This window comes from Bifidobacterium margollesii, assembly GCF_002860355.1.
GTDB classification, from domain to species: Bacteria; Actinomycetota; Actinomycetes; order Actinomycetales; family Bifidobacteriaceae; genus Galliscardovia; species Galliscardovia margollesii.
In genome coordinates this window covers 1-57671 of sequence record NZ_NMWU01000011.1, presented here as the reverse complement: position 1 = coordinate 57671, position 57671 = coordinate 1, and the positions used below count along the sequence as shown (strand labels likewise).

Sequence of the window (57671 nt, the reverse complement as noted above, 5' to 3'; positions counted from 1 at the left end):
TAGCGCCGTATTCCTGTACAGTCAGCAGTCATGTACGGTCATCACCCATGTGAAGTCATGTGCGGTGGTAATTGATTCAAAGGGTTTATGGATATGGGAAAACATGCAGGCAGCGGCGAGGAACGCCGATCTTGGAAAGACCGCGCCCGCGGCAGGATCATCGCCGTCGTGTCGGCTGCGGTGGCGCTGATCGTCGTGCTGATCTTCGCGTGGTCGATGATGTTCTCCGAAGGATCGAGTCATGATTCGGGAACCGGAGAAACCCCTTCCTCGTCGCAATCCGGAAGTGCATCGGTATCGGCTTCACCATCGTCCTCTTCGACGGGCTCAAACGGCGAATCCGCCGGCTCCCAGCAGGGACAGTCAGGTCAGCAGAGCGGCCAGACGTCCGGCACCAGTGGAACGACAACCGGCCAGAACGGTCAAAGCGGCAGTGACTACGGTGTGACGGTGGAAGACGGCGCAGTGAGCGGTGGAACCGCATCCAATTCGAGCGGCACCAGCTCCACGCAGAAATCGAACGGCAGCGGCAACAGCTACGTGAACGCACCGGGACTGTCCGGCAATCAATCCGGCTCGTCATCCTCGACGAACGGCGCGAACAAACAGCAGGGCGGCACCGGTATCAGCGGTGAGTCCGGCGTTGTGACGGAGCGTGACGGTAGTCACTGGACCAAGTCCTACTGATGATTCGGGCAGATATGCGGGCGGCATAGTGTGATCCGGGCGGCATAATGTGATCCGGACGGCATAGCGCAAGCCGGGTAATGCTGTGAAATCATGATGAGATGGTGGAGAACGCGAATATGAAGCCGAAGTCCCTTCCGGTCGATTCACCTTGGCATTCGTTATCGGACTCGTCGCGGCATGCGTATCGGTGGCTGCTTGGCGTCTGCGGTCGTAGTGCGTGGCTGGTGGTGCTGCTGTGCGTGCTGCAGGCGGGCATGGCCGCGATCGGCGTGAGCTATGCGCTGTTCATGCGCGATGCGATCGATGCGGCGGTCGGCCGTGATTCAGCACGATTCTGGTTCATGGTCATGCTGTTCGGCGTGGTGCTGCTCGTGCAGATCCTGCTGCGCACGGCGTACGTCTACGTAGGGGAGTTTTCCCGCTCGACGATGGATAATCGTCTGCGATCCACGGTGTTCAGCGGGATCCTGCGTTCCGACGCCGCGTACGCATCCCGATATCATTCCGGCGAACTGATGAACCGTCTCACCTCGGATGTGACCGTGGTCTCCGAGGCGGTCACCACGCTGGCCCCGGTGGCCGTGTCGATGGCCATCCGCATCGTGGGCGTGATCGCGGTGATGTTCCTGCTGTCCCCGACGCTTACCGGCGTGTTCGTCGTCGCCGGGCTGGTGATGACCGTGTTCTCGGTGCTGCTGCGCGGATGGCTCAAACGACTCCACAAGCGCGTGCAGGAGGCCGAAGGTCGTGTGCGTTCGTTCATGCAGGAGTGTCTGGAAAGTCTGCTGGTGATTCGATCGTTCGGCGTCGGCGCGAAGATGCTGGATCGTGCCGGTCGTCGCATGGACGATCATCAGCGTGCTCGGCTGAGGCGGGTGGCGGTCAGCGATCTCGCCTCAACCGGCCTGAACTTCGCCATGCAGGGCGGCTATCTGATCGGCTTTCTGTGGTGCGGCTACGGCTTGCTTCACGGCACCATCAGCTATGGCACGCTGATGGCCGTGATCCAGCTGATCGGTCAGATCCAGGCCCCATTCGCCTCGCTGGGCGGCATGTTCCCACAGCATGCCGCCATGATCGCCAGCACCGAACGGCTGATCGACACGATGCCCCGATCCCAAACGCGATCCGCAGGCATCAGTGGCACCGGTTCCGACACCGCCGACCCTGCCGACACCGGTTACGGAGTCAGCGGAACCGATTCCAGTGCGGAGCCCTCCGATTCCGTTCCGGCTGTTCCGGCCTCCCATGCCGACATCACCAGACTGTACAACGGGATGACCGCGCTGCGATTCGACCATGTGCACTTCACCTACGGCCGTAACACGGTGCTGGACGATTGCTCCATCAGCATTCGACGGGGTGATTTCGTTGCGGTCACCGGTCGCAGCGGCATCGGCAAAAGCACGGTGATGAAGCTGCTGCTCGGCGCCTATGCGCCGCAGCGCGGTACCGTGGTGCTGGAGGAGGGTGCGGGGCCTTCTTCGCGTGACATCCCACCGGAGAGGATTCCGCACGGATTCTTCGCCTATGTGCCGCAGGGCAACAATCTGATGTCCGGCAGCATCCGCGAGGTGGTGGCGTTCGCCGACCATGATCCCGATCCGAGCCACGTCGATGACGATCGCGTGCAGTGGGCGTGCGGCATAGCCGACGCGAGCGGGTTCATCGAGAATCTGCCGCAGGGGTACGACACCGTTCTCGGCGAGCGGGGAGCCGGGCTTTCCGAAGGGCAGATGCAGCGTCTGGCGGTGGCCCGCGCACTGTACAGCCGGGCGCCGGTGCTGCTGCTGGACGAATCCACCTCCGCGCTGGACGTCGATACGGAGCATGCCATGCTGAGCAGGATCCGCGCGTTGCGCGACCGGACCGTGCTGATCGTGACCCATCGCACCGAGGTGCTGGAGTTCTGCGATCGGGTGATCCGGCTGGGCGGGGATTGATCCCCGATACCGTATACACGACCACGTATGTATCAATCGAACAATATGGAACATTACGGAAAGGAACGATCATGAGAATCAAGGATGGATTCGTGCTGCGCGAGGTGGCCGGTCAGGGCGTGGTGATCGCCACCGGTGAGGCGAGCGAGAACTTCCACGGGATGATCCGGCTCAACGCCACGGGCGAGCTGATCTGGAAGGCGCTGACCGACGGGAAGACCGAGGACGGGATCGTCGCCGAACTGACCGCGCGCTTCGATGTGTCCGAATCGCAGGCGCGGGCCGACGTCGCCGATTTCATCCGCCAGATGAGCGACAACGGGTTCCTCGTTGAGTAGCGGATCGCCCGGTAGCGGATCGTTGAGTAGCGGATCGGCGAACAGCGGACCGGTGAATACCGAAATGCCGTATGGCGAAGCGACGTGGTCGGCTGATATCGAACATGTGCTCGACATCGAGGGCATGTTCGTCTCCACGACGGCGGGCGTGAGCATGAAGCCGATGCTGCGGAACCGCCGCGACACGATCGTCGTGCGCCCGGCGTCGAGCGTGCGGCCGGATGGTCTGCGCAGATACGACGTGCCGCTGTATCGTCGAGCCTCCGACGGCGCGTATGTCCTGCACCGGGTGGTCGGCATCCGGCGTTCGTCCGGGTGCGATGGTGCGAAAGGCTGCCGTTCGGACGCCGACGAAGGCCGCACAGACGAGGGCCGCACAGACGCGGATGGAGGCCATATTCCCGAAGACACGGTATACGTGATCCGCGGCGACAACACCTATTCGCCGGAGTTCATCCGCCCCGATCAGATCATCGGCGTACTGGTCGAATGCTATCGGGGTGATCGGCGGATCGATCTCGACGGGTGGCCCTACCGTGCATATGTGCGGCTGTGGGTGACGAGCTATCCTTTGCGGCATCTGTGCCATGCCCTTCGCAGGATGCTGGCCGGAACGCCGTTGGGCACATGGTGGCGGATGATTCGGCGGTGATGGCGCATACGGGTGACGGCGTATCCGGGTGACCGGCATCCGGGGTGACCGATGCCCGGTGCATTCTGGTTCCGGTGCACGCGGTATTCGAGCCGTTTGCGCTCGGGCGCACGGTGCTCGGGCGCCCGAGCACGACACGCTCGGACCGTTTTCGTCGTCATCGCTGATATATCAACGATGATACTGCTTGCACGATGTCGTGCGGGGGCTGTTCGGGGGGAGCGGGGTTTATACTACGTAGTTACTACGTGGATGCGGTTTTATGCGTAGCGAGGTCTATGCATTGGAGCATAGGCATGTGAACGCTGCGGTTTCCTTGTCTTCATGGCTCTTCGGATCGTCATGTACGTTGTGAGCCACCCCATAGTGAGCTATTCCTGTTGGAAGAGAGGTATGTATGTCAACAGACAACGGCTTGCGAACAAGTCGAGACGGAAAGGACCCGGCGACGACCGGGCCGTTCATCAAGGGATTGGGCGTGATCGTCGGCATTGCCATGACGGCGACCATGATGATCGCCCCTCCCGCGGCATTCGCCACGGAATCCGGCGTCGGCGGCTCTGATTCGTCCGCGAAAACGTCCGTTGCCACCGACGCCGTGGCCAGCGTGGACGGTACCGGATACGACACGCTGACCGAGGCGATCGCCGCGGCCAAGGAAGGTCAAACCGTCCGGCTTGACGCCGACGTGACGGAATCGGTGGTCATCGACGCCGACGCGACGATCATCCTGGACCTCAACGGTTATACGCTGACTAATACGGCCGGCGATCACACCATCGTCAACAAGGGCACGCTGACCATCAAGGACGGTAGCGCTGCCAACACCGGAACGGTGGACAACATCTCGAACGCTCGCGCCGCGATCTACAATCACGCGAGCGGCACCGTGACCCTCGAATCCGGCAACTACACCCGCTCCGCGGAGGCCAGCACCTACAACGAATCCACCGGCGGCACCGCATCGGGCGGCAACTCGTACTACGTGCTGAAGAACTTCGGTGCCATGACTATCACCGGCGGCACGGTGAAGTTCTCAGACGGGAATCCCGGCTACGAATCCAGCCTGATCGCCAACGGCTGGTACGACTCCTCCGACGGTGGCGCTGACAGCCCGTACGGTGCCAACGACGGCGCGAAGCTCACCATCTCCGGCGGCACGCTGACCGGCGGCAAGATCGTCGTCAAGAACGACGACTACGGCGTGCTGACGATGACCGGCGGCACGGTCACGCAGACCACGCCCACCTTCTACGCCGTGTTCTCCGTGCACAAAGCCGCCATCTCCGGCGGCACCATCACCGCACCGCGCATTCCGATCGGCATCGACGGGCTGCAGGAACCCGCCTACATCGGCGAGGCCGTCATCTCCGGCGACGTCGTCGTCAACAGCACGCAGGGCTATGTCGTCCGTGTGCTCGACAAGGCCTCGCTGAAGGTCACCGGAGGCACGCTGAATTCCGGCAACGGCATGATCTCCAACGTCGACACGGCCAAGGGCGCGTCCATCGCCATCTCGGGCGGCTCGTTCAACGTGCAGCCCACCGATGACGAACTCGCTGCCGGATACACGGTCGTCAGGAACGCCGACGGCACGTTCGGCGCGTCCACCCCGGCCGATGTTGCCGCCACGCTCACCACGGCCGATGGCGACGTGACCTCATACGCGAGTCTGGCCGCGGCGGTGGCCGATGCGAACAAGACCGACGACGTCACCGTCACCATCACCAAAAGCGTGACCGACCACTCCTCCTACACCTTCAACCGCAAAGTCACCGTCACTGCTTCCGACAAGGACGTCTCCTTCAATGGCCTGATGCGTTTCACGGCCAGCGGATCCAAGATTTCAGGCATCGACTTCGTGATCGACAACGACGACCTCAAGTTCAACGGCAACACATACCAAAGCGGTGTGCAGCAGAACGTGATCATCTCCGCCAAGGCCGAAAGCGTGGAGATCGCGAACAACACGTTCACCATCGCCAGCGTGACCAAGGGGCAGGTGGATTTCCAGCCCAGCTCGATCTGGCTGGAGCAGGGCGTGAAGGGCACGAACATCCACGACAACGCCTTCAACCTCGGTCGCTCCCACAACAACTCCGCGGTGGGCGTCAACTTCGTCGGCGGCAAATCGGCGATCACCGACACCAAGGTGAACGACAACACGGTGACCTTCACCAAGGATGCTGCGGGCGTGAGCTCCGGTTCGGCCATGTTCATCGTCGCCAACGGCAACACCAAGGGCTCCTACGGCGTGCAGGGCCTTGAGATCACCGGCAACGTCGTCGACGGTTCGGCATTGGCCGAAAGGGACTACGCGCTGGCGATTTCCGACGTGAAGGACGTGAACTTCTCGAAGAACACCGTCACCGGCACCTACATGGCCGTCAGCCCCAGCTACTGGAGCGGCTCCACATCAGCCAGCACCGGGCTGCAGATCAAGAGCAACACGCTGGAGGACAACACTGCGAACGTGTATCTCAACGCGCTGTTCGATTCCGGGGCCATGACGCCCGACGACGTCGACTACGGCACCGGAGCCGACGCCAACGTGATCGGCCAGAGCAACTACCGTCAGCGCAACCCCTACATCAGTGGCATGGCGTTCGTCGGCTGGTACGCGGACAAGGACCACACCATCGTCGCCACCGCCGACACCAAGGCCGCCTACGCCAAGATGATCCCGATCGACGAGGCGTACGTCTTCGAGTTCCCCGGAGCCTCGCTGCGCGTGGATGATACGAGCACCTACGACGTCACCAGTCTGCGATTCGGATACCGCACCAAGATCCTCAGCGGTGACATCACCTACCGGTCCGCGTCGTGGACGTATGCGGTGAACGGCAAGAACTACACGGCCACCGCCCAGAACCCGTATGTGGACACCGCGGGCTACACGGTCAACAATCTCGTGTTCACCAACGTGCCGAAGGCCTCCTACGGTACGGACATCAGCGTGCGCATGGGATTGACGTACACGACGCCGGATGGCACGTCGATGACCGTCTCCGATGCCAACGTGCAAACCCGTTCGGTACGGCAGGTCGCCGAACGCATCGTGGCCGACGCCGACGCGGGGCAGGCCGTCAAGGATTACGCCCAGCGCCTCCTCGACGCCATGACCACGGCGGACGACTGACCGATCGGCGGGTGGCCGTTCGCAATCGACACCGTAATCAGTGCAACCATAATCAGCACACCGATCAAATACACAGATCAAACACACCGATCAAAAGGAGCAATCATGCAGCAGGAATACATCAGGCCGATCATGCAGGTCATCGAACTCGACGGCGCCGACATCGTGCGCACCAGTGCCGGAGACACGGACGTGCCGTTCCCCGGCAGTGTGTCGAACGCCCGATAGTTCGTGTGGGCCCGACGATTACAGCGATTACAGCGAAAGGAATCCAATGAATATCGCATCGTCCCGGCATGATGCCCGTGCGATCTACGAATCCCCGAGCATGCATATCGTGAAGCTCGACGGCGCCGACATCGTGCGCACCAGCGCCGGATCATCTCCGGGCGCAGGGTGGCACTGGTGCTCGAACAGCGGCACATGGGTGGAATCCGGATGGAGCTGCCCGGTCTGAGCGGCCTTCCGGTTTGAGCGGCCTTTAGGAGGCTATGTCGAGTGATCGTGGTCCGATCGTCCAATGGGCGGTCGGACCACGGATATTTGATCATGGATATCAAATCGTATGACGGAAACGATGACGTATGGTGATGACCATACGGCGTAAGGAGCATCATCATGGGTAAGTCCACGAAAAGATCCAGAAAGAAGACCCTGGAGAATTCCGCAGGGGAGACCGAAGCCCGGAATCGTCGGAATCGGTCACGTCAGTCGCCCGCCAAGCCGGTCACCAGGGCCGGCAGCGGTCTGGCCGCAGGATTCTTCGTCGTCTTCGCGGCCATCGTGATCGTGGTGTCGCTGTTCGCCTCCGGCGTGTTCTAGATGGACGGCGATGCTACGGCCCGTAAGGCACTGCTGTCGTAGGCTACTGCGGTATCAAGCCACTGCGGTCGCTGGCCGCTCGTTCACTGTCGACCGTTCACCGACTCTCGTCCAGAGCCTTGGCATAGGTGGAGCATCGGGCCGCGAAGCTGGAGAACACCGATTCGGCCAGCGGCAGCAGACGCGGATTGTACTCGGCGAAATCCTCGCGTAGCTTCTCCACGCTCACGCCGGCCTTCTTCGCGTCCTTCACCATCGAAGGCTCACTCAGCCACTCTTCGAACAGCGTGGCGGTGACCTCCAGATGGAACTGCAATCCCAGCGCCGAGCCAGCCCGGAACGCCTGCACCTTGGTCAGCGGGCTGCGGGCGAGTACCTGCGCGCCCTGAGGTAGCGACACCACATCGTTGTGCCAATGCAGCACCTCAAGGCTTTTCGACCACATCTGAAAATAGTCGTGCTGTTCCACACGGGTGATCGGACCGAATCCGATCTCCGGCGCCTTGCCCTGCTTGAGCTTGCCGCCCAGCGCACCGGCGATGATCTGATGTCCCAGACAAATGCCCAGCACAGGCTTGCCCACGGCGGTGGCCGCCTTCACGAGCTTCGCCTCGGCCTTGAGACCGGGGTATTTGTCGTAATCCTGCGCGCCCATCGGCCCGCCCATGATCACCACGCCCGCCACGTCCTTGAAATCCGGCAGGTCGGGCTTCTTCTTCCCGGCGATGTTGAGAATCTGCGTGGGCACGAACATCTCTTCGAGATTGTCGAGAATGCGTCCGGGCTTCTCCCACTCTACGTGCTGAAAGATCAGTACCTGCGATTGCGACATATCTCCATTGTGACACCTGCGAAGACATATTCGGGTTACGGTGGGGCGAAAAGGCTACGTAGTTCCGGTCGATTTCCGTGGCGTCAAGGTGGAAGGCTTCCATAAGCGTTTCCATAAGCGAAATGCATAGGCGAGCCCTTGCGCTTTGTCGTATTGCAAAAGTACGCTCGTCAGTATGACAGATACCCCAAAACCGCTTGATTTCAGCGATTCCGTGGCGAAAGGCCTCCACCTGTACAACACCGCCACCCATCGCATCACTCCGTTCGTTCCGCTGAAGCCCGGCAGGGTGGGCATCTATGTGTGCGGCGCCACCGTGCAGAGCTCGCCGCATGTGGGGCACATCCGCGCGGCCGTGGCATTCGACGTGGTGCGTCGCTGGATGCTCAGGCTGGGGTACAAGGTCACCTTCGTGCGCAATGTGACCGACATCGACGACAAGATCCTCGACAAGGCCGCTGCGGCCGGTCAGCGCTGGTGGGAGCGTGCCTACATCTATGAGCGCGAGTTCACCGCCGCCTATGAGACGCTGGGCGTGCTGCCTCCCACCGTGGAGCCCCGAGCCACCGGCCACATCCTCGACATGGTCGAGCTGATCCAGCGCATCGTCGACAACGGCCACGGCTACGTGGTCACCGACGCCGACGGCAACCCCACCGGCAACGTGTACTTCGACGTGCCGAGCTGGCCCCACTACGGCGAGCTCACCCATCAGAAGCAGGGCGAGGGCATCGAATCCGACGCGGCCTCCGAGGTGACCGATCGCATGGGGCCGAGCGTGGATGAGACGGGTGCGGACAAGTACAATCCGGTCGATCCGGCCGACGCCTCGCCCGACAAGCATGATCCGCGCGACTTCGCCCTGTGGAAGGCCCCCAAGGACACCGACCCCGAGGACGCCCGCTGGTCCACCCCGTTCGGCGTGGGCCGCCCCGGCTGGCATATCGAATGCTCGGCCATGATCCACCGGTATCTCGGCAACGGTTTCGACATCCATGGCGGCGGACTCGATCTTCGATTCCCGCACCATGAGAATGAGATGGCTCAGACCCGCGCCGCCGGATTCCCCTCGGCGAACCTGTGGATGCATTCCGCATGGGTGACCGCCAAGGGCGAGAAGATGAGCAAGTCGCTGGGCAACGGGCTGTCCGTGCCGGCGGTGCTGGCCGAGCATTCGGCATGGGTGGTGCGCTACGCATTGGCCAGCGTGCAGTATCGTTCGATGCTCGAATGGAGCGACCAGACGCTTGCCGAGGCGCAGTCCGCGTACGACCGGGTGAGCAATTTCATCGAGCGGGCCGGTGCGGCCATCGGCGAACAGCCGGCATGGGACGAGATCGCGTCGGTGCCGGCCGTCGATCTGCCGCAGGACTTCGTCAAGGCCATGAACGACGACGTGAATGTGGCCGGTGCCACTGCTGCGATCTTCACCGCGGTGCGTAACGGCAACACCCTGCTGAGTCGTCTGGACGATGCCGCCGATTCCAAGGCGGCGCAGGCCGAGGTGCGTGCCGTGCTCGTGTCGGTGCGGTCGATGCTCGACACGCTCGGCCTGGATCCGCTCGCCCCGCAGTGGGCGTCCTCCGGCGACGGGAACGGGGAGGGGTCGAAGGAGCATGAGGTGCTGGACGCCCTGATCTCCGAACAGCTCGAAGCCCGCGCCGAGGCCCGCCGGAACCGCGACTTCGCCAAGGCCGACGCGATCCGTGACGCGCTCACCGAGGCCGGCATCGCCATCGAGGACGGCCCGAGCGGCTCGGTGTGGAGCCTGAAGTAGGGGTCTCGAAAAAACAAAGCCTCACAACTCGACCGAAAACCGTGAATTACGCCCATATCGGGCGGTTTGCAGTCGAGTTGTGAGGCTGTATTTGCAGGTAAACCTCTATCGGCCCTTAATCTCGGAGCCGACGACCTTCTCGCTCAGCGCCTTCGGGCCGCGGCTCACCGCCACGGAGCCGGAACGCACCAGCTCGATGATGCCATAATCGGCCAGCAGAGCCAGCAGCGAATTGAGCTTGGCCTCGGAGCCGGTGGCTTCGATCACCAGCGACTCGGGGTGCATGTCCACCACGCGCACGCGGAACGTCTGCACGATCTCCAGCACGTCGGAACGGGTCTTCGAATCCGCGGCGACCTTCACCAGCACCAGCTCGCGATCCACCGTTTCCTCCGGATCAAGCTCCACGATCTTGAGCACATGCAGCAGCTTGTTGAGCTGCTTGATGATCTGCTCCAGCGGAATAGTGTCCACCTCGGCGGTCACCGTCACGCGGGAGATGTCCGGACGTTCGGTGGGGGAGACGGACAGCGAGTTGATGTTGAACGCACGGCGGGCGAACAGTCCGGCGATGCGGGCCAGCACGCCGGGACGGTTCTCCACCAGCACCGAAAGGGTGTGGCGCGAGGCACCGGGCTGAGAAGCGGGATAGTTTGCCATTTGCTTACCTCAAATCTTCCTTGCTACCAATCACGAATCATGCGACCAGCGGCCGCGCTCACGCGGTCTGGCTGTCGCCGGCATTGTCGACGCCGTCCACGGGGGTCCTGCCCTTAAGCGGCTGAATACCCGGCTTGTACGTCACGTCGCTGTTCGAAGCGCCCGCGGCGACCATCGGCCACACCATGGCGTCCTTCCACACGCGGAAGTCGATCAGCACCGGTCGGTCGTTGATCTCATTGGCCTTGCGAATGCATTCGACGGCCTCGTCCTCGGTGAAGGCCCGCATGCCCACGCAGCCATAGGCTTCGGCCAGCTTCACGAAGTCCGGCACGTCCATGATCTCGCCGGCCTTCGCGTTCGTTCCGATCACGTCGCCTTCGCGAGCCTCGCCGTCCATCAGGTTGGTGGCCGAATAGTGGTTCTTGTAGAACAGCGTCTGCCACTGGCGAACCATGCCGTACACCGAGTTGTTCAGAATCGCGATCTTCACCGGCAGTCGGTTGAAGAAGCAGGCGGCCAGCTCCTCGGACAGCATCTGGAAGCTGCCGTCGCCGTCGATCAGCCACACCGGGGTGGGCTGTTGCTCGTTCTCACGCTGGGCGCCGACCTCAGCGCCCATGGCCGCAGGCAGGCCGTAGCCCATGGTGCCGAGGCCGCCGGAGGAGATCCAGGCGTTCGGCCGGTGGAAGTCGATGAACTGCGCGGCCCACATCTGATGCTGGCCCACACCGGTGACCCAGATCGTGTTCGGGTCGGCCTGACGGCTCAGCTCCTGAACCACCCACTGCGGGGCGAGCGTGCCGTCGGGGGACTGGTCGTAGGTCATCGGGTACTTGTCCAGCCATTCGTTGATCTGATCCCACCATGCGCTCAGATCGGGCTTGCCGTTGATGGCCTGCGAACGGTGGATTTCGGCGATCAGATCGGTGAGCACGGTGGCCACGTCGCCGACGATCGGCACGTCGGCCTGACGGTTCTTGCCGATTTCGGCCGGGTCGATGTCGATGTGGATCACGCGGGCGCTGGGGGCGAAGTCCGGCAGCGACCCAGTCACACGGTCGTCGAAGCGGGCGCCGATCGCCACGAGCAGATCGCACTGCTGCACGGCGCCGGTGGCCGCGATCGTGCCGTGCATGCCAAGCATGCCGAGCACATGGTCATCCGACTCCGGCACGATGCCGCGGGCGGGCAGCGTGGTCACGATCGGCGCATCGGTGACTTCCGAAAGGGTCTTGACCAGATCGCCGGCCTTGGAACGCACGGCGCCGCCGCCCACATACAGCACCGGGCGGTATGACTGGCTGAACAGCTTCGCGGCGTTGGACAGTACGCGCCCGTGGGCCTTGACGGTCGGATTGTAGCCGGGCAGGATCAGCCGCTGCGGCCAGGAGTAGAACAGATCCTCGGTCTGAGCGGTTTTGGTGAGATCCACCACCACCGGGCCGGGACGGCCGGTGCCGGCGATGTGGTACGCCTCGGCGAGCACGCGGGGGATGTCCTGCGCGCGGGTGACCAGATACGAATGCTTGACCACGGGGTAGGTGATTCCGACGATGTCCGCCTCCTGGAAGGCGTCGGTGCCGATGGCGTTCACGCCCACCTGACCGGTGATCACGACCATGGGCACGGAGTCCATGTTGGCGTCGGCGATGGCGGTGACCACGTTGGTGGCACCGGGGCCGGACGTGACGATGCATACGCCCACCTTGCCGGTGGAGATGGCGTAGCCTTCGGCCGCGTGACCGGCCGCCTGCTCGTGGCGCACCAGCACGAACCGGAACTTGGTGTCATCGTTGATGGCGTCGTACACCGGCAGGATCGCCCCGCCGGGCAGACCGAAGACATCCTCGACGCCCAGATCCTCCAGCGTGCGGACGACCGCCTGGGCGCCGCTCATCTTCTCTCCGTTGACGATGCGCTTGTCTGCCGACAGCTTCTCGACGGGAGCCTTGGGAACTGCACTGAATGCCTGCAGAGGTGTGGGCGTAGCCATATCTTCCTCTCATCCTCGGCATGCCCTGCGGCATGCGTGGTTGTACGTAATGGAAACAGAATATATCCGGTCCGGTCATCAATGCGCGGGGTATACGCTATTCGGACCGACGGGGAACGCGCTGCTGGCTTGTGGCGTCGGCGGCGCTCAATGTGGCCCAGTATAGGCGGAGCAGCGTTGTTTTCGCCACCTGCATGCCTGTTCCGGGCCTGTTTCGTCTGCGGTGATTCGCCGTGCTTGGAGCGGCTGCGAATCACCGAGCGTCAGTGGCGTTGTTCGTCGAGCGCATGCCATGCCTTCTCGGCCGCGGCCAGCTGCGCCTTGCGTTTCGAGGTGCCGGTGGCGGAGGCGATTTCGGTCTCCTCCGCGCCCTTGTGCAGCACGGCCATCACATGGGCGGTGAATTCCAGCTGGTATTCCGGCCCCTGCACCTCCATCTGATAGCGCGGTTCGGGGATGTGCAGCTCGTGGGCCTTGACGGCGAGCGAGGTCTTCCAGTCGAGTGCGGGTCCCGCCTTCGTCACTTCGGCGAGGGTCTCGTCGATCAGCCGGTGCACCACCTTGCGGGCTCCTTCGATGCCGTGCTGCACGAACACCGCGCCGATCAGCGACTCCACCAGATCGCATAGGATCGAATCCTTGTCGGCCCCGCCGCTTTCGGATTCGCCGTGCCCGAGCAGCACGTACTGCCCCAGATTGAGCTTCGTTCTGGCGATCGCCGAAAGGGATTCCTCGGAAACGGCCTTGGCCCGCATCTTCGCCATCTGGCCTTCGGAGAAGTCGGGGTGGCGGGTGAACAGCGTTTCGGTGGTCACCAGTTCCAGCACCGCGTCGCCGAGGAACTCCAGACGCTCATAGTTGGGCATGCCGGGGTGCTCGTGCGAGAACGAACGGTGGGTGAGCGCGTGGATCAGCAGATCGGGACTGATCGGTGCGCCCAGAGCTTCGATGAGGTCGGCTGGTGCGGTGTCCGGATCAAGACCTTCGGGCAGGACGACGGGATTCGACTTGTGATGCTTATTGGCCATAATGTCTTCCTAGTGTAATGAGTGCGTGTGATGAGTGCGATGTGGAATAGGGGTGGAATATGAAAAGACCCCGCCACCCGTCGATGGCGAGGTCTTTGACTATCTGACGTTCAGTCTCACTTGGTGAAGGAAGACTTGATCGCAGCGCGGTAGGTGCGGCCGCGGTAGGAGCCGCAGCTCGGGCAAGCCTGGTGCGCGAGCACGGGCTCACCGCAGTTCGGGCAAACCGCGGTCTGAGCGGCGGTAGTCTTCCAGGCGGAACGGCGCGTGTGCGTATTGGCGCGCGACGTCTTGTACTTGGGCAGTGCCATTTTTCGGACCCTCTATTTCGATCGAAAGTTGTTATTGAGCTTAAGCCTTCGGTATTTTAGCGCACTTCGCGGGTTTTGCCAAACCGAGCCGGTCCGTATTGCTGACCGTACCGCTGACAGTCCTGAATCGGTATGGCTGCCGAGCCTACTGTTGCTCGTTTTCCAGCTGCTGCTTCAGTGCTTCCAGGGCGCTCCACCTGATGTCGGTGGTTTCGTGCTCATGGTCGGGATTCTCGTTGAGATCGACGCCGCACTGTGGGCACAGTCCTCGGCAGTCCGGCCGGCACAGCGGCTGCATCGGCATGGCCTCCACCAGATTGTCGCGCAGCAGGGCTTCAAGATCCATGAACATGTTGTTGCCGGCAAGCGGATAGGTGTCTCCGCCTTCCTCCTCACCGGCGATGATCTCCACTTCCTCGTCGTCGTGATTGCCGTGACGACGGTCGTGCTCGTCCTGCGAGTAGGGGAAGAACGCGGTGACCGGCACGTTGAGCTCTCCGGACAGCTCCTTGAGGCATCGGGAGCATTCGCCGACGTAGGGGGCGCTGATCGTGACGTTGAGAATCAGCCCGTCCACGATCGAATCGATCGAGCCGCTCACATGCACAGGTTCGCCCTTGCGCACGTTGAACACCTCATCGCCGATGCCGCTGGGCACGGGGAAGTCGGAGTCCAGTTCCTTGCTCTGCCCCGGGCGGGTGGCGATCTGCGCCACGGAAACCGCCCACGGAGACTCTTCCGGTCGAATATCGTTCATTTCTGCTCCTGTTCTACTGCCGAGGGTAGTCGTCTTCGTTCAGATGAGGCATCTGCTGCGCCGCCTGACGCTGACGTTCCGCCAGCACATCGAGGCCGCTCTGCACGCCGTGCGTCGCCTTGTCGAGCTGGTTGAGCAGCTCGTTGAGCACGCTTGCCGAATACTGGTCGGCACCCTGCGTGAGCCGGTCGGCTTTGGTCTGCGCGGTATCGAGAATGTTGCGGGCGCGTTCGGTGGCGATGGAGATCACGTTCTCCTGACCCGCCAGAAACTGTGCCTGTTCGTTGGCCTCGCGCACGATGGTGGCTGCACGGCTCTGCGCCGAAGCGACGATCGCGTTGGCCTGCGACTGCGCGTTCTCCAGCCGGCGTTCGGATTCGCGCATCAGCGCGGAGGCCCGTTCCAGCTGCACCGGCAGCTTGCCTTTCAGCTCTTCGATCAGACCGGTGAGCTGCTCGCGGTCCACTCTCACCTGACCGCCGGAGAAGAAGCTCGACTTCGAATCCTCCACCAGCGTCTCCATCTGGTTGAGCACGTCGAATACGGTGGTGAACTGGTTTTTGGTGGCGAGATCCTCGTCCTCGTCGTCCTCCAGAAACGCCTGGATGTTCCGCGGCAGCTGCACGGTCGAATTTCGATTGGCCGAACCGGGATTGGTCGAAGCCGAGGCGGATTGCGGCACAGCGGACTGCGGTACAGCGGACTGCGGCGAGACAGGGCGTGCCGATGGAGTGCGCTGCTGCGTGGAATCATCGAGATCGGCAACCGAGCCGGCCGAGCCGGCCGAGCCAACCGAGCCGGCCGAGCCAACCGAGCCGGCCGAGCCTCTGCCCAGTCCGGGCAGATCGGGCAGATTGTCGAGTCCCGGCAGGTCAAGCCTCGGCCGTGCGACCGACGGATCGCCGGCATGCCGATCGTTGGCATACGGATCGTTGGCATACCGAGCGGCATACCGATCGTTGGCATTGCCTCCGATATTGACTCCGGCATTGGCGCCGGCGTTGATGGATGTTGCGGCTTCAGCGGGCGCCGTCCGTGCGGTCGGAACCTGACGGGCGGCGAGCGAGGTGAGATGCGTGGAATCGTCCAGATCCACGATCGCCTCATCCCTGCCGTTCATCTGACGGGCGACGACGGAATCGCCGGTATCGTCGGCGGCTCCATCGTCGGGGCCATGACCCCTGAAGTCGTTCATACCTATCTACCTACCTCTTCTCGTTCTTCAGCGCCTCGATGAGCAGAGGGGCCACGGAACGGGGCACGAGTCCGGTGACGTCTCCGCCGTGACGGGCCACGTCCTTCACGATCGTGCTGGAGATATGCTCCTTCAGCGGATTCGCCGGCAGGAACATCGTCTCCACGCCGCCCAGCTGCTTGTTCACCAGCGCCATGCCCAGTTCGGCCTCGTAATCACCGTTCTGGCGCAGACCCTTGACGATGACTTTGGCTCCCACCTTAGCGCAATAGTCGGTGATCAGTCCTTCGGTGCTGTCGACCAGAATGTTCTCGTATCCGTCGTCGTGCAGAACGGTACGGATCATCTCCACGCGCTGCCGTGCGCTGAACATCGGGCGCTTGTTGGCGTTGATCGCCACCACTACGTGGACTTGTTCGAATAGATGGGCGCATCGTTCGATGACATCGATGTGGCCGGAGGTCACCGGGTCGAACGAGCCGGGGCAAACTGCAATTGTCATGCGTCCCAGCCTACCGTGAGTCATGGCGTATCCGGCCGTCGTTGTCGTGTTTGTTCGTCATACGCCGGTTTTCAGCCGCGCGAAGCGTGCCGGGAGCGCATACCGTTCCATATTCCGCTTTATGATGAACGTGGATTGACCGATCACCCGGCGCTGCGTATGGTTCGGATGATCGACGCGCGGATGTGCAGAAACGCAGCAGCGCAGATAGGTATCAGATACGCAAGGAAAGAGATCGTGATGACCATGTCCGATATGACCATGCTCGACGGAATGTCCGACGGACTGTTCGATGCTCCGCTGTCCGATCCGGATTCCGGTACCGGCACCGCGGTGCTGGAACGCACCGAGACCAAAACCGAGACGAAGAAGAGCGACGACGGCGATGCCGATCGTTTCGCCCACTACGTCTCCAAGGAGCGGATGGCCGAATCCCGTCTGACGGGCCGGCCGGTGGTGGCGCTGTGCGGCAAGGTGTGGGTGCCGAAGCACAACCCCTCCGACTACCCGGTCTGCCCGGATTGCAAGCGCATCTACGACGAAATGCGGTAGCAGTCCGGGCGGCGGCCCGTCATCGGTTCGGCGTCGTCATCGGTTCAGCGTGATGACCTCGGTGGGGATCGCCTGCTCGCCCTGGCTGAGCGACAGCGCGGTGACCGGCAGCTCGTCCAGCGCCCGGCGATGGCGGTCCCGGGCCGCCAGCAGCGCTTCATGGCCGGTGAGTGACTCATCGACGTCGCCATGATCCACCGCGGTGATGAGCAGATCCTTGGTGTCGCCGTAGACGTCGTGATCGGGCTCGTAGGCGGCGAGCTTCTCCGCGGAACCGCACACCACCAGTTCTCCCTGCGCGAGTCCGTACTGGTAGCAGCGCAGCGCCCGCTTGCGCCAGCCGTCGGTGCTCTTGCCGAACGATTTCTTGGCCACGCCGTGCATTTCGCCGTCCGCGCCCTCACGTTCGGTGAGCTTGTATACCATCGCGCAGGTGGGATGACCGGATCCGGTGACCAGCATCGTGCCCACGCCGTAGGAGTCCACGGGGGCGGTGGCCAGCGCGGCCAGCGCGTATTCGTCCAGATCGTTGGTCACGGTGATCTTCGTGTTCGTGGCGCCCAGCGAATCCAGTTGCTTGCGGGCCTTCTGGGCCAACGACGCCAGATCGCCCGAATCGATGCGGATGCCGCCCAGCTGCGGGCCGGCAACCTCCACGGCGGTGGTGATCGCCTGCTCGATGTTGTACGTGTCGGTGAGCAGCGTGGTCCCCGGGCCGAGCGCGTTGATCTGGGAGACGAAGGCGTCGCGCTCATCGTCGTGCAGCAGGGTGAAGGCGTGCGCCGCGGTGCCGATGCACACCAGATCGTACTTCTTCGCGGCCGCAAGATTCGCGGTGCCGGCGAAACCACCCACGATGGCCGCGCGGGCCGCAGCCACGGCCGCGCTCTCGTTGGTGCGGCGGCCGCCCATATCCATGCACGGACGGTCGCCCGCGGCGCTGGTCATGCGCGAGGCCGCCGAGGCGATGGCCGAATCGTAGTTGAGCACGGAGAGGATCAGCGTCTCCAGCAGCGTGCACTCGCCGAACGTGCCCTCCACCTGCAGGATCGGTGAGTTCGCGAAGAACGCCTCACCCTCCGGATAGGCGCGGATCGTGCCCGAGAACCGGAAGTCCTCCAGCCATTTCGCGGTCCGCTCGCTCACCACATGGCGATCCCGCAGGAACCTCAGATCCGATTCGCTCGGCCGGAAATCCTGCAGCATCTCCAGAATGCGTCCCAGTCCTGCGGCGATGCCGTATCGGCGTCCGGCCGGCAGATGACGGGTGAACACCTCGAACACGCAGCGACGGTCCGCGGTGCCGTCCTGCATGGCCGCGTCCAGCATCGTGTACTCGTACATATCGGTCATCATGGCCGGCGAGAAATCGTTCGTCATATCGTTCGTCACGGCTCCTTCACGTCGCGTCGTATCACTCCGTGCGCTCTCGCGCTCTTAGGGAGCCAGTTTAGGCGGTTCCGGCGGATAATCCATATCCTCAAGCAGGTGCTGCCGCGATGAGATCATGATCGGCGTATTGTCGGCAAAGACGGATACCGTGCGTAAGAACATGGGGCGTATGGCTCGTAGGCGATGCGCCGCGACTGCGATTGGGAAGGTTTTGACAACGATGGTGCAGATTAAAGACATGCTTGACGCCGATACGACGATTCGTCCCGACGGGCGTGACGTGGACGAACTGCGTCCGGTCACGATCACCCGCCACTTCACCGACGTTCCCGAAGGTTCCGTGCTCATCTGCTGCGGCAACACCCGCGTGATGTGCACCGCCACGTTCAGCCAGGGCGTGCCCCGCTGGCGCAAGGACTCCGGTCTCGGCTGGGTGACCGCCGAATATTCGATGCTGCCGCGCGCCACCGCCGAGCGCACCGACCGTGAATCCGTGCGCGGCAAGATCGGCGGCCGCACCCACGAGATCAGCCGTCTGATCGGCCGATGCCTGCGCGGCGTGGTCGACATGAAGGCGCTGGGCGAGAACCAGATCCAGATCGACTGCGATGTGCTGCAGGCCGACGGCGGCACCCGAACCGCATCCATCACCGGAGCGTATGTGGCGCTCGCCGATGCGGTCGACTGGGCCAAGAAGCACAAGATGATCCGTGCGAACCGTCAGGTCATCAAGGATCAGGTGTCGGCCGTCTCCGTCGGCGTGATCAACGGCAAGCCGATGCTGGATCTGCCGTACGTGGAGGACAGCCAGGCCATGACCGACATGAATGTGGCCATGACCGGCGCCGGCGAGTTCATCGAGATTCAGGGCACCGCCGAGCATCGTCCGTTCACCCGCAAGGAGCTGGGCGTGCTGCTCGACTTGGCCGAAAAGGGCAACAAGGAGCTGCAGGCCGTGCAGCGTCAGGCGCTTCAGGAGGCCTGACCGTCTTTCGTATTTCCGTCGATCCACTGCGGCTGATTTGCCGTGGTGGCCGATCTGCCATAATGGAATGCGGTGCGCGGTCTGCGCCGCTGTGGGGTCGGCGGATCAACCGACCGACCGAGTGAGAACGACCGAGTGAGAAGGATGGTTATGAGCGACGTCGTGAAGCTGGTGGTTGCCACCCATAACGAAGGCAAGCTGGTCGAGATCCGCCGTATTCTCGCTGAGGATCTCGGCGCGGATGCGGATCGCATCGAGCTGGTGTCGGCCGGTTCGCTTGGTCTGCCCGATCCCGTGGAGACCGGCGTGAGCTTCGAGCAGAACGCGCTGCTCAAGGCCCGCGACGTGGTTCGTCGAACCGGTCTGCCGGCAGTGGCCGACGATTCCGGTCTGATCGTGGATGTGCTCGGCTCGGCCCCAGGCATTCTTTCCGCACGCTGGGCGGGCCGTCACGGCGACGATGTGGCCAATTACGAGCTGCTGCTCGCCCAGATCGAGGATATTCCCGACCGGAACCGCAATGCCCGGTTCCGTTGCGCAGCCGCGCTGGTGGTGCCCGAATCCGGTCAGAGTGCGGCACCGTACGAGATTCACAACGAAACCGTGCAGCTGGGCGATATGAAGGGCATGATCAACCGTGCCCCGAAGGGTGAACATGGATTCGGCTACGATCCGATCTTCGTGCCTGAGGAGCAGCCCGCCCGTGCGGTCGAGGCGGGCGTGACGCTGACCAGCGCCGAGATGACGTCCGATGAGAAGAACGCGATCTCCCATCGTTCCAAGGCTCTGAAGCGTCTGGTTCCGCTGATCCGCACCATGGTGTTGGACGCCGACTGATCGACTGATCCGGCTAGTTATCTTCAGGCCGGGATCAGGAAGTTGATCGCGGTGAGGGCGATCATGCCGAGGATCGCCGTGACCGACAGGCAGAATCCCGCCATGCGCGCATTGCCGAGCACCTTGTCGGAGAACAGCGTGGCGAAGATGGCGGTGGGAGCGAAGCACAGCATCACCACGGCCTTGCGGATGCTCGCGTCGAACGGCAGCACGAACCAGGCGAATGCGGCGAACAGGGCCGCGAACGGCAGCCTCCATGCCAGTACGCGCAGCACCTGCTTCACGTCGTTTCGTCCGGCGGGAAGATCCATGAGCATGCCCACCATCAGCATCGAGCAGAAGCCGTTGGCGTTGGCGAACGGCTCCAGTACCGTGGAGACCACGCCGGGCAGGGTGACGCCGGTGAGCATGAGCACGATCATCAGCAGATAGCAGTCGAACGGCACCGAGGTGAAGAAGCCTTTGAGAATGTTCTTGATGGCGGCGATGCGGGCGAGGCGTCGGGCATCCTTGTCTTTCGGGGTGATTTTCGGCAGCACCGGAGCGTCGCCGGCCCCCTGTTCCTTGAGTGTTTTGCCGGGTTGGATGTGCAGCAGTCGAAGGGTGAGCAGATTGCTGCCGGCGGACACCACCACGCAGTTGCCCATGTCGAACATCGCGCCGGGCACCAGGGAGGCCGAACCGAGCATGCCCTGCATCACCGGGAAGCAGAAGTTGCCGATGTTGAATCCGGCGCCGTTGAGCATCAGGAACGCCCGTTCGCTCACCGGCCTGCGACGGCTGGCGAAATACAGGATCGGAATCGGGATCATGCCGCAGACGAATCCGAACAGCGTGACCCACAGCAGGCTCAGATCATGCGAATTGTTGAGGAACGACACGATGATCGCCGCGGGAAGCGTGAGGTTGAACACCACGCGCTGCAGAACGCGATAGTCATTGTCGCCGAAGATATGGAAGCGTTTGAATCCGTATCCGACGAAGATGATGAGCAGCAGAGTGATCGGATGGATCAACGACGACATGGCTGACGGCATTTCGGTTCCTGCGATTCTCTCGGTGTTGTGGATGGTGTTGGCGGATGATGCTGGTGTTGGCGATGCGTAGGGTTTTTGTAGGGGATCGGTGCGAAGTCGGGTAGGTATGGCGTTGGTGTGGGCGGGCCATCGGAGTGCCGGGATGTTTCACGGAGAACATGTGCGCGGAACATCGGCGGCTGCATGAACCATGGTGCGCGAGATGGGACTCGAACCCACACGTCAAAGACACAGGAACCTAAATCCTGCGCGTCTACCAATTCCGCCACTCGCGCTTACTGCACATTGCACATGCTTGCATATATGCAAAACCCTAGGCGTTGGGGCCTAGGGTGCGGAGCCACTTGACAGAATCGAACTGTCGACCTGCTCATTACGAGTGAGCCGCTCTACCGACTGAGCTAAAGTGGCAAATTGTTGGTGCAAGAGCACACAGAAAGAATATTCTAGGGTCGAATTCCGATTTTGTCTAATCGAAGCCGATCGGCGCGTCACGCTCGCCGGGTTGACCGTCGATCGGCGGGGCGCGTGCCGTGCGGTGACGTAGGCCGTGGAACAATGGGCGTATGACGAACGACGATTTCCATGCGCTTATTCCGGCCGGCGGGGCGGGGTCCCGTCTGTGGCCGATCAGCCGTCGGAACAGGCCGAAGTTTCTCTATGACTTTCTCGGATCCGGCCGTACGATGATCCAGTCCACATTTGATCGTCTGGCCGCCATAGCCGGTGCGGATCACGTTTCCGTGATCACCGGCGTGGCGCATGAGGCGGCCGTGCGCGCGCAGCTGCCGGATCTTGACGGCCGTAATCTGTTCTGCGAACCGGTGGGGCGCGACTCCACCGCCGCGATCGCCCTGCCCGCCGCGATTCTGGCTAACCGGTACGGCCGCGATTGCGTGATCGGATCGTTCGCCGCCGATCATGTGATCCGCGACGACGAGACCTTCGGCGACTGCGTCCGCGAGGCGGTTGCGGCCGCACGGGTCGGCTACGTGACCACGATCGGCATCGCGGCAACCCGTCCGTCCACCGCGTTCGGCTATATCCGTCAGGGCGAGTCCTTGGCCGATCGGGCGCCGGGCGCCCCTCACGCCCGCGTGGTGAAGGCGTTCGTGGAAAAACCGGACGCGGCCACGGCCGCCGCTTATCTGGATACAGGCGAATACCGGTGGAACGCCGGCATGTTCGTGATGAAGACGGGGGTATTGCTGGATCTGCTCAAGCAGCTGAAGCCGGAGATTCATGCTGCGGTAACCGAAATCGCATCGGTGTGGGACGGTCCGGTCGAGGTTCGCGATGAGGCGATGGAGCGGATCTGGCCGGGGGTCGAAAAAATAGCGTTCGACTATGCGGTGGCGGAACCGTTGTCTGCCAAGGGGGGAGTGGCGATGGTCCCCGGCGGGTTCGGTTGGGACGATATCGGTGATTTCAATTCCGTGGCGGCGCTGATTCCCAGTGCCGACGCGTTCAACAACAAGATCATCGGGGACGCCGGGAAGGTACTGTGTCTGGATTCCGCGGGCAACGTGATCGCACCCGAATCGGGCCGTATGGTGGCCATGCTCGGCGCCGACGATCTGGTGGTGATCGATACGCCCGACGCGCTGCTGGTCGCGCCGCGGGCGCGCAGTCAGGAGGTCAAGCGCATGGTGGCCGCGCTGGCGACACGGGGTGAGGATGCGGTGCTGTGACCTGCGGTCGTTTGACTACTGTTCGGCGGTCGTTCGGCGTGTCCGCGTCGGATCGCCGTTTGGTCGGTCGTCTTGGCGCCTGACCGGTCGAATCGGTGTCGTTTTGGTGTTGCGAACGGTAACGGGATCTTAACGGATTCCGAACGGAGGGCGTCGACGATAACCCTAAATTATTGCACGTTCTAACGCACAAATACCAACATTTTTGTGCGAATAACTCTGTCCGCCGAGCACAGTATCGTGAGATTCGGAACAAGGTGGTGCGTATACGCCCGCCGCTTTCAAATGATGAAAGGACCGTTCAATGGCCATTAATCCTCCTATCGACGCCACCCAGACTCCCGCCTGGGCCGAGCTGCAGAAGCACTACGACGCTCTTCAGGCTGAAGGCGTCGACCTCAAGAAGTGGTTCGCCGAGGATCCCGAGCGTGTGGAGAAGCTGAGCTTCGAGGCCGGCGACCTGCACTTCGACCTTTCCAAGAACCTCATCAAGCCCGAAACCATCGAACTGCTCGCCAACCTCGCCAAGGACGTGAAGCTGGACGAGCGCATCAAGCAGCAGTACACCGGCGTGCACATCAACAACACCGAGGATCGCGCCGTGCTGCACACCGCGCTGCGTCGCCCGGAGGAGGATGAGGGCAAGTACATCGTCGACGGTCAGGACGTGGTCAAGGACGTGCGCGAGACCCTCGGGCGCATCTACGCCTTCGCCGACGACGTGCGCTCCGGCAAGTGGACCGGCATCACCGGCCGCAAGATCGAAACCGTGGTCAACATCGGCATCGGCGGCTCCGACCTGGGTCCCGTCATGGCCTACGAAGCCCTGAAGCCCTACGCCGACGCCGGCATCTCCGCCCGCTACATCTCCAACATCGACCCGAACGATCTGGCCGAGAAGACCAAGGGCCTCGACCCGGAGACCACGCTGTTCATCATCGTCTCCAAGACCTTCACCACCCTCGAAACCCTGACCAACGCCCGCGAGGCCCGCACCTGGCTGCTTGAGGAGCTCGTCGCCTCCGGCGCGATCTCCGACGGCGACGAGGCCCAGAAGGCCGAAGCCATCAAGAAGCACTTCGTGGCCGTCTCCACCAACCTGGAGAAGGTCGAGGAGTTCGGCATCGACCCGTCCAACGCCTTCGGCTTCTGGAACTGGGTCGGCGGCCGCTACTCCGTCGATTCCGCCGTCGGCACCTCGCTCGCCGTGGTGTTCGGACCGGCCCGCTTCGAGGAGTTCCTGCACGGCTTCCACGAGATCGACGAATACTTCGCCAACACCCCGTTCGAGAAGAACGTCGTCGCCCTGCTCGGCCTGCTCAACGTGTGGTACCGCAACTTCTTCAAGGCCGCTTCCCACGCCGTGCTGCCCTACGACCAGTACCTGCACCGCTTCCCGGCCTACCTGCAGCAGCTCACCATGGAATCCAACGGCAAGTCCGTGCGCTGGGACGGCACCCCCGTCACCACCGAAACCGGCGAGATCTTCTGGGGTGAGCCCGGCACCAACGGCCAGCACGCCTTCTACCAGCTGATCCACCAGGGCACCCAGCTCATCCCGGCCGACTTCATCGCCTTTGCCAACACCCCGAACCCGGTGAAGGACGGCGATCAGGACGTGCACGAGCTGTTCCTCGGCAACTACCTCGCCCAGACCAAGGCCCTCGCCTTCGGCAAGACCGCCGATGAAGTGCGCGCCGAAGGAACCCCGGAGGAGATCGTCCCGGCCCGCGTGTTCAAGGGCAACCGTCCGACCACCTCGATCTTCGGCGTGGCCCTCACCCCGTTCTCGCTCGGTGAGCTGATCGCCCTGTACGAGCACATCACCCTCGTCGAGGGCACCGTGTGGGGTCTGGACTCCTACGATCAGTGGGGCGTGGAGCTCGGCAAGCAGTTGGCCAAGCAGATCACCCCGGCCCTGTCTCAGGACGACAAGGCCCTCGCCGATCAGGATGCCTCCACTCAGGCTCTGATCAAGTTCTACCGCGAGAAGCGCGAGTTCTGATCGGATGTCGATCGGGCTGTGATCGGGTTTTGGCCTAATCGGTCCGTGATCGGAACCGTGACCATCGGTTTTCACGGGCGGCGATCTCCTCATCGTGAGGGATCGCCGCCCCTGCGTTTTTGTTTCCCCTATGACCTTCCAGGGCTCAGGCGAGCCGACAGACGAGCTGGTGGGATGCGGCCGCTTTCAACCGCAACAGTGGTCAGATGCCCCTCATCAGTCGGCTAATGCCGACAGCTTCCCCCACTGGGGAAGCCAAATGTCTGTGACCTTCCCCTTGAGGGGAAGGTGGCCGATGAAATCGGCCGGATGAGGTGAGAACGAAGCTCGCCTTATCCGCTGTCCGTCACTGCATGTCGAGCGGTTCCTTCTCCGTTGGCGCGGGGAACGCCCGGTCGAGCGCGGTGATCTCGTCGTCGCTGAACGTGATGCTGCGCGCCCGGAGATTGCTGCGCAGATGCTCCGCGCTGCCCGTGCATGGAATGGCGATCATATCGTCTCGGCGCAGCACGAATGCGAGCAGTATCTGTATCGGATCGGCGTCATGCGCGGCGGCGATACTGCGCACAACCGGCGAGGAGGTCAACCCGCTTCGCAGCGTACCGGCTTGAGCCAGCGGACAGTATGCCATCATCGGCATCCGGTGGGCGTCCATCCACGGCAGCAGATCATATTCCACGCCGCGCGAGCCGAGATGATACAGATCCTGATTCACTGCGCAGGCATCACCCCCATCCGTGGCGAACAGCTCCTGCATGTCCGCGGTATCGAAGTTCGAAACTCCCCAATTGCGGATCAGTCCGTCCGATTTCGCCTGTTCCATGCATTCGACGGTTTCGGACAGTGGGATCGAACCCCGCCAGTGCAGTAGATACATGTCGAGATAATCCGTGCCGAGCCGGGAAAGCGACGCCTCCAGACTTTGCCGCAGATGCCGACGCCCGGCGTTATGCGGATACACCTTGGACACGAGGAACAGCCGCGAACGGTCGTGGTTCTTGATGGCCCGGCCGACCAGCGATTCGGCCTTCCCGTCGGCGTACATCTCGGCGGTGTCGATCAGTGTGATCCCGGCATCGAGGCCGGCTCGCAGCGCGTTGAGCTCCTGCGACTGCGGTCGTCGTCCCTCCGCCAGATGCCATGTCCCCATGCCGAATCGGGGCATCGACGTGCCGTCGGGTAGCAGCACGGTGTCCTGTGCAGTGTCTTCCATGGTGCCCTGCACGGTGTTACGAATCTGCGCGGTTTCCCGAATCATGATGCCCATCCTCCCCTGATTTTCGTACCGATGATAGGTCGTTTGGGGGTATGGTCATCAAACTCGGTCCGCGAGATGGAACCCGTGCCGATCGGGGATGAGACGGTACTGATCAGGATTGGTCTGCTCGGAGGCGGTGCTGATTGGGAGGAGGTGGCATGCTGAACTGGATGGAGCAGTGCTGATCGGGGTGAAATGGTGTGGTCAGGGTGAAATGGTGTGGTCAGGGTGAAGCGGTGTGGTCAGGGTGAAGCGGTGTGGTCGGAAAGGGAATGTTGCTGATTGACAGGGGAGTGGAATCATGGGGTGCGGTGATTGGCTTCTCGCCCGGTGTGGAAGTCGTTGTGCGCCAGTTTTCTGGGCTTCCCCCTTGGGGGGGGCTGTCGGCGTAGCCGACTGATGAGGGGCGTCGGGCGAGGTGCTGGTTGGAATACGAGCCGACAGGCGAGCCCTTCGGTTGCCGGCTTCTCGGCGGCATTTGCTGAACCGGTCGAGGGTGAGCACGATCCGATCCGTTGAAGCCGTTGGCGAGATTGCGGAATCCGTTGTCGACTGGATAGTACTTGCATTGCGGGTGCGGCATTCGCCGTACGACCTGTTCCCAGTCCGGCATGTCTTGGATTTCGGGCGCATCGCGAAGACTCATCAAGGTGGACATCAGTTTTTCTCGTGCGATGTAATCTACCACTGCTGTATCTCCATATTTTCGGTATGCCGAAAATCAGAGGTTGTATAGTGTTGGATTCCCAGTGTGATTGTGTTCGCTGATTATTGGCTGACGTCATCGTCTTTTCCTCTGAAAGGTATGCTTTTTGCGTGTATGGGATGTTGATTTAGGGGGTATGCTTGTCGGAATCGAGTGGCAGTATGAGAGGTTGAAAGGATGATTCCGAAAGGGAGGTTCAATGATGATCTCAAGGAAACCTGTACGCTCGGGTAGATTATGGAAAATCGGCATAGGGATGATCGCCTCGATCGCCATGCTGCTGCCGATGGGGGCCGTGGCCAACGCGGCTGAGGCTTCCGGGGATGCCTCCGCTGCCACCGGTGACGTCGCCATCAACGCCAAGAACTTCCCGGATGCAGAATTTCGCTACCTGTTGTCAAATGGTAGCTATGATAAAAACTGGGACGGTGTCCTTAGCTTTGCTGAAAGAAATGCCGTCACTGAGATAAATTTTGATTCTTTTGTTAAATCATCCAAAGGCATCGAATGGTTTCCGAACCTTTCCGTTTTGCAAAGTTCTGCTAATTCGACTGATGGCGGTACTCAGTTAGCTTTTTTGGATGTGTCACACAATCACAAGCTAACGTATCTCAATCTAGACGGTACGCAATTGAACTCTGTAGATGTGTCGCATAATCCAATGTTGCAGTCTCTTCAGATTACTGGTGAAACTCTATACGTTAAAGGCAAGAGATTGGCTTCTTTGGATGTATCGCACAATCCTCAATTGCAGGAACTATATCTGGAGGGGAATCGGCTGACGACGCTTGATGTGTCTCGTAATCCCCTGCTTAAAGAATTGACTGTTGATGATAATCGTTTGTCGTCTTTGGACGTGTCTCGTAATCCGAAGATTGAACGATTGACGGTCAGTGGGAATCATTTGTCTTCCTTAGATATATCTCATAATTCTCACCTTGACTATTTGCTTGTTGATGGTAATCGCCTATCCTCCTTGGATGTATCTCATAACTCGAAACTTTCTGGCATGCAAGCGTCAGAGAATCGTTTGTCGTCCTTGGATTTGTCACATAATCCTGAGCTATCGTATCTACGGGTTGGCGACAATCCTTTGGTTGCGTTGGATATATCGCATAATCCAAAGATGACATTGCTGGATGCGAGGAATACCCAGATTTCTTCTTTGGATGTGTCTCATAATCCGAAATTGGATTCTTTGAATGTTCGAGGAAGCCAGCTATACGCGTTGGATGCATCTCGTACCCAATTGGAGTGGCTTGACACAGATCTGAGCGGCAATCGTATGCTTGCCTATCAGGAATCTCATAACCATCACGCAGTCACGGTGGGTGGTCAGCGTGCTTATCCGGTGGATGGGCGTTCATTGAACTTGAAGCGGTTGATTCCGTGGTTCGACCTGTCGAAGGTGTCGAATGTGAAGGGCGGCACGATCTCGCGTGCGGGTGTGATCGCGCCCGTGGCCGGCGCGAAGCCGGGTGCGGTGGTGTCGTACGACTACGCGGCCGGAGCCTCGGGCACGCTGCACGCCAGCGTGAGCTTCACGATGAAGGGCGCGCCCGCTCCGGCGTACCGTACCGTGGTGTTCAACTCCAACGGCGGTTCCGCGGTGGCGTCGCAGAGGGTGGCCAACGGCGGCAAGGTCAGGCAGCCGGCGAATCCGACGCGTTCGGGCTACACGTTTGCGGGCTGGTACTACGGCAACGCGAAGTGGGACTTCAACCGCGGCGTGACGGCGAACATCACGCTGACCGCCCGGTGGACGAGGAACGCGACGCCGACGAAGCCGACGCAGCCTACCGTGAAGCGGGTGCCGGTGTACCGCGTGTACAACCGCAACTCCGGCCTGCACCACTACACGACCAGCGCCGCGGAGCGGAACATGCTGGTTCGTCTGGGTTGGCGTGACGAGAGCCGGGGCGCGTCGTTCGTCACCGTGGGCAGGGGCACGCCCGGCGCCCGTCCGGTGTACCGCGAGTACAACAGGCGTTCCGGCAACCACAACTGGACGCTGAACAAGCGGGAGCACGACATGCTGGTGCGCCTCGGCTGGAGGAACGAGGGCGTCGCCTGGTACGCGCCCTCGAACGGCAGGCCGGTGTACCGTCTGTACAACCGTAATTCCGGCGAGCATGTGTACACGACGAGCTACGGCGAGTACCGTGCGGTGGTGAAGGCGGGCTGGCGCGGCGAGGGCGTCGCGTGGAAGTCGCTGTGAGTTAGTTTCCTGGCTTCCCCTCGTAGGGGAAGCCTGATTGCGCACTTCGTGTTGTACGCCTGTGAGCTGGTCTTCTTGGCTTCCCCCTGGGGGGGGCTGGCAGCCGTCAGGCTGACTGATGAGGGGTTGCGGGCAAGGCTCGACTAGAACGTGTCGGGTGTGTTGTTCGATCCACATCATCAGTCTCGTTTCACTCGACAGCTTCTCGGTAGCATCGGTCGGTCTTTCGCCTGTGTTCTGTCCGCTCGCCTGTCGGCGAGCCTGAACCCTGGAAACGACTCTGCCGTTTCCTTGACGGGTTCAGCCTAGGGGGAAGCTCGTTTGTGCCCGTCTGCGGTTCGTGACCGGACATAGCCGCCGTCACTGGGCATACCTACCGTCACCGGGTATGGGTGTGCCCGGTGACGACGGTTCGGGATCGTTGAAATTATAGGGATTGTGGGGTTGCGTCACCGGGTGTGGGTGTGCCCGGTGACGCAGCCTGTACTCTGTGACGCAACCTGTACCCGGTGACGTAATCCGCGCTTGATTCCATGAATGCCTAGGCTGGATGGACGATGGACTAGGGTGTGTAAATCCTGATCTGCGCCTTAGTCCATCGGAATTCGATACCCGAGATTTCAAAAACCTTGGAATCATGCGGTTTTGGAGTTCGTACAGGTTCGATCTGAATGGATTAAGGCACATTTCACTCAAAACTCGCCTTAGTCCATCGCCTTGGTTCAGTCAGATCGTTCGGTGATTCTCGCGGAGCCATATTGGCTCGTGATCTCTTGTGGCTCTTGTCTTCTTGCCGATCGCATCCTTGACTTCCGATCTTTCGGCCTTCCTGTCTTTCAACCTCCTGCATATCTTGCTGCACAATCCCGCAGATCATCTGAGCGCTGCCACTGTCCTCAATCTCCAACTCCCCTCTTCCCGCACTGTCTTCACTCCCTCCGTATCTCTCACTCCCTCCACATCTCCTGATCCACCATCGTCGGTTTCTCGCCGAAAGATATCGGTTCTTGCTGTTCTCTGCGGCCCCAAGTTAATTTTGGATTAATCTCCGATCGGAAGCTGCCGCTTGTACAGCGCCCCCTCCATAATGGATATGGAGGGGGCGCAATGATTGGGCGCGATCCCCGAATGCCGATTGAGAAGGGGTTTGGGTCTCGACCGGATCGGTTCCGAGAGGAGAGAATCATGAAACGCTTGCGAAGCGTATTCGCTGGGATTCTGTCTGCAATGCTCACCGTCGCCATGATTGTTGGCTTCGGCGCATCGTCGGCAGTCGCCGCAGGAGGAACCATAACTGCGGCATCGCAGTCGACCCATAACGCCATCGTGTTGGTGCTGGATAATTCGGGCAGCATGTACGGTGAGCCGATCGAACGGTTGAAGACCGCGACGAAACAGTTCGTGGACAAGATTCTGAGTAAGGATCCGCAGAGCCAGATTTCGCTGATCGCCTTCAGCGATGACGCCACCGTTCAGGATTTCACCAACGATAAGAACACGTTGGATAACTTTGCGGATAAGAATCTGTTCGCCGACTCCGGTACGAACGTGACGGCGGGACTCCAGAAGGCCGACGAGGTGCTGAAGAACTTCAAGGACACCGCCTCGACGAAGTACGCGCGCAGCATCGTCACCATGTCCGACGGCTGGCCGAACGATTCGACGTCCTCCACGGATCAGGCCAAGTCCATGTTCGCGGATTACAACATGTACTCGGTCGGTTTCTACCCATATCAGGACAATTCCGCCAGCACCTTCATGAAGTCGATCCAGAACAAGGGCTACTTCGAAGCCAACGACCTCGATGCGCTGATCCAGAAATTCATCGAAATCGTCAATGTGATTCTTAATCCTCTGACGATCGAATTATCAACCAAGAAGTGGCAGCAAACATATCCGACTAAAGAGACATTCTACGAAATCACGGCGAAGATCACCAATCCGAACAACAATGCGGTATCGGATGTCACCGCTTCATTGTCAACGGATAAGAATCTTGCCATTACGGGGAACTCGAAGAAAACCATCGGAACGATTGACGCCAAGAAGTACCGAGTCGTCACTTGGGATAAGGTCGTGCCGCAGGTTGAAGGTTCTGCAGGCGTCAGCGCCGTATTTGAAGTTACCGCCGAAGGACATAATATGGCGAGTATCTCCAAGCAGGGGAAGATCATCCTTCAGCAGGGCGTGAAGAACAACGAGCTTGATTTTTCGAAGGATACGTGGGCGTTTGAAAACTACGTTGAGCCTCGTGGATACGCTTTGACCGACAGTGATCGTGAAGCGCTGCTGCACGGTCTTGATTCCACGTCGACCGAAGAGGTGCTTGCAAATCTCAGTACGGACAGCGGCGGGAAAAACGATAAGTCTTCCGGCGGAAGTTGCTTTGGTTTTGCCGTAACCTCGGTTCTGGCCAAGATGAATGTGGCGTCTCCCGTTTCCCGCCAGCAGGGTGCGAAAAGCGTGCATGACATGAAGGAAGGAAAAACGGGAGGATCCGTACATTCCTACATCAATTACTACTGGTTCACGCAGCTCCTAGATCCCGTAAAAAGTGAGGAGCAGAAGTTCTTGGATAAGAGCAATACCACTGATGGGCAGAAACAGCAGGTCGCGGAAATCAAGCGCAAGGTTCAGCAGGTTAAAACCGGCGGAGCCCCCGTTGTTTTGGGGTTCGGAGTCGAATACTCCGATCCTGCAAAGGGTGGCGCTCATGCGGTAGTAGCCGATAAATACGAGACGCTTAAGAATAGAGTCATCGATGGGCATACCTTCAATGGCCGTGTGCATATCTACGACAACAATCATCCCGATCAGCAGGATATCTATCTGTACATTAATGATCAGACCGGAGATTGGAAGTACAACGTACCGGGAACGACACGGGATCTCGAGAAGGATGCCAATTCGTTCGGAGTCAAGCCGGGATCCGATTTCTCGATATGGGATAAGATAACGGGTGCTCATCGCGGATATTTGGTGTTTGCCAGCAATAATACGTCAACGTGGCTGGACAAGGACATCGATACAGAGCATGCCAACGTCAAAGCTGAATTTATTGCTGGCTGGCGGACTCTGGCAGCCTATGCCGCTCTGCATAGAGGTGCGCAATCGTGGGAGATCGAGAAGATTCTTCGTGGACAATACTCCGACATTCCTTCGTATCGTCCCAGCACTGATAAAGCTTCCAGATCCGATGCGCACTTTGTATTGCCGGATAAGCAGTCCTCGTATACGGTGACCGGCAATGGATACTACGACTACTCGCTGGATTACGTGGATTCGCTGGTATCCGTCAAATCCGACAGGGCGGCATCCGCCACGTTCTCCAAGGATGGCGATGCCAGCCTGACCGGTAGCAAGGGCTCCTATGAGCTTTCCTCCACGCTCGACAGCAAGAAGAAGCTGTTCACCTATACGGTGAGCGGCAAGGATTCCTCCAATGTGTCCTTGGACAGGACCACTGCGGGGTATGTCGTTTCCGGTGATAATCTGGCCAACGCGAAAATCACCGCGAACGATGCGGACACCACCAAGTCGGTTGCGCTGAACACCACGGCCAAGAAGGTTCTGGTTACCGATGACGGCAGCAACGTCAAGGCGGCGGTCGACAAGGATAACAACGGTTCGTATGAGACCGTGATCGCCAGCAGCGATGGCAACCAGAACGGCAACGGCGGAACGAATGGCGGTGGTGTCACGCCGGTTGCGCCGAATGGCGATAACGGCTCGCACTCCACCGCTGCGAACGGTTCGAATGGCTCTGCCGTTGCGAATGCCGGAACGGAAACCGGTGATAATGCCAAGGCCAATGCTTCCGATAATGCCGACGGGAACGCGAAGCGACTGTCGAGCACCGGCGTTGCGATCGTGACGATCGGTGCGGTTGCCGGCGTGCTGCTGGTGGCCGGTGTCGTCATCTTCATCGCCCGTCGACGCCGAGCCGACTGATGGTCAGCCGATAGACACAGGCAGGAAGGTGCAGACAGGCAAGTAAAGACAGGTAAGGAAAATGCGCGGATGATCGTGTGACGATGATCCGCTGAGCCTCGAAGGGGCGGCCCGATTCATGCCGGACCGCCCCTTCATGTCGGACCGCCCCCTTCTGCCATGACATCGATGTGACCGGGCATATCTCTTGTCACGGGGTATGGGCATGCCCGGTGACGGTGGTTTGGAATCGTTGGAATTATTAGGGTTTGTGGCGTGTGTTACTGGGTAAAGGTATGCCCGGTGACGGTAATATGCAGATTCGTTCAATGTACATTGATTTGTCTGTATTGATTCGTAGTGATTCGTTTGTATTCTGACCGGTTATTGGCGAGTTTCCTATAGGCCGCACGAAATCAGGCGGACTTTTCGAATGGATCCGCACATTTTCAGGCGCACTTTGCGGCGGATCGGGCCCTGCGATGCTCCGGAAGTCGTACGTGCCGTGCCGGATCGGCCGATTTCGCCGTGCCGGATCGGTCATTCGCCCTGCTCCGGGTGCCGGACGTCAGATATCGGAGTCCGGAATCGAAAGACGCATCGTGGCCATGTTCGGCCCTGCCCGGCCGTGTCGAATTGCACCGGTCGCACACTCGTCGTATAGTTAGGGCAGTCCGGAACGAGTTCTTAGTTCGGATTTTCGATGACGAGATGATGCCAGCGGCGAGGTAGTGCTCACCGTATGGGCATTTGCGTCAGAATACCCTGTGACCGCACCTTCGGGTCGTGTGATTGAGCCATGTGCTTCAATCGTCGTCATAGGTCAGACGAAAGGCAACACAACGTGGCAGATAGCCAGAATCTTGCAGCTATGAAGTTGGCTGAGCTCAAGGAGCTCGCCAAGCAGATGGGTCTGCGTGGTACCTCAACCATGCGAAAGGGCGAGTTGGTCAGCACCATCGAGGCCGCCCGCAATGGGGGAGAGGCCCCCGCCGGCGTGACCGTGCGAGTGCCGAAGACGGCCGCCAAGTCCGCCAAATCGAAGATTTCCAAGGTTTCGGCCGACGAGACTCAGTCTCAGACGCTTCCGGCCGCACAAACAGCACAAACCGAACAGTCCGCACAGTCCGAACCGGCTGCGCAGACCGCCGATGCGGGCAATTCCGCCGCCGCGGCTGAATCCCTCCCCGTTGCGACTCCGGCCGAAGCCGCACCCGCCGAAACCGAACCGGTTGAGGCGAAGTCGCTGCCAATCGACCTGCCGCTGCCGATCGCCGCGGCGTCCGATGGCGAAGGCGACGAGCAGCCCGTCAGGCGCTCCATCCGCAAGCGCGACGCCGAACCGCTGTCGCTGGACGAGATCGCTCTGCCCGCCCCCAAGGAGACCCCCGCTCGCAAGACACGCAACCGCAGGGCCGCGCACGCCGACGAGAACGCGAACCACGGCGGCGCCGGTACGCTTGATCTGAATCTCGATCTGCCTCGCATCCGCCGTCGCAAGGACACCGCGCCGGAACCGGAGACCAACGAGCATGTGCGCGATCTGGGCGACATCCTCGCCGCCCTACCGGACCGTTCCGACCGTCCGAACGATCGCAAGAGCACCAAGCGCCGCAATGATGATCGTCATCTCGACCGTTCCAATCGTGATCGTGCCGATCGCGACACCCGTTCCGATCGTTATGAGCAGGATGATGATCGTGATTTCGCACGTCGCAACCACAATGATCGCAACGATCGCCGCGGCAATGACCGTAATGACCGCAACGATCGCCGCGATCGTCGCGACCGTGATCTGCGCGGCGGCCGTGCCGACCGCGACTCCCGTATGCGCGAGGACGTTCCGCAGGAGGATCTCGTGCCGGTGGCCGGCATCGTCGACGTGCTCGACTCCTATGCCTTCGTTCGCACCAGCGGCTATCTGCCCGGTCCGAACGACGTCTACGTCTCCATGGGCCAGGTGAAGAAGTACGGTCTGCGTAAGGGCGACGCCGTGCAGGGCACCACCCGTCCGCCCCGCGAAGGCGGCCGTAACCAGCGTCAGAAGTTCGTGCCGTTGCAGTCCATCGAAACGATCAACGGCATGAGCATCGAGGAGGCGCAGAGCCGTCCGCATTTCAACAAGCTCACGCCGCTGTATCCGCAGGAGCGTCTGCGCATGGAGACCCAGCCGACCAAGCTCACCGGTCGTCTGATCGACATCGTCTCCCCGATCGGCAAGGGTCAGCGTGGTCTGATCGTCTCCCCGCCGAAGGCCGGCAAGACGATCACCCTGCAGCAGATCGCCAATTCCATCACCGCCAACAACCCCGAAGTGCATCTGATGGTGGTGCTGGTGGATGAGCGACCCGAAGAGGTCACCGACATGGAACGCACGGTTCAGGGTGAGGTGATCTCCTCCACCTTCGACCGTCCGGCCTCCGATCACACCATCGTCGCCGAGCTCGCCATCGAGCGTGCGAAGCGTCTGGTGGAGCTCGGTCAGGATGTGGTCGTGCTGCTCGACTCCATGACCCGTCTCGCCCGCGCCTACAACATCGCCCAGCCGGCTTCCGGCCGCATCCTCTCCGGTGGTGTGGACGCGCAGGCCCTGTACCCGCCGAAGAAGTTCTTCGGCGCGGCCCGCAACATCGAGAACGGCGGCTCCCTGACCATCATCTCGTCCGCACTGGTGGAAACCGGATCCAAGATGGATGAGGTGATCTTCGAGGAGTTCAAGGGCACCGGCAACATGGAACTGCGTCTGAGCCGCGAACTGGCCGACAAGCGTCTCTTCCCGGCCATCGACATCAACGCCTCCGGCACCCGCCGCGAGGAGCTGATCACCCCGCCCGCCGAGCTGGCCGTGGTCTACCGTCTGCGTCGTCTGATGGGCGGCATGGAGCCGGAGCAGGCCTACCAGACTCTGGTACCGAGGCTGAAGAAGACGGCGACGAACCGCGAGTTCCTGGCCGCCATCACCTCCACGATGCCGCAGAACAAGTAATCGAATCCGGCAGGTCGATTCCGGCAGGTGGATGCCGGCTGGTGGATTCCGGCAGACCTTTGCGACGGCCCGCTTCCCATAGGGGAGCGGGCCGCTTCCGTTTTTCGGATCATCCTACCGTGATTGGCCCGAACCTCGGGATATTCTAGGAACCATGAGCGAATCCGAAAGCAGCGACTGGCCTCGGCCGGCAGACATCCATTCCAATCAGCCCGTAATCGCCGTGGACGGCCGACCGGTCAGCGCGGCCGCCATCGCGCGGGCCTCATCGGTGAGCGATGAAATCGAAGCCGAACAATCGTCCACCATCGACGATGCGGCGGCCAGAAGCAATCCCGAAGTGGCCGAAGCCGTCAAACGCATCGAGGCGCTGCGGCAGACCATCGACAACATCGACGGCGCGGTGATCCACCTGCTGGCCGAACGGTTCAAGGCCACGGCATCCGTCGGCGTGCTCAAGGCCGGCGCCGGATTCGCCCCCGCCGACTACAAACGCGAGGACTATCAGATCGCCCGACTCCAGCGCATCGCCATCGACGCCGGACTCGACCCGAACATCGCCGAAATGTATCGCGAATTCGTCGTCACCGAGTCGAAGAAACGCCACAAGCGCATCGCCGAGGCGGGAGGAGATCCGGGCGTTCTCGATGTGTTCGCGTGATTCTCGACGTATTCGCGTGAACGCTCCCAAGCAAACGCCTCCGGTCGTGCAATAATCGGATATCTGATGGTTGTGTAGTGCTGTTCATGACCATGCGCCGAAGGAGGTGTCTGCGATCATGACATTGCCCGTCAACGGTTCCGGCCCCGCTGGAACACGGTCTTCCGGCATCTCCGCCAATGCGTTGGCCGAGCGACTGGTGGAGGCGGCGGCATATCTGCACCATCAGGAGGACGCTCGCGACATAGCACGGTATATGACCCAGTTCGCGCATCAGGTCATTCCGATCGCGGATGGCATATCCGTCAACGTGAGGGTATCGAGCCTCAATGCGTTTGCGACGCTGGGCGTGTTCGGGTATCCGCATTTTTCCGATACGATGCTGGTTCCCGAGAACACCGACCAGATGATGACCTCCGGCCGGGAGATCTGGGCGAAGACCGCGGAGGAATCCGAGTCGGTGGTGCGGGACGCGCAATGTCTCGGTGAGAATCGGTACGTCGCCGTGTCGTCGATGGGCATCAGGCATCAGAGTCTGATGATCATGCCGATCATGGTGGATGATCGTTTTCTCGGAACGATGCTGATCAGCAGCTGGACACGGCAGAACGCCTTTCGCGCCGATGATCGGGCGCGGTTGCGCATGCTCGCCCAGATCACCGCGCTGGCCTTGGACGATGCCCGATGCGCCACCATCTATCGGTCGGACGGACAATCCATCCGAGTGCCGATCCACGATACGGCTGCATATCGCCGATCTGCGGCCGGACTGCAGGCGGGCGGACGAACGAGTGGACAAGATGGACATACGGACGGGTGGTCGGAAACGCAGACGGAATCGCAGTCGGCCGATTCACGGACCGACGTCGGTTCTGCCATCACCGCCTCCGCGACCGACGTCGGCATCGGTCCGATCCCCGAATTCACGGATCGTGAGCTTTCAGTGCTGAAACTGATCGGCGCGGGATTGACCAGCCGCGAGATCGCCGATCAGCTGTTCATCAGCGTCAACACGGTCCGGACGCACCGGACCAATCTATTGGGCAAACTCAACGTGCACAGCTCTCCGGCAGCCGTGGCGAAGGCCCGCGAACTCGGCCTTTTGCACTAGTGCATGTCACGCCGATGCATGAGACGGGGCACGGCGAATCACGCGTTTCTCACGCCGCGGTCTCATGCCGTCGGCACATAGGATGAAGGCACATCATCACCCTGGTCGTCACGACGGCCACACTGCAATGACGCAATGATGCCCACGATGCGAGGCCGCGACACGTATGCCGACGCATCCTCATCCTAAGGAGAAGCCGATGATCCTACAGAAGATTCCATTGGCGCACGGACCGTTGCCCGACGACGAGCACGGTCATCCATTCAGCTGCTCCAGATACGCGAACGGTCCGCTGGATCTTGCCGACTACGGGTATGTGGAGGAGGAGTATCTGCTCGAAGGCGAGGCGGACACCTACACGGAACACCGATCGGCGGAATCCGAACCGACGGAACCTGCGGCCGGCGAGGCGAGACCGGACGGCAGGCCGGTGCACTACGTGACCCGAATCCTCGTACGTCGTCCCGCGAGCGGCGGCTCCGCGAACGCGTGTCTGAGCGTGCTCAACGCCTCGCAGGGTTACGACATCGAAGACGACTGGCGGCGCGCATGGGACTACATCATCGCCAACGGCGACTGCTACGTGGGGGTGACCAGCAAACCCATCAACGCCGATGCCCTGCACAACTTCGATCCCGAACGATACGAGCGGCTCACCTGGGGCGGCACGCTGCCGGGTTTGCACGCTCAGCCCGGCTGGAATCCCTTCCAGGTCATCGAAGGCAGTGAGGAGGGGCTGGTATGGGACATTCTCGCCCAGGCAGGGGCATGGGTTCGATCCGGCGGATCGTTTCCCGCGCCGAAGCACGTCTTCATGATGGGACAATCGCAGTCCGCCATCTACACCAATACGTATCTCACCTATTTCGATGATCTGCTGGTCGATGAAAACGGTCGGAGGATCTTCGACGGCTACCTGCCGGGAGCCGGATCGGTATTGTGCCGGGATCTCAAGCAGCCGGACATGGGCGCCGCACACGACGGTGCAGACGGACGGACCGCGGGATTCGCGCCGAGACTGCTGCCACCGGCCGAGATCAGCGCGCCCGTCATCGCCGTCTCCACCGAAGCGGATACGCATCTGTTCGCAGGGCTTGGAACCGGAGCCGAAGCATTTACCTTGGGCGACGGCCCGCTGCGACGGCACTGGCATGTGGCCGGAGTGCCGCACTCCGACGCACGATCCCGCGTGATTCCTCGCGACGACGAGATCATCCGGGCCGGACGACTGCCACGCAATCGGGACGGGGAATGGCTGCGCTCGCTGATCACCCTGCCGGTGGAGCCGGTGATCACCGCGGCCATGACGGCGATCTCCCGTTGGGTGGAGACCGGCGTGCCGGCGGCGAGCAGCATTTACTTCGACGTTGCCGCTGCTGATTCGGGCTCCGCCGATGCCGATAGACGGTTCGTCGACGACGAGCATGGCAACCGTTCCGGAGGCATTCGACTCGGCATGCTCGTGCATCCGATCGCCGATTTCCATCCGGCTTCGCTGGAAGGCGGCGTCAGCGGCACGATGACCCTGCACGACGCCGAACGAGTGCAGGCCCTGTATCCCACCTGCGAGGCGTATCAGGAGGCATGCGATGCCGTGGATGATCGGCTCGAGGCGGCGGGATATCTGGAGCCGCACGGCCGCAAGGTGCTGCACAACATCGAGGCCGAACTCTGGCGGCGCTGCGTGGAAGGCCTCGATCCGTTCGAATACACGCCGCAGGAAGTCTGAACCCATCGGCGGGCACGTATCGGCCCGCCGAGTCCGTCCATCACCTTCCCGATTTCGTAGTCTTATCGTTTTGCCGATTCAAGGAGGAATAAGGCAATGTCTCAGTCTCATACCAATTCATCGGAGCAGCCCGTCGTCCCGGGCATTCAGGATTCCGAAGCGACCATGTCGGCCGAAGACCGCAGGAACGCGCGGCTCGCCGCCATCTCCGGATTCTTCGGTTCCACCATCGAATACTTCGATTTCGTCTGCTTCGCCACGGCTTCGGCGCTGGTGTTCAACAAGGTGTTCTTCGCCGGGTTCGGCGCGGTCGGCGGCACCATCGCCTCGTTCGCCACATTCGGCGTGGCGTACATCGCCCGTCCGCTCGGTGCGATCATCTTCGGCACGCTCGGCGACCGGCTAGGCAGAACGCACACGCTGATCATCACCCTGCTGCTGATGGGCACCGCCACGTTCCTGGTGGGATGCCTGCCCACGCCGCAGACCATCGGCATCGCCGCACCGATCGCGCTGGTGGTGCTCCGACTCGCCCAGGGACTCTCCGCGGGCGGCGAACAGGCCGGATCGAACTCGCTGAGCAGCGAGAACGCGCCGAAGGAGAAGCGAGGCGTGTTCACCGGGTGGACCATGATCGGCGTCGCCGTGGGCACGATGCTCGGTTCCGTGGCGTTCGTGCCGATCACGGCGATGGGCGAGGAGTTCCTGCTCGGCTTCGGCTGGCGCATCCCGTTCCTGGCGGCCGGCCCGCTGATGCTGTTCACCCTGTGGATTCGGGCGAAGGTGAAGGAACCCAAGGTGTTCACCGAACAGAAGGCGATGCGCGCGCAAAGCAAGGCCAAGGAGTCCGTGCCGCTGGCCGAGGTGCTGCGCTACCACTGGAAGAACCTGCTGCGCGTGATCGTCTGCTCGCTGTACGCGCTGATGGGCTCCATGACCAGCGTGTTCGGCCTCACCTACGCCACGCAGTACGCCGGCCTGGAATCGGCGAAATATCTGGGATTCAGCTCGATTCTCGGCTTGGTGATCATCCCGATCAGCCTGGCGTGGGCGTGGATCAGCGACAAGATCGGCAGGCGGCCGGTGTACATCATCTCCGTGCTCAGCCTGGCCGTACTGTTCCCGGTGTTGTTCGCCACCATGCACACGCATAACTGGGCTCTGATCCTCGGAGCGCTCGCGGTGCTGCAGCTTCTCGGCTGCGGCGGCAACATCGTGCAGGCGCCGATGTACACCGAGATGTTCCCCTCGCGTGTGCGGTACACCGGCTACGCGCTGGGCACCCAGATCGGTCTGATCGTCGTCGGATTCGCGCCGACCATCGCCGCGGCACTGGTCAAGCCCGGTCCGATGGGATGGGTTCCGGTTGCGATCTTCATTGCGGTGTGCATGGTGATGGCCGCCATCTCGGCGTTCACCGCCCGCGAGACCAAGGGGCTGAGCATCGAGGAGCTGGAGCGGTAACGAAACGTTTCACGAGCAGACGGCCGTGCCTGGCACGGCCGCGGCGGGGTGTGTGCCAGCGCCCCGTATGGACGAAGGGCTGCGGAAGCCATCACTTCCGCAGCCCTTCGGCGTGCTATGGCCTTCCCCTTAGGCCGAGCCGTGAAGAAAATGCCAGAGGCATTTTCAGGCGAGGACTCGCCGACAGGCGAGCAGAAAAGCCGCGGCCGCAGGCCGTCCACTCTTGCGAAGGTGGCCGGCGAAGCCGGTCGGATGAGGTGGGTTGTGGTTCAGAACCACGCTTCGCTCGTCCCACCTCATCAGTCGGCTCCCGCCGACAGCTTCCCCTCAAGGGGAAGGCCGAATACCTCGGGAAGCCCGAAGGCCGTGCGGGTTACTTCTTCGGCTTTTTGGCCGGCGGCTCTCCGAGCTCGCTGGTCTCGATCACCACGGTTTCGGCGTCGCCCTCATCGGCCGCGGCGGCCTCCTCGGCGTGCTTTTCGACCAGATCGAACCGGCCGACCACGCGACCGGCCTGAGCGATGTCGTCCAGCGAGGCGCGGATCGCGTCCACACCGTCCTTCGCGGCGGACAGCGCCACGGAGAGGATCGGCGTCTTCATGGAGACCTTCGCCTCGGACTTGATCTTGCGCAGCTGCTCCACGGCCTTGCCCGCCCACGCCAGCATCTCGGGGGAGACGCCGGAGGCGGCGATCACATACGGTTCCGGCGTCGGCCATGCGGCGCGGTGCACCGAGCCTTCGCCCGCGTGCATCCAGCTCCATACCTCTTCGGTGGCGTACGGCAGATACGGGGCGAGCAGACGCGCGAAGGCGTCGAGGCCCAGACCCAGCGTGGTGCGTGCCGAGAGCACGGCCTTCTCGCTCGGCGTATCGCCATGCTCGTCGGGCGTGCCGTAGGCGCGGTTCTTCACCAGCTCGATGTAGTCGTCGCAGAACTGCCAGAAGTAGCTTTCGATGATCTCCAGCGCCTTGGAATGCTCGTAGGATTCCAAGGCCTCGGTGGCAGTGCGCACCACGAAGGCCATCTTGGCCATGGCGGCACGGTCCAGCGGCTCGGTCACATCGGTGGGCTTCCACACGGCTTCGGCCGGAGCGCCCACATGATGGTTCTCGTCTTCGCGGCCGATGGCCAGCGCGAACTTGGTGGCGTTGAGCAGCTTGATGGCCAGACGACGGCCGATCTTCATCTGACCCTCGTCATACGTGGCATCGAGGCCGAGACGGGCGGCCGCGGCCCAGTAGCGCACCGCGTCGGCGCCGAACTTCTTCAGCGGCTCGTTCGGCACCACCACGTTGCCCTTGGACTTCGACATCTTCTTGTGATCCGGGTCGAGAATCCATCCGGACAGCGTGGCGTGCGCCCACGGCAGGCACTTGTTCTCCAGATGCGCGCGATCCACGGTGCTGAACAGCCAGGTGCGGATGATGTCCTGTCCCTGCGGGCGCAGATCCATCGGGAACGTGGCCTTGTGCAGCGCCTCGTTCTCCTCGCCGGGCTCCTCCCAGCGGGTCACGATCTGCGGGGTGAGCGAGGAGGTCGCCCACGTATCCATGATGTCCTTCTCAGCGGTGAAGCCGTTCGGCTGGTCGCGCTGCTCCTCGGTGTATCCGGCCGGCACGTCGGTGGTCGGATCGATCGGCAGGATGTCCTCGCTCGGCGTGATCGGATGCTCGTAGTCCGGTTCGCCGCTGGCGTCCACGGGGTACCACAGCGGGAACGGCACGCCGAAGAAGCGCTGGCGGGAGATCAGCCAGTCGCCGTTGAGGCCGTGCACCCAGTTGTCGTAGCGCACGCGCATGAAATCGGGGTGGAAGTTCAGTTCCTTGCCGCGCTCGATCAGCTCGGCGTTCAGCTTCTCGTCGGTGCCGCCGTTCTTCAGGTACCACTGACGGGAGGTGACGATCTCCAGAGGCTTGTCGCCCTTCTCGTAGAAGTTCGTCATACGCTTGGTCGGCTTCGGCTCGCCATCCATGTCACCGGATTCGCGCAGATGCTCGACGATGATCTTGCGGGCGGTGAAGGTGGTCTTGCCTTCGGTCTCCTCGAAGATCGCGCGACCGGACTCATCGGTGATCCAGTCCGGCACGCTCATCACGATGCGGCCGTTGCGCTGGATGATCGAACGGGTCGGCAGATTCAGGTCGCGCCACCACTCCACGTCGGTCACGTCGCCGAAGGTGCAGCACATGGCGATGCCGGCGCCCTTGTCCATTTCGGCGGCCTTGTGCGCCAGAATCGGCACCTTGACCTTGAACAGCGGGGAGTACACGTACTGGCCGAAGTACGGCTTGTAGCGCTCGTCGTCCGGGTGGGCGATCAGCGCGCCGCAGGCGGCCAGCAGCTCGGGACGGGTGGTCTCGATGTAGATCGGGGTGCCGTCCTCGAAACGGAACGCGATCTTGTGGTAGAAGCCGTCGTATTCGCGGCTTTCCAGCTCGGCCTGGGCCACGGCGGTCTGGAAGGTCACGTCCCACAGGCCCGGGGCATCCTTCTGGTAGGCCTCGCCGCGGGCGAGGTTGCGCAGGAACGCCTTCTGGGCCACGCGACGCGGATGCTCGCCGATGGTGTGGTAGGTCTGCGACCAGTCGATCGACAGGCCGAGCTCGCGCCACAGCGCCTCGAACTGCTTCTCATCCTCGGCGGTGAGCTTCTCGCACAGCTCGATGAAGTTCTGGCGGGAGCACGGCACCTGATCCTTGGCCTGGATCTTCTTGCCTTCGGTGCCTTCGAACGGGGGCTTGAAGTCGGGATCGTACTTCAGGGACGTATCCACGCGCACGCCATAGTAGTTCTGCACGCGGCGCTCGGTGGGCAGGCCGTTGTCGTCCCAGCCCATCGGGTAGAACACGTCGTAGCCGCGCATGCGCTTGTAGCGGGCGATCACGTCGGTGTGGGTGTAGGAGAACACATGACCCACATGCAGGTGGCCGCTCACGGTGGGCGGCGGGGTGTCGATGGAGTAGACGGCCTTGCGGTCGCGGGTGCCGCCGAACTTGTAGACCTGGGAATCGTTCCAGTCCTTGGTCCACTTGCTCTCAAGACCCTCGACGCCGACCTTGTCGGGAAGCGCGGTCAGATGCGCGCTGATGTTGCCTTCATTCTCGGTGTCAGTCATACGCGACAGTTTAGATTCGTGTTGTGACAACGGTTTTCGCCTTCGACGGACCTTCGATCAGCCTTTCGCCACGCCGGCGAGCGGCAACCGCAGGTCGGTCATCGTCTTCGGCAGTCCGGTCACACCCTGCCGGTACGCGGTGAGCGGCTGCCGCACGCACAGCCAGTCCACCGGCGAATCGTCGGAGATCTGCCGGGCCAGTCGCCTCATCGCGGTTTCGTACTGCGTCTCGTCGGCCGACTTCCGTGCGGCCGCCCACAACTGCTGGGCCGCGGGGCTCTCATACCCGATGAACGACCCGGAGTCCATCAGGGTCGCCAGATCATGGCTGTCGTTCATATCGAACAGCGTGAAATCATACTGCTTACCCTGCTGTACGGTCTGCTTCCATGTATTGTCGTCCACTGCCTTCACGTCCAGATCCACGTTCATCGGATACAGCTGCTGTTTGAGCAGCTCGCCCACCTGCGTGCCGTATCGCTGCGGATAGACGAACGTCAGCGTACGACGATGGCTGATATAGAAGAAGTAGGCCAGCAGATCGGTGGCCCTGCCGGTGTCGTGCGGGTACAGTCCGCTCAGATCCTCGTATCCGGGCTCCAGCGGGGTGAGCGGCCCGCCGAGCGTCCGCCCGCCGCCGAGCGCGCCCGCCAGTGCGCCGCGGTCGATCGCATACCGTACGCCCTGCCGATACCGCTTGTCGGAAAGGATCGAATCCGCACCGTTGTTGAACCCCAGTACGATCTTGTGCGTGCTCTCACCTTGTTCCACGGTGACGCCGCCGATCCTGCCCAGCGCGGCCTTTTCGCTGGCCGCCACGGGGGTGATCGCATCCACGTCCCCGCGGCCCAACGCCGCCACGGCCGCATCGTCGTCCTGATAGTACTGCAGCGTGACCGTGCCGGTCTTCGCCTTCGCACCCCAATACCGTCCGTTGGCCTTCAGCGTGAGCGATACGCCGTTGTCCCAGGACTGCACGGTGAACGGTCCGGACCCGATCGCCGTGGTGTCGTAGCTGTAGCGGGCGTCACGATCGTAGACGATGCCGGTTCTCCCGGCGAGCAGCCACGGCAGATCGGGATTCGGCTCGCTCAGCGTCACCGTCACGGTATTCGCGCCGTTCGCCTTCACGGATTTCAAGCCGGTGAGCCGATCCGCCTGAGCATAATGGTTGCTCACCGTCTGCTGCAGCGACCACACCACATCGTCGGCGTCGAGCCTGTCGCCGTTGGAGAAGGTCTTGCCGTCCCTGATCGTGAACGTGTAGGTCAAACCGTCCGCGGAAACGGTGTAGGAGTCGGCCACGCCGGGCCGTGCCCGATTGTTCTCGTCGAGGCTGAGCAGCGATTCGTACACATTGCCCAGCAGCGCCTGCTGAACGGCCGTGGCATCGGAGTCCTTCAGCTTGCGAATGTCCAGCGACGGGGGTGCCTCCACCAGACCGATCGTCACCGACCCGCCGGCGTTGAATCCGCCGTCGGCCGGCCAGCCGGGCAGGGAGACACGGTGATTGAAGATCATGCCGTAGACCATGCCGCCGCAGACGCCGAACACCAGCAGTGAGACCAGAAACACCGCGATCGCCTTGACTCCGCCTCGCTGCGCTCGCCGTCGGGCTGATCGGGATTCCGGTCGCGCCGACCGGGACCGACCATGCGGCAACGGGGGAGTGGGTGGGACGGATGGGGTCGGCGTCTGGCCTGATTGAGGAACACTGCACATGATTGCGACTCTATACGGATGACTGGCCGAGCGGCTGAACGGTGGCCGGTGGAGTGGAGGATGGCCGAACGGAGGCCGGCTGAACAGTCTGGCTTATCGAATGGTCTGGCGGGCCGAATCGGCCCGACCGTCGGTTATCTGAACAGTCCGGCGCTCGGGCAGGTGGCGGCCAGCGGGCAGTCGCCGCACACCGGTCCGCGGGCATGACAGGTGGACCGGCCGAACAGGATCAGCCGATGGGAAAGGTTCGTCCACTGTTCGGGCGGGAAGCATGCACAGATCTCCCGTTCGATGTGCACCGGATCCGGCTTGTTCGACCGCCAGTCGGTTCTCCAATGCAGACGGCCGGTCACGCGCATGACATGCGTGTCGACGGGGAACCCCGGGATGCCGAAGGCGTTGCCGAGCACCACGTTCGCGGTTTTACGGCCCACGCCGGGCAGCGTGACCAGCTGATCCATGGAATCGGGCACCTGGGAATCGAACCGGTTCGCCAGTTCCCGTCCGAGTCCGATCAGATGCCTGGCTTTCGACCGGTAGAAGCCCAGCGGTCGGATGATCCGCTCCACGTCTTCAGGATTCGCCGCCGCATAATCCTCCGGGGTGGGGTAGGAGGCGAACAGTTCGGGGGTGACGGTGTTGACCCGCCTGTCGGTGGTCTGGGCACTGAGAATCGTGGCGACCAGCAATTCGAACGGCGATGAGAAGTGCAGGGCGCATTCGGGTGTGGGAATCTCCTCGCACAGTATGCGATACTCCTCGTGCATGCGGGCCAGACGGTCGGTTTTCGTTTCCCGGGGCATGATGGATGATCAGTTCGGCGGATGCGGTCGATGGACGATCAGTCTGCGCGCGACCCGTCGGAATCAGGCGGGAGCGGTCTGTTGGACGCCGCGCTGGCCTTGGCCTTATCGTCGGCCGCTTCCTCTTCAGGCGGATCGAAACGGTATCCGACGTTGCGCACGGTGCCGATCAGATGCTCGTATTCGCCGCCGAGTTTGGCACGCAGACGACGGATATGCACGTCGACGGTGCGGGTGCCGCCGTAGTAGTCGTAGCCCCACACCTCCTGCAGCAGCTGGGCGCGGGTGAACACGCGGCCGGGGTGCTGCACCAGATATTTGAGCAGTTCGAATTCCTTGTAGGCCAGATCGATCGGATGACCGCGCAGACTGGCTGTGTATCCGTTCGTGTCGACCACCAGTTCGCCGGAGCGGATCTGCCCTTCCTGGGTCTGTTCGTTCGCGCCCGAGGCGGAACCGGAGGCGGCGAAGGAGTTGCCGCGTTCGGAGACCAGACGCAGGCGGGCCTCGACCTCGGCGGGACTGGCGCTGGCCACCACCACGTCGGAGATGCCCCACTGCGAGGTGACGACGGTGAATCCGCCTTCGGTGAGGATCAGCACGATCGGCATGGAAAGACCGGAGGCGTGGATGAGCCGGCACAGCGTTTTCGCGGTGGCGAGATCGTCGCGGGCATCAAGGAACAGGATGGTGTTCTCCGGCATCTTGACCAGCGACGCCGCATCCATCGGAAGCACGCGGACGCGATGGGAAAGCAGTGCGAGAGAGGGCAGTACGGAGGCGGGATCGTCCGCTGAGGTCATCAATGTTAAATCTGTCACTGCTCTCCCCTTGATTGTGCTTTTCGGCCCTCCGTCAAGCGACTGCACCATTGTACCTACGCTGTGTGTCGTCGCATTGGCTACTGTTCGTTACATTGCATTCATGTGGTTTCCACTCATTATTAAATACGATTCTGGACGTTTTGATCGTTTCCGCGCAAATGTATCCGAATCGTGAGCCAACGGTCACCTGGTTCGGGTCGGTGGCGATCGGGATGGAGCCGCATGGCCGTATACTGAGACCTTGACCGATGACGATGCAGGAGATGGCATGGCAAAGCTCAGAAGCTGGCAGAAGAACCCGCAGCCGCAGCCCCGCGGGGGAGAGCAGGAATGGCTCAAACGAGGGATGACCAAGCATAGCGGCTTCTCCGTGGTGGCCACGCAGGTCGCGTCCTATGCGGTGCTGCTGTTCGCGGTGATGACGCTGGGGTCGCATACCGCCGCCGGTCTGATCGGTCTGGGTTTCCTGCTGCTCAGCGGCAGCATGGTGATGCTGGTCGGATGGCCGTTCGAAGGGGAGGCTCGCGAATCGGTGTTCGCCCGGGTGTTCGCCTCGGTCACCTTCCTGGCCGGATTCGCCTTTCTGGCTTCTGGTGAGTTCTATGTCGATGCGACGTTCACCCGCTGGGCGGTCTTCCTGGTGGTGTGGTTCTGGATTCTGGTGTTCGTCTCGTTCCTGCGGCAGATGATGCGACGCAATCGTTCCCATCTGATCCGTTCGCTGTCGGTGGGGATCATGGCGTCCCTTGCCACACTGGGTGCAGTGTGCTGGATGTTTCTGCCGTCGCTGGTCGATGATCTTCGTGACGAGGCCGCGCCGGCATGGCTGGTGACCACCGTGATCGCCGTATTGGTCGTCGTGCTGGCGGCTCTCGCCGCCGTTTCCGTGACGTGGTGGAGCCACAAGCCGCATAAGCTGCCGTTCTCATGGATGGGCATGGGTATGGTGCCGGTGCTGATGTCCGGATACTGCGTGTTCGTGGCCGCGTTCATCGTGCATGTCGCGCTGTAGTCTTCGCGCTGGCCTAGTCTTCGGCCGTGCGGCTGGGTGTTCTGCGCTACGGCAGCAGGCCGAGATGCTCCAGCAGCACCTTCACGCCGATGGCGATCAGCACGATGCCGCCGGCGATCTGAGCCGGCATCTGCCATCGGGATCCGAAGATCCTACCGATGTACAGGCCAGCCGCCGAAAATGCGCCGGTGACCACGCCGATGCAGATCACCGAGATGATGATGTTGATCTTCATGAACGCGAAACTCACGCCGACGGCGAAGGCGTCGATGCTGCACGCCACGGCCAGCGGCAGCATATGCTTCCAGTCGAACTGGGCGGTCTCCCTGGCGTTCTCCTCTTCCTCCTCGAAGGCTTCGCGGATCATGTTGCCGCCGATGAAGGCGAGCAGCCCGAAGATGATCCAGTGATCGACCGCGACCACATATTTGCTGAACGTGGACGCCGCGAAATAGCCGAGCAGGGGGAACAGTGCCTGGAATCCTCCGAACCACAATGCGGATTTGACGGCATCCACCGGTCGGATCCTGGAAACGGTGAGGCCTTTGCCGATCGATACGGCGAAGGCGTCCATGGCGACGGATACGGAGATGAGCAGAACTGCGACGAACATGTGAATGGGGTGCATTAGGTTCATCCCCGTTTGCCGCCTGAACATCGTTCTCGGCCGTGCGGATCGTTGCCGGTGAAACCCGAACCGGCTTGAAATCCCACGAGGATGGGCCTCGACGGTTTCCAAATCACCGCCTACGCCTAGGTACTCGAATGATTCTAGGCAATGGGGCATACATAGGCACTGGGGTATGCAAAACGCCCACCGGCACATGGCGCGGCGGGCGTTTTCTACGTTCGGTCGGTCGATTCCCGATCGATCACTTCTCGGAGTCGGCGAGACGCTTGCGGGCCGCCACGATCTCCTTCTCGGCTTCGGCGACGCCGGTCCAGAAGTCGCCGGGCTTGACTTCCTTGCCGGGCTCCAGAGCCTTGTACTGCTCGAAGAAGTGCTTGATTTCGGCCTTGTGGTACTCCGACACGTCGTCGATGTCCTTGATGTTGTCGAAGCGGACGTCGGCGGGCACGCACAGCACCTTGTCGTCTCCACCGGCCTCGTCCTCCATGTGGTACAGGCCGACGGCGCGGCACTCCACGATGCAGCCGGGGAACACCGAGTTCGGGATCATCACCAGAGCGTCGAGCGGATCGCCGTCCTCACCCAGGGTGCCGTCGATGTAGCCGTAGTCATCCGGGTACTGCATCGAGGTGAAGAGAATGCGATCCAGCTTGATCCTGCCGGTCTCGTGATCCACTTCGTACTTGTTCTTGGAGCCGCGGGGAATCTCAACGACCACGTCGAACGTCTCTGCCATGTCTGTCTCCTTTGTGAGTTGACATTAGTATTGCCGCAACCAACAATACTCAATCCCCGGCCACTTGTCTGCGTCGGGTTGGCAATTGGCCGATTGGTTGCGGTCGGGCTGCGATCAGTACTTCACGCTGAGCACATGCGCGACGTCGGCCCACGGGGCGAGGGAGACGTAGTTGTCCCAGCTCCAGGTGAAATCGCGGCCGGTGAGCTCGTCGTGCACGTCCACCGAGTCGCCTTCGATGCCGAAGTCGCTCAGCTCAAGATGCACCATGGACTGATGCGCGTTGTGACCGTCGAGGTTCACCACCACGATCAGCGTGTCCGGCTTGCCGGTGCCGGTGAACTCGGCTGGCGTATGGCGTACGAACGCGAGGATGTTCTCGTCGTCGCTGCCGATCACGGTGAGGTTGTGGTAGCTGTGCGTGGCGGGGTGGGCGTGGCGGATGCGGTTGAGGCTGGTGAGGATCTCGGCGATGCCGTACTCGTCGGCCTTCGCCCAGTCACGCACCTTGATCTCGTACTTCTCGTTGTCGATCTGCTCCTCGAAGCCGGGGCGCTGACGGTTCTCGATCAGCTCGTAGCCGTTGTAGATGCCCCAGTTCGGCGAGCCCATGGCGGCCAGCACGGCGCGGACGGCGTGGCCGGCGATGCCGTTGTCTCGCACGTAGGCGGTGAGGATGTCGGGCGTGGTGGGCCAGAACGTGTTGTGCTGGTAGTAGCCGTTGTCGCAGTTGGTGGTGTTGAGGTACTCCTCCAGCTCCTCCTTGGTGTTGCGCCACGGGAAGTAGCAGTGGGAGTGGGTGAATCCGGCGTAGCTCAGCGCGCGCATCATGCCCGGGCGGGTGAAGGCCTCGGCGAGGAACAGGATCTCCGGGTGCTTCCTGGTCACGGCGCCGATCACGTCCTGCCAGAAGCGAACCGGCTTGGTGTGCGGGTTGTCCACGCGGAAGATCGTGACCCCGGCGTCGATCCACAGGTCCATCAGGCGCTCGACTTCCTTTTCGATGCCTTCCATGTCGGCGTTGAAGTCGATGGGGTAGATGTCCTGATACTTCTTCGGCGGGTTCTCCGCGAAGGCGATGGTGCCGTCGGGCTTGTGGCGGAACCAGTTCGGGTGCTCCTTGACCCACGGATGGTCGGGCGAGCACTGCAGTGCGAAGTCGAGGGCGATCTCCAGTCCGAGCTCGTGTGCCTTGGCGCACAGGGCCTTGAAGTCGTCCATGGTGCCGAGCAGCGGATCGACGGTGTCGTGTCCGCCGAGCTCGCTGCCGATGCCGAACGGGGAGCCCGGATCGTCGGGGCCGGCCACCAGCGTGTTGTTGCGGCCCTTGCGGTTGGTGACGCCGATGGGGAAGATCGGGGGCAGGTAGACGATGTCGAAGCCTTCGGCCTTCGCTCGCTCCAGGCCGGAGATCGAGGTCTTGAGCGTGCCCTGCACGATCTTGCCGTTCTCGTCCACGTAGGCGCCTTCGGAGCGGGGGAAGAACTGGTACCATGCGGCGAACGAGGACTTCGGGCGCTGCACCAGCAGGTTCACCGGGCGACCGGCGCTGATGCCGTCGCGCAGCGGGTTGGTGTCGTGCAGCGCATGGATTTCCTCGGTGTCGGCCGCGGCCAGACGATCGGCGATGTCGAGTTCCTTGTTGAGCACCTGTTCGGCGGCGTCGCGCAGCAGTTTCCGCTGTTCGGCGTTCAGGCCGGCGTCGCGGGTCTTGGCCCAGCGCAGCAGCAGTTCGGCGCCTTCGTCGAGGGCGTTCTCGACGTCGCTGTCGCGCACGCTCACCTTGATGGTGGCGTCGTGCAGCCAGGTGGCGTAGCTGTCTTCCCAGCCTTCGACGGTCACCTTCCAGCGGCCGAGCTGTCGCTTGATCTCGGCGAACTCAGGCTCCCAGGGCTTGGCGTCGGAGTGCTCGCCGGCCTGCATGTCCACTTCCCAGCGGTCGAGGCCGGGGTTGGTGCACACCATCGGTCGGGTCTGCATGATCTTGCCGCGTGCGGTGCGCAGTACGGCGGTGGCGCCCACCTTGGTGCGGCCTTCGATGAATACCTCGGCGGTGATGTGGAACTGTTCGCCGAGCTCTACTCGTGCGGGGAATACGCCGCCTTCGGCGTTGGGGGTGATGTCGAGAACGTTGATGCGACCGAACTGGTCTGGCTCGCTGACCGGAATGCTCGGCGCCGGTGCCGACATGGTCATGCCTTTTACTGTTGTCTGGGTGGGCTGCGCGGTGGTTTTCCGGGCTGTGCGCCGTGTGGTCTTCCTTCCGGTTCCCCGCGTGGCTTTGGAGGATGTCTTTCGGGCGGTAGGAGTCTTCGTGGCGGCGCTATCACCAGTGGTCTTCCGTGTGTGCGTCCCCTGTTCGACGGAAGTGGTGGTGGATGGAGATTTCGTGACTTGGTTACTGCTGATTTCAGTCATACCGCCCATTGTAGGGGGAAGTGGTTACACAGGTTCCTGCGGTTCCGCCGGTATGTGACGACACGCCGTGAGTGTCTGATTAAAAGTTCGGTTTTGGTGTTCTGATAGCGTTTCCATAACGAAATATAACAAAAATCAAACATTTTGATTGTTCTAAATAACCACTGTTGGTAGCTTTGTGACAAAAGCAATAATTCGCTGTAAAAACCGAATGAACTCACATTTTTTGCCTGAAAAATTGGGGTATGGTGTTCTATGTGCAGTTCGTGAGACGCGGATTGCGAATAACTCAGTCATGTGAAATGTGACATTTTTATGTTATGGTTCACAGATATGAAACAAACGCATGGTCTTCAGTGGTGAACATGCGGGGGAAGGATAATTATGGCGGAAAACAAGCAGATTACCGTCGATACGTCGCTTTACGGCGCTTACGCCGATCGTAAGACCGCAGCGGCCAACGAGGTGGCCCGCAGCTTTGGCATCTCGGAAGAAGCGCTTTCCAAGGTTGAGGACTACAAGGCCGCGCTGACCGAGCATGACGCCTGGGACCTGCCCTTCCTGGGCTACGTGAACGAGGATGGCTACGGCTACGCCTTCGTTTCCGATCAGGCTGTGGCTGAGGACGGCTGGGATGCCTACAAGGCGTTCCGCGCTCTGCCGGATGACGTGCAGACCGCATTCGCGATCCGTATGCTGTTCACTCACCGTGATGTCGATCGTTACGGTGCCAACATGTTCCTTCACTACGAGCGCGGCTTCAACGTGAAGTTCGAAGGCCCCGGCGCCAACCACTGGTGATCCTGAACCGTGGGGCCTTCCCTGATCGGCGTTGATCGGGGGAGAGCGGCCTGCGGTTGATGAATGCCGTTACGGCCGGGTGTCAAACGTCCGAAGATGTTTGACACCCGGCTTTTTTGTTGGGATCCGACCGTTTCCCCTTTCCTCTTTTTGATGGGAACGGCGGTGTTTACGGTTGTTTGATTTTGTGCATGCTTTGTGCGATTCTGTTTCCTATTTGTTTTGTGCTTTCGAAGTCCGCTGATTCGGTTGAATTCGGGACGATGGGGGTTTGCGGAGCGGCATGCTTCGCGCACTGGCCTTGGCGGAGGCGCTAAGTCGTTGTGAGCCCTGCCGGTGAATCCTCGAGTCCTAGGAGCGCACGAGCCTGGCGATTGCCGCGCTGGCCTCGTCCAGTTTCTCGTCGGCCACATCCCCGCCTTCGGCCGCGGCCTGTCGAATGCAATGGTTGAGGTGATCGTCCAGCAGCAGCAAAGCCACCGATTTCAGTGCGCTGTTGGCTGCTGAGATCTGCGTGAGGATGTCGATGCAGTATTCGCCGTTCTGGGCCATTTGCTTGATTCCGCGGATCTGACCCTCGATGCGGCTGAGTCGGGTGATGACCTTTTTCTGGTCCTCCAGATACCCATTGTGCGTGCGTTCGTCGTGTGCACATTCGTCGTGAGTGCCTCCCTGCGATTGCGATTCGTCGTGAGCCTCGTTCCGGCTGCCTCCGCACGCGCAGGTCGCTATGCTTGGATTTCCTGCTGAGTTCCTGCCGTTTCCTTCGTTGTCCTTCGACATGGCCGTGTCCTTTCCGTTTTCAGGCGTTGCGGTTTCGTTGCTCCGAACACGTTCGTGGATTGCGTCAATGCGTGTCCGGCGACGTGCGACGTGTTGTTTTCCGTGGGAGAAATCCTCGAATCCGACACTTGAAAGTATACCCCTATGGGGTATATGGTGAGATGCAGTCAAGCAAGGAGGGGCCGTGAATATCGTGGTGGCTGTTGTTGCGGCGATCATCGTCAGCGTTGGGGTGCTGTGGTTCTTCTTCGCCCCGAAATCGGCCTATCGCGCCCGCCGTGAGGGCGCGGTGCAGGAAGCGGTGATCGAGGTCAAGGGCGGATACAGCCCCTCGGTGATCGAAGCGGAAGCGGGTGTGCCGTTGCGCCTGATCTTCGACCGCAAGGAGAGAGGGGAATGCTCGTCGCATGTGGTGTTTCCCGATTTTGGCATCGATCGCGTGCTGCCGGCGTTCCGCACCACCACGGTGACGTTGACGCCGAATAGTCCGGGGGAGTACGGGTTCGCCTGCGGGATGAACATGCTGCATGGCACGTTGCGCGTGGTCGGGGAGCCTCGACCCGGCGCGGCGAAAGACGCTGACGTGAAGCCGGCCGCCGAGCCCGCCGAGCCCCAGGGGTCACAGGAGTCTCCGAAATCACAGGAGTCCCCGGAAACCCAAGGTTCCCAGGAGTCCCATGAATCTCCGGAACCCGACGACGATGCCACGCGCACCGAAGAACTGCATTCGCTGATCCGTCGTCTCATCGTGGCCGCGGCGCTCACAGCCCCGGTGTTTATCTCCACGATGTTCCATCTCTACCATCTCGATCCGTGGTGGCAGCTGGCGCTGATCGCCCCGGTCATGCTGTACGCAGGCCGGCCGATCTACGCCACCGGCTGGGCCGCGATCCGCCATCGGTCCCCGGAAATGAACGCTCTGGTCTCGCTCGGCACCATCGCCTCGTTCCTCTATAGTCTGGTGGCCACGATCGCCCCGCAGCTGCTGCCGGTCGGTGCGCGCGAACCGTATTATGAGGCGGTCGGCACGATCATTACCCTGATGCTGGTCGGTCAGGTGCTGGAGACGCGGGCCCGACTGGGCACGGGGCGGGCCATTCGATCGCTGATCGATCTGCAACCGAAAACCGCCCGCGTGGAGCGCGGCGGTGCGGTCGAGGAGATCCCCGCCGAACAGGTGGCCGTCGGGGATGTGGTCGTGATCCGTCCGGGCGAACGTCTGCCGGTGGATGGCGTGGTGGTTTCGGGCGGCACGTCCATCGACGAATCGATGATCACCGGCGAACCCATGCCGGTGGTCAAGAAAACCGGGGATATGGTGACCGGCGCCACGGTGAACGGTACGGGATCGTTGCGATACCGGGCCACGCAGGTTGGACAGGACACGGTGCTGTCGCAGATCGTGACATTGGTACGCTCCGCACAGAGTTCGAAGGCGCCGGTGCAACGTCTGGCCGATCGCATTTCGTCGATATTCGTGCCGGCCGTGGTGCTGATCGCCATCTGGGCGTGCGCACTGTGGTGGGCGCTCGGCCCGCAGCCGTCGCTCACCTACGCGCTGGTGTGCGCGGTGAGCGTGCTGGTGATCGCGTGCCCGTGTGCGCTGGGACTGGCCACGCCGCTGTCGATCACCATAGCCACCGGCCGCGCGGCGAAGTACGGCGTGCTGATCCGATCCGCCGAAGCGTTGGAAACCGCGGCTCATGTGGATGTGGTGGTGCTCGACAAAACCGGTACCGTCACCGAAGGGCGGCCGAAACTCAGGGATGTGCTGCCGTACGGCGAGTGGCGGAGCGTCGAGGCCGACGGTGATTCAGGCGTGCTGGCGTTCGCGGCTGCGGCGGAGGACGATTCCGAACATCCGCTGGCCACGGCGATCGTGGAAGGTGCTCGCTCTCGCGGCGTGCATGTTCCTCCCGCCGAGGATTTCGCGGCGACGACCGGTCTGGGCGTGCGGGCGCGCGTGGACGGTCGCGAGGTGCTGGTGGGCAACCCCGAATTCATCGATGCGCACGATGTGCAGATGCCCGACGATCCGCAGAGCGTGGACGAGATCCTCGACCAGCTCGACCGGTTCGCGGCGGAGGGCAAGACCCCGATGCTGGTGGCGGTGGACGGACTGCTCGCCGCGCAGATCACCGTGGCCGACACGGTGAAGCCGACGTCGCGGCGGGCGGTGGCCGCGCTGAGGGGCCGTGGGATTGACGTGGTGATGCTGACCGGTGATAACGCCGATACCGCGAAGGCGGTGGCCCGTGAGGTCGGTATCGAGCGTGTGGTGGCGGACGTGCGGCCGGGGCGGAAGGCCGATGAGATCGCACGGTTGGCCGCAGAAGGGCATACGGTGGCGATGGTGGGCGACGGCATCAACGACGCGCCCGCTCTGGCCTGCGCCGATGTGGGGTTTGCGATCGGTACCGGCACCGATGTAGCCATCGAATCCGCGGACATCACTTTGATGGGCGGCAGCCTGACGGGAGTGGTGACCGCGATCGATCTGTCTCACGCGGCCATGCGCAATATTCGACAGAATCTCGGATTCGCTTTCGGATACAACGGCATCGGCATTCCGATTGCGGCGGGTGCGCTGTATCCGCTGATGGGCATGCTGCTCAATCCGATGATCGCAGGCGCCGCGATGGCGTGTTCGTCGCTGTCGGTGGTGCTCAATGCCAGTAGGCTCAACGGGTTCGATCCCGAGCGGGTGCGGCCGTATCGGGTCAAGTCCGGGCGGCGTGCCGGGCGTGCCGATGTGGCCGGTGCGGTCGGGGATGGTACCGGGTGCGCTACTGCCACTGGGAACTGTGCTGCGGCGTCCGGCGATACTGGTTTTGGAACAATCATGAACATAATGAAAGGAAGCATCATGGCATTGTTCAACCGTCATCATTCCGAATCTCACGATATGCATGACATGCATCACGAGGCGGGGGCCGGTGCCGGCGCTGCGGTCGATCCGGTCTGCGGTATGAGCGTGGATCCCGCTGCCGCCGCCGCATCCCGCGAGTACGAGGGCAAGACCTATTACTTCTGCGGCGCCGGCTGTGCCGCCCACTTCGACAAGAATCCCGCATCCTTCGTGAAGTAAGCGGTAAGTGGCGTGAAGTGATGGTCGCAGTGTCCCTAAACCGAGCGTGATTGTGACGAGTTCGAGGGCACTCGGCCTTCGTATTGTTTAGAATATCTCTAAACTGAACTGAGAGGCTCTTTGCCTCTCAGCCTGTTACTAGTTATATTCCCAGTATTTTCTTTTTAGCTAAATCAAATTCTTCTTTGCTGAGGATGCCTTTATCGACAAGCTTCTTAAGCTGTTCAAGTTTTTCATAAGGACTTTCAATGGGCTCCGTGGGCTGATTAGGCAAAGGCTGTTGCGTGTTAATTGTTGTTGCGCCAGTGATGCCGTTCATGGCCATATTCATGAAGGCCATTCCTATGGCGCTGCCATCTGGAGAGGAACCGGCGGATTGTAGCCCTTGTGCAAATGATGCTTGAAGGTTTGAATTTCCTCGTGTTCCCATGAGTGCATCAGCTCTCTGAACTGTCGAGATAAGTTCTTTTGTTTTAAGATCGTAGTCAATGGCTGTAATAGACGCTTTGATTAAGCTAATTCCACGTTCGG

45 protein-coding genes and 2 tRNA genes are annotated in these 57671 nt (G+C 61.7%); 24 read left to right on the top strand and 23 right to left on the bottom strand.

Going from position 1 to position 57671, the window contains the following annotated elements; all coding sequences use genetic code 11:
- Positions 1-93 precede the first annotated feature (93 nt).
- The 8 genes from Uis1B_RS03820 to Uis1B_RS03790 all read left to right on the top strand — a co-directional run bounded on the left by Uis1B_RS03820 (position 94) and on the right by Uis1B_RS03790 (position 7584).
- Positions 94-687: a hypothetical protein gene (locus Uis1B_RS03820; RefSeq protein ID WP_101615741.1), complete on the top strand. Its 594-nt coding sequence runs from the start codon at positions 94-96 to the stop codon at positions 685-687.
- 101 nt (positions 688-788) lie between these two features.
- Entirely contained in the window at positions 789-2633 is a 1845-nt protein-coding gene (locus Uis1B_RS03815; RefSeq protein ID WP_101615739.1) for an ABC transporter ATP-binding protein, read from the top strand.
- 71 nt (positions 2634-2704) lie between these two features.
- Positions 2705-2971 carry a PqqD family protein gene (locus Uis1B_RS03810; RefSeq protein WP_101615737.1) on the top strand — a complete coding sequence of 89 codons (267 nt, stop codon included), beginning with the start codon at positions 2705-2707 and terminating at the stop codon, positions 2969-2971.
- 52 nt (positions 2972-3023) lie between these two features.
- Positions 3024-3623, top strand: a complete 600-nt coding sequence (locus tag Uis1B_RS03805; protein ID WP_133124825.1) for a hypothetical protein — start codon at positions 3024-3026, stop codon at positions 3621-3623.
- A 478-nt stretch (positions 3624-4101) separates the two neighbouring features.
- Positions 4102-6762, top strand: coding sequence for an autotransporter outer membrane beta-barrel domain-containing protein (locus Uis1B_RS03800; protein ID WP_165782716.1), 2661 nt, complete (start codon positions 4102-4104; stop codon positions 6760-6762).
- 105 nt (positions 6763-6867) lie between these two features.
- Entirely contained in the window at positions 6868-6990 is a 123-nt protein-coding gene (locus tag Uis1B_RS12420) for a hypothetical protein (RefSeq protein WP_279324929.1), read from the top strand.
- A 46-nt stretch (positions 6991-7036) separates the two neighbouring features.
- On the top strand, positions 7037-7219 hold the full coding sequence (locus Uis1B_RS03795; protein ID WP_101615731.1) for a hypothetical protein: 183 nt from the start codon (positions 7037-7039) through the stop codon (positions 7217-7219).
- Between the two features lie 161 nt (positions 7220-7380).
- Positions 7381-7584 (top strand): hypothetical protein, encoded by a 204-nt coding sequence (locus Uis1B_RS03790; RefSeq protein ID WP_101615729.1) that lies wholly within the window; start codon positions 7381-7383, stop codon positions 7582-7584.
- 97 nt (positions 7585-7681) lie between these two features.
- Here the strand turns inward: Uis1B_RS03790 and Uis1B_RS03785 are convergent, their stop codons facing one another.
- Positions 7682-8416: a type 1 glutamine amidotransferase gene (locus Uis1B_RS03785; protein ID WP_101615727.1), complete on the bottom strand. Its 735-nt coding sequence runs from the start codon at positions 8414-8416 to the stop codon at positions 7682-7684.
- A 175-nt stretch (positions 8417-8591) separates the two neighbouring features.
- Here Uis1B_RS03785 and cysS point away from each other — a divergent pair, with 175 nt between their 5' ends.
- A complete protein-coding gene (gene cysS, locus Uis1B_RS03780; RefSeq protein WP_101615725.1) occupies positions 8592-10193 on the top strand; it encodes a cysteine--tRNA ligase in 1602 nt (533 codons plus the stop codon).
- Positions 10194-10298: 105 nt separating this feature from the next.
- Here cysS and ilvN read toward each other — a convergent pair whose 3' ends face one another.
- The 7 genes from ilvN to coaD all read right to left on the bottom strand — a co-directional run bounded on the left by ilvN (position 10299) and on the right by coaD (position 16642).
- Positions 10299-10853, bottom strand: coding sequence for an acetolactate synthase small subunit (gene ilvN, locus Uis1B_RS03775; RefSeq protein WP_101615723.1), 555 nt, complete (start codon positions 10851-10853; stop codon positions 10299-10301).
- A 58-nt stretch (positions 10854-10911) separates the two neighbouring features.
- The gene (locus Uis1B_RS03770) at positions 10912-12849 is read right to left on the bottom strand and encodes an acetolactate synthase large subunit (RefSeq protein ID WP_101615721.1); all 1938 of its coding nucleotides are present in this window, start codon (positions 12847-12849) and stop codon (positions 10912-10914) included.
- A 263-nt stretch (positions 12850-13112) separates the two neighbouring features.
- Positions 13113-13877, bottom strand: a complete 765-nt coding sequence (rnc, locus tag Uis1B_RS03765; RefSeq protein WP_101615719.1) for a ribonuclease III — start codon at positions 13875-13877, stop codon at positions 13113-13115.
- Between the two features lie 116 nt (positions 13878-13993).
- Positions 13994-14188, bottom strand: coding sequence for a 50S ribosomal protein L32 (gene rpmF / locus Uis1B_RS03760; protein ID WP_101615716.1), 195 nt, complete (start codon positions 14186-14188; stop codon positions 13994-13996).
- Positions 14189-14333: 145 nt separating this feature from the next.
- Positions 14334-14945 carry a YceD family protein gene (locus Uis1B_RS03755; protein ID WP_101615714.1) on the bottom strand — a complete coding sequence of 204 codons (612 nt, stop codon included), beginning with the start codon at positions 14943-14945 and terminating at the stop codon, positions 14334-14336.
- Between the two features lie 13 nt (positions 14946-14958).
- The gene (locus Uis1B_RS03750; protein ID WP_243390245.1) at positions 14959-16140 is read right to left on the bottom strand and encodes an ATP synthase subunit B family protein; all 1182 of its coding nucleotides are present in this window, start codon (positions 16138-16140) and stop codon (positions 14959-14961) included.
- 10 nt (positions 16141-16150) lie between these two features.
- Positions 16151-16642: a pantetheine-phosphate adenylyltransferase gene (coaD, locus tag Uis1B_RS03745; protein ID WP_101615712.1), complete on the bottom strand. Its 492-nt coding sequence runs from the start codon at positions 16640-16642 to the stop codon at positions 16151-16153.
- Between the two features lie 246 nt (positions 16643-16888).
- Here coaD and Uis1B_RS03740 point away from each other — a divergent pair, with 246 nt between their 5' ends.
- The gene (locus tag Uis1B_RS03740) at positions 16889-17194 is read left to right on the top strand and encodes a DUF3039 domain-containing protein (RefSeq protein ID WP_165782722.1); all 306 of its coding nucleotides are present in this window, start codon (positions 16889-16891) and stop codon (positions 17192-17194) included.
- 36 nt (positions 17195-17230) lie between these two features.
- Here Uis1B_RS03740 and Uis1B_RS03735 read toward each other — a convergent pair whose 3' ends face one another.
- Positions 17231-18574, bottom strand: coding sequence for a nicotinate phosphoribosyltransferase (locus Uis1B_RS03735; RefSeq protein ID WP_101615710.1), 1344 nt, complete (start codon positions 18572-18574; stop codon positions 17231-17233).
- A gap of 232 nt (positions 18575-18806) precedes the next feature.
- Between Uis1B_RS03735 and rph the strand changes: the two genes are divergently transcribed.
- Both rph and rdgB read left to right on the top strand, forming a co-directional pair.
- Positions 18807-19571: a ribonuclease PH gene (rph, locus tag Uis1B_RS03730; RefSeq protein ID WP_101615708.1), complete on the top strand. Its 765-nt coding sequence runs from the start codon at positions 18807-18809 to the stop codon at positions 19569-19571.
- Between the two features lie 162 nt (positions 19572-19733).
- Complete coding sequence (gene rdgB, locus Uis1B_RS03725; RefSeq protein WP_101615836.1) at positions 19734-20408, top strand: RdgB/HAM1 family non-canonical purine NTP pyrophosphatase; 675 nt, start codon at positions 19734-19736, stop codon at positions 20406-20408.
- A 23-nt stretch (positions 20409-20431) separates the two neighbouring features.
- Here the strand turns inward: rdgB and Uis1B_RS03720 are convergent, their stop codons facing one another.
- From Uis1B_RS03720 to Uis1B_RS03710, 3 genes are all read right to left on the bottom strand, one after another.
- Positions 20432-21433 carry an AEC family transporter gene (locus Uis1B_RS03720; RefSeq protein ID WP_101615834.1) on the bottom strand — a complete coding sequence of 334 codons (1002 nt, stop codon included), beginning with the start codon at positions 21431-21433 and terminating at the stop codon, positions 20432-20434.
- Positions 21434-21636: 203 nt separating this feature from the next.
- A tRNA-Leu gene (locus Uis1B_RS03715) sits at positions 21637-21720 on the bottom strand.
- A gap of 63 nt (positions 21721-21783) precedes the next feature.
- A tRNA-Thr gene (locus Uis1B_RS03710) sits at positions 21784-21856 on the bottom strand.
- A 155-nt stretch (positions 21857-22011) separates the two neighbouring features.
- On the opposite strand from Uis1B_RS03710, the gene Uis1B_RS03705 reads away from it, so the two are divergent.
- Together Uis1B_RS03705 and pgi are read left to right on the top strand one after the other, a co-directional pair.
- The gene (locus tag Uis1B_RS03705) at positions 22012-23136 is read left to right on the top strand and encodes a mannose-1-phosphate guanylyltransferase (RefSeq protein WP_101615706.1); all 1125 of its coding nucleotides are present in this window, start codon (positions 22012-22014) and stop codon (positions 23134-23136) included.
- 304 nt (positions 23137-23440) lie between these two features.
- The gene (pgi, locus tag Uis1B_RS03700) at positions 23441-25141 is read left to right on the top strand and encodes a glucose-6-phosphate isomerase (RefSeq protein WP_101615704.1); all 1701 of its coding nucleotides are present in this window, start codon (positions 23441-23443) and stop codon (positions 25139-25141) included.
- Positions 25142-25487: 346 nt separating this feature from the next.
- On the opposite strand, the gene Uis1B_RS03695 is transcribed toward pgi, so the two are convergent.
- Together Uis1B_RS03695 and Uis1B_RS03690 are read right to left on the bottom strand one after the other, a co-directional pair.
- Entirely contained in the window at positions 25488-26399 is a 912-nt protein-coding gene (locus tag Uis1B_RS03695; protein ID WP_243390244.1) for an aldo/keto reductase, read from the bottom strand.
- A 223-nt stretch (positions 26400-26622) separates the two neighbouring features.
- Positions 26623-27087, bottom strand: a complete 465-nt coding sequence (locus Uis1B_RS03690; RefSeq protein WP_101615700.1) for a hypothetical protein — start codon at positions 27085-27087, stop codon at positions 26623-26625.
- 1435 nt (positions 27088-28522) lie between these two features.
- On the opposite strand from Uis1B_RS03690, the gene Uis1B_RS12305 reads away from it, so the two are divergent.
- The 7 genes from Uis1B_RS12305 (at position 28523) to Uis1B_RS03655 (ending at position 41204) form a co-directional block, all read left to right on the top strand.
- The gene (locus Uis1B_RS12305) at positions 28523-29323 is read left to right on the top strand and encodes an InlB B-repeat-containing protein (protein WP_165782715.1); all 801 of its coding nucleotides are present in this window, start codon (positions 28523-28525) and stop codon (positions 29321-29323) included.
- Between the two features lie 1185 nt (positions 29324-30508).
- Positions 30509-33274, top strand: a complete 2766-nt coding sequence (locus tag Uis1B_RS03680) for a vWA domain-containing protein (protein WP_165782714.1) — start codon at positions 30509-30511, stop codon at positions 33272-33274.
- Between the two features lie 823 nt (positions 33275-34097).
- Positions 34098-36239, top strand: a complete 2142-nt coding sequence (gene rho / locus Uis1B_RS03675) for a transcription termination factor Rho (RefSeq protein ID WP_243390243.1) — start codon at positions 34098-34100, stop codon at positions 36237-36239.
- Between the two features lie 307 nt (positions 36240-36546).
- Positions 36547-36900, top strand: coding sequence for a chorismate mutase (locus tag Uis1B_RS03670; protein WP_243390249.1), 354 nt, complete (start codon positions 36547-36549; stop codon positions 36898-36900).
- A 118-nt stretch (positions 36901-37018) separates the two neighbouring features.
- On the top strand, positions 37019-38011 hold the full coding sequence (locus Uis1B_RS12205; RefSeq protein ID WP_207763372.1) for a LuxR C-terminal-related transcriptional regulator: 993 nt from the start codon (positions 37019-37021) through the stop codon (positions 38009-38011).
- A gap of 199 nt (positions 38012-38210) precedes the next feature.
- Positions 38211-39740 carry an alpha/beta hydrolase domain-containing protein gene (locus Uis1B_RS03660; protein WP_101615690.1) on the top strand — a complete coding sequence of 510 codons (1530 nt, stop codon included), beginning with the start codon at positions 38211-38213 and terminating at the stop codon, positions 39738-39740.
- A gap of 96 nt (positions 39741-39836) precedes the next feature.
- A complete protein-coding gene (locus Uis1B_RS03655; protein ID WP_101615688.1) occupies positions 39837-41204 on the top strand; it encodes an MFS transporter in 1368 nt (455 codons plus the stop codon).
- 373 nt (positions 41205-41577) lie between these two features.
- On the opposite strand, the gene valS is transcribed toward Uis1B_RS03655, so the two are convergent.
- The 4 genes from valS to Uis1B_RS03635 form a co-directional block, all read right to left on the bottom strand.
- Positions 41578-44322, bottom strand: coding sequence for a valine--tRNA ligase (valS, locus tag Uis1B_RS03650; RefSeq protein ID WP_101615686.1), 2745 nt, complete (start codon positions 44320-44322; stop codon positions 41578-41580).
- A gap of 57 nt (positions 44323-44379) precedes the next feature.
- Entirely contained in the window at positions 44380-45897 is a 1518-nt protein-coding gene (locus Uis1B_RS03645) for an ABC transporter substrate-binding protein (RefSeq protein ID WP_165782713.1), read from the bottom strand.
- Positions 45898-46178: 281 nt separating this feature from the next.
- Positions 46179-46847, bottom strand: a complete 669-nt coding sequence (gene nth, locus Uis1B_RS03640) for an endonuclease III (RefSeq protein WP_101615682.1) — start codon at positions 46845-46847, stop codon at positions 46179-46181.
- A gap of 38 nt (positions 46848-46885) precedes the next feature.
- Positions 46886-47668 (bottom strand): winged helix-turn-helix transcriptional regulator, encoded by a 783-nt coding sequence (locus Uis1B_RS03635; RefSeq protein ID WP_101615680.1) that lies wholly within the window; start codon positions 47666-47668, stop codon positions 46886-46888.
- A gap of 271 nt (positions 47669-47939) precedes the next feature.
- Between Uis1B_RS03635 and Uis1B_RS03630 the strand changes: the two genes are divergently transcribed.
- On the top strand, positions 47940-48683 hold the full coding sequence (locus Uis1B_RS03630; RefSeq protein ID WP_133124823.1) for a hypothetical protein: 744 nt from the start codon (positions 47940-47942) through the stop codon (positions 48681-48683).
- 46 nt (positions 48684-48729) lie between these two features.
- Here Uis1B_RS03630 and Uis1B_RS03625 read toward each other — a convergent pair whose 3' ends face one another.
- From Uis1B_RS03625 to Uis1B_RS03615, 3 genes are all read right to left on the bottom strand, one after another.
- A complete protein-coding gene (locus Uis1B_RS03625) occupies positions 48730-49296 on the bottom strand; it encodes a manganese efflux pump MntP (RefSeq protein ID WP_101615830.1) in 567 nt (188 codons plus the stop codon).
- Between the two features lie 259 nt (positions 49297-49555).
- The gene (locus Uis1B_RS03620; protein WP_101615675.1) at positions 49556-50050 is read right to left on the bottom strand and encodes an inorganic diphosphatase; all 495 of its coding nucleotides are present in this window, start codon (positions 50048-50050) and stop codon (positions 49556-49558) included.
- Between the two features lie 114 nt (positions 50051-50164).
- Entirely contained in the window at positions 50165-52477 is a 2313-nt protein-coding gene (locus tag Uis1B_RS03615) for an alpha-1,4-glucan--maltose-1-phosphate maltosyltransferase (RefSeq protein ID WP_423734856.1), read from the bottom strand.
- A 375-nt stretch (positions 52478-52852) separates the two neighbouring features.
- On the opposite strand from Uis1B_RS03615, the gene Uis1B_RS03610 reads away from it, so the two are divergent.
- A complete protein-coding gene (locus tag Uis1B_RS03610) occupies positions 52853-53269 on the top strand; it encodes a glycerophosphodiester phosphodiesterase (protein ID WP_101615671.1) in 417 nt (138 codons plus the stop codon).
- A gap of 351 nt (positions 53270-53620) precedes the next feature.
- Here the strand turns inward: Uis1B_RS03610 and Uis1B_RS12300 are convergent, their stop codons facing one another.
- Positions 53621-53890, bottom strand: coding sequence for a metal-sensitive transcriptional regulator (locus tag Uis1B_RS12300; RefSeq protein WP_243390248.1), 270 nt, complete (start codon positions 53888-53890; stop codon positions 53621-53623).
- A 346-nt stretch (positions 53891-54236) separates the two neighbouring features.
- On the opposite strand from Uis1B_RS12300, the gene Uis1B_RS03600 reads away from it, so the two are divergent.
- Positions 54237-57140, top strand: coding sequence for a heavy metal translocating P-type ATPase (locus Uis1B_RS03600; RefSeq protein WP_101615667.1), 2904 nt, complete (start codon positions 54237-54239; stop codon positions 57138-57140).
- Between the two features lie 142 nt (positions 57141-57282).
- On the opposite strand, the gene Uis1B_RS03595 is transcribed toward Uis1B_RS03600, so the two are convergent.
- The coding region (locus Uis1B_RS03595; protein ID WP_207763371.1) for an SHOCT domain-containing protein at positions 57283-57671 on the bottom strand (389 nt) is incomplete at its 5' end.

Coding starts and splice junctions, on each gene's coding strand:
- Uis1B_RS03790 (WP_101615729.1), top strand. CDS start 7,381: ATGGGTAAGTCCACGAAAAGATCCAGAAAGAAGACCCTGGAGAATTCC.
- Uis1B_RS03720 (WP_101615834.1), bottom strand. CDS start 21,433: ATGTCGTCGTTGATCCATCCGATCACTCTGCTGCTCATCATCTTCGTC.
- rpmF (WP_101615716.1), bottom strand. CDS start 14,188: ATGGCACTGCCCAAGTACAAGACGTCGCGCGCCAATACGCACACGCGC.
- Uis1B_RS03610 (WP_101615671.1), top strand. CDS start 52,853: ATGGCGGAAAACAAGCAGATTACCGTCGATACGTCGCTTTACGGCGCT.
- valS (WP_101615686.1), bottom strand. CDS start 44,322: ATGACTGACACCGAGAATGAAGGCAACATCAGCGCGCATCTGACCGCG.
- Uis1B_RS03705 (WP_101615706.1), top strand. CDS start 22,012: ATGACGAACGACGATTTCCATGCGCTTATTCCGGCCGGCGGGGCGGGG.
- Uis1B_RS03740 (WP_165782722.1), top strand. CDS start 16,889: ATGTCCGATATGACCATGCTCGACGGAATGTCCGACGGACTGTTCGAT.
- rph (WP_101615708.1), top strand. CDS start 18,807: ATGGTGCAGATTAAAGACATGCTTGACGCCGATACGACGATTCGTCCC.
- ilvN (WP_101615723.1), bottom strand. CDS start 10,853: ATGGCAAACTATCCCGCTTCTCAGCCCGGTGCCTCGCGCCACACCCTT.
- nth (WP_101615682.1), bottom strand. CDS start 46,847: ATGCCCCGGGAAACGAAAACCGACCGTCTGGCCCGCATGCACGAGGAG.
- Uis1B_RS03660 (WP_101615690.1), top strand. CDS start 38,211: ATGATCCTACAGAAGATTCCATTGGCGCACGGACCGTTGCCCGACGAC.
- Uis1B_RS03625 (WP_101615830.1), bottom strand. CDS start 49,296: ATGTTCGTCGCAGTTCTGCTCATCTCCGTATCCGTCGCCATGGACGCC.
- Uis1B_RS03755 (WP_101615714.1), bottom strand. CDS start 14,945: ATGAACGATATTCGACCGGAAGAGTCTCCGTGGGCGGTTTCCGTGGCG.
- coaD (WP_101615712.1), bottom strand. CDS start 16,642: ATGACAATTGCAGTTTGCCCCGGCTCGTTCGACCCGGTGACCTCCGGC.
- Uis1B_RS12205 (WP_207763372.1), top strand. CDS start 37,019: ATGACATTGCCCGTCAACGGTTCCGGCCCCGCTGGAACACGGTCTTCC.
- Uis1B_RS03810 (WP_101615737.1), top strand. CDS start 2,705: ATGAGAATCAAGGATGGATTCGTGCTGCGCGAGGTGGCCGGTCAGGGC.
- Uis1B_RS03770 (WP_101615721.1), bottom strand. CDS start 12,849: ATGGCTACGCCCACACCTCTGCAGGCATTCAGTGCAGTTCCCAAGGCT.
- Uis1B_RS03785 (WP_101615727.1), bottom strand. CDS start 8,416: ATGTCGCAATCGCAGGTACTGATCTTTCAGCACGTAGAGTGGGAGAAG.
- Uis1B_RS03815 (WP_101615739.1), top strand. CDS start 789: ATGGTGGAGAACGCGAATATGAAGCCGAAGTCCCTTCCGGTCGATTCA.
- Uis1B_RS03630 (WP_133124823.1), top strand. CDS start 47,940: ATGGCAAAGCTCAGAAGCTGGCAGAAGAACCCGCAGCCGCAGCCCCGC.
- Uis1B_RS03655 (WP_101615688.1), top strand. CDS start 39,837: ATGTCTCAGTCTCATACCAATTCATCGGAGCAGCCCGTCGTCCCGGGC.
- pgi (WP_101615704.1), top strand. CDS start 23,441: ATGGCCATTAATCCTCCTATCGACGCCACCCAGACTCCCGCCTGGGCC.
- Uis1B_RS03750 (WP_243390245.1), bottom strand. CDS start 16,140: ATGAACGACTTCAGGGGTCATGGCCCCGACGATGGAGCCGCCGACGAT.
- Uis1B_RS12420 (WP_279324929.1), top strand. CDS start 6,868: ATGCAGCAGGAATACATCAGGCCGATCATGCAGGTCATCGAACTCGAC.
- cysS (WP_101615725.1), top strand. CDS start 8,592: ATGACAGATACCCCAAAACCGCTTGATTTCAGCGATTCCGTGGCGAAA.
- Uis1B_RS03620 (WP_101615675.1), bottom strand. CDS start 50,050: ATGGCAGAGACGTTCGACGTGGTCGTTGAGATTCCCCGCGGCTCCAAG.
- Uis1B_RS03735 (WP_101615710.1), bottom strand. CDS start 18,574: ATGACGAACGATTTCTCGCCGGCCATGATGACCGATATGTACGAGTAC.
- rnc (WP_101615719.1), bottom strand. CDS start 13,877: ATGGCCAATAAGCATCACAAGTCGAATCCCGTCGTCCTGCCCGAAGGT.
- Uis1B_RS03615 (WP_423734856.1), bottom strand. CDS start 52,477: ATGGGCGGTATGACTGAAATCAGCAGTAACCAAGTCACGAAATCTCCA.
- Uis1B_RS03695 (WP_243390244.1), bottom strand. CDS start 26,399: ATGATTCGGGAAACCGCGCAGATTCGTAACACCGTGCAGGGCACCATG.
- Uis1B_RS03820 (WP_101615741.1), top strand. CDS start 94: ATGGGAAAACATGCAGGCAGCGGCGAGGAACGCCGATCTTGGAAAGAC.
- Uis1B_RS03795 (WP_101615731.1), top strand. CDS start 7,037: ATGAATATCGCATCGTCCCGGCATGATGCCCGTGCGATCTACGAATCC.
- Uis1B_RS03680 (WP_165782714.1), top strand. CDS start 30,509: ATGAAACGCTTGCGAAGCGTATTCGCTGGGATTCTGTCTGCAATGCTC.